At 29.9% G+C, this 57671-nt stretch carries 54 protein-coding genes, 7 tRNA genes and 1 rRNA gene (1 of these 62 running past the window's edge); 15 read left to right on the top strand and 47 right to left on the bottom strand.

Going from position 1 to position 57671, the window contains the following annotated elements; genetic code table 11:
- Positions 1-1209: the 3' portion of a S8 family serine peptidase gene (locus KQI30_RS05335; protein WP_216462210.1), read on the top strand. 27 nt of this gene lie to the left of the window's left edge; the window shows 1209 of its 1236 coding nt (coding positions 28-1236); its start codon lies beyond the left edge, outside the window; the stop codon is at positions 1207-1209.
- 52 nt (positions 1210-1261) lie between these two features.
- Here the strand turns inward: KQI30_RS05335 and KQI30_RS05330 are convergent, their stop codons facing one another.
- Together KQI30_RS05330 and topB are read right to left on the bottom strand one after the other, a co-directional pair.
- Positions 1262-2101, bottom strand: coding sequence for a hypothetical protein (locus KQI30_RS05330; protein ID WP_216462208.1), 840 nt, complete (start codon positions 2099-2101; stop codon positions 1262-1264).
- A gap of 14 nt (positions 2102-2115) precedes the next feature.
- The gene (topB, locus tag KQI30_RS05325) at positions 2116-4356 is read right to left on the bottom strand and encodes a type IA DNA topoisomerase (protein ID WP_216462207.1); all 2241 of its coding nucleotides are present in this window, start codon (positions 4354-4356) and stop codon (positions 2116-2118) included.
- An 82-nt stretch (positions 4357-4438) separates the two neighbouring features.
- Here topB and KQI30_RS05320 point away from each other — a divergent pair, with 82 nt between their 5' ends.
- Positions 4439-5413: a biotin--[acetyl-CoA-carboxylase] ligase gene (locus KQI30_RS05320; RefSeq protein ID WP_216462206.1), complete on the top strand. Its 975-nt coding sequence runs from the start codon at positions 4439-4441 to the stop codon at positions 5411-5413.
- 67 nt (positions 5414-5480) lie between these two features.
- Here KQI30_RS05320 and KQI30_RS05315 read toward each other — a convergent pair whose 3' ends face one another.
- The 13 genes from KQI30_RS05315 to KQI30_RS05255 form a co-directional block, all read right to left on the bottom strand.
- The gene (locus tag KQI30_RS05315; protein ID WP_294342010.1) at positions 5481-6287 is read right to left on the bottom strand and encodes an acetyl-CoA carboxylase carboxyltransferase subunit alpha; all 807 of its coding nucleotides are present in this window, start codon (positions 6285-6287) and stop codon (positions 5481-5483) included.
- The gene (gene accD, locus KQI30_RS05310; RefSeq protein ID WP_216462205.1) at positions 6288-7163 is read right to left on the bottom strand and encodes an acetyl-CoA carboxylase, carboxyltransferase subunit beta; all 876 of its coding nucleotides are present in this window, start codon (positions 7161-7163) and stop codon (positions 6288-6290) included. It lies immediately after the preceding gene.
- Between the two features lie 12 nt (positions 7164-7175).
- Complete coding sequence (locus KQI30_RS05305) at positions 7176-8519, bottom strand: acetyl-CoA carboxylase biotin carboxylase subunit (RefSeq protein ID WP_216462204.1); 1344 nt, start codon at positions 8517-8519, stop codon at positions 7176-7178.
- 12 nt (positions 8520-8531) lie between these two features.
- Positions 8532-8951 (bottom strand): 3-hydroxyacyl-ACP dehydratase FabZ, encoded by a 420-nt coding sequence (gene fabZ, locus KQI30_RS05300; RefSeq protein WP_437177722.1) that lies wholly within the window; start codon positions 8949-8951, stop codon positions 8532-8534.
- A gap of 16 nt (positions 8952-8967) precedes the next feature.
- The gene (gene accB / locus KQI30_RS05295; RefSeq protein ID WP_216462202.1) at positions 8968-9405 is read right to left on the bottom strand and encodes an acetyl-CoA carboxylase biotin carboxyl carrier protein; all 438 of its coding nucleotides are present in this window, start codon (positions 9403-9405) and stop codon (positions 8968-8970) included.
- 5 nt (positions 9406-9410) lie between these two features.
- Positions 9411-10652, bottom strand: coding sequence for a beta-ketoacyl-ACP synthase II (gene fabF, locus KQI30_RS05290; RefSeq protein ID WP_216462201.1), 1242 nt, complete (start codon positions 10650-10652; stop codon positions 9411-9413).
- A 16-nt stretch (positions 10653-10668) separates the two neighbouring features.
- The gene (fabG, locus tag KQI30_RS05285) at positions 10669-11412 is read right to left on the bottom strand and encodes a 3-oxoacyl-[acyl-carrier-protein] reductase (RefSeq protein ID WP_216462199.1); all 744 of its coding nucleotides are present in this window, start codon (positions 11410-11412) and stop codon (positions 10669-10671) included.
- Between the two features lie 10 nt (positions 11413-11422).
- Positions 11423-12352 (bottom strand): ACP S-malonyltransferase, encoded by a 930-nt coding sequence (gene fabD / locus KQI30_RS05280; protein WP_216462197.1) that lies wholly within the window; start codon positions 12350-12352, stop codon positions 11423-11425.
- On the bottom strand, positions 12349-13290 hold the full coding sequence (gene fabK / locus KQI30_RS05275) for an enoyl-[acyl-carrier-protein] reductase FabK (RefSeq protein ID WP_216462195.1): 942 nt from the start codon (positions 13288-13290) through the stop codon (positions 12349-12351). The genes fabD and fabK overlap by 4 nt, the downstream gene beginning before the upstream one ends.
- 13 nt (positions 13291-13303) lie before the next feature.
- The gene (locus KQI30_RS05270; protein WP_216462194.1) at positions 13304-14278 is read right to left on the bottom strand and encodes a beta-ketoacyl-ACP synthase III; all 975 of its coding nucleotides are present in this window, start codon (positions 14276-14278) and stop codon (positions 13304-13306) included.
- 4 nt (positions 14279-14282) lie between these two features.
- Entirely contained in the window at positions 14283-14756 is a 474-nt protein-coding gene (locus KQI30_RS05265; RefSeq protein WP_216462193.1) for a MarR family winged helix-turn-helix transcriptional regulator, read from the bottom strand.
- Positions 14757-14959: 203 nt separating this feature from the next.
- On the bottom strand, positions 14960-16192 hold the full coding sequence (locus tag KQI30_RS05260; RefSeq protein ID WP_216462192.1) for a competence/damage-inducible protein A: 1233 nt from the start codon (positions 16190-16192) through the stop codon (positions 14960-14962).
- Positions 16193-16212: 20 nt separating this feature from the next.
- Complete coding sequence (locus tag KQI30_RS05255; RefSeq protein ID WP_216462191.1) at positions 16213-16971, bottom strand: M23 family metallopeptidase; 759 nt, start codon at positions 16969-16971, stop codon at positions 16213-16215.
- Between the two features lie 114 nt (positions 16972-17085).
- Here KQI30_RS05255 and KQI30_RS05250 point away from each other — a divergent pair, with 114 nt between their 5' ends.
- Positions 17086-18057, top strand: a complete 972-nt coding sequence (locus KQI30_RS05250; RefSeq protein WP_216462190.1) for a DnaD domain protein — start codon at positions 17086-17088, stop codon at positions 18055-18057.
- Positions 18050-19033: an ATP-binding protein gene (locus tag KQI30_RS05245; RefSeq protein WP_216462189.1), complete on the top strand. Its 984-nt coding sequence runs from the start codon at positions 18050-18052 to the stop codon at positions 19031-19033. Before KQI30_RS05250 ends, KQI30_RS05245 begins: the two co-directional genes overlap by 8 nt.
- Positions 19034-19095: 62 nt before the next feature.
- On the opposite strand, the gene KQI30_RS05240 is transcribed toward KQI30_RS05245, so the two are convergent.
- The 8 genes from KQI30_RS05240 to KQI30_RS05205 form a co-directional block, all read right to left on the bottom strand.
- Positions 19096-19171, bottom strand: a tRNA-Thr gene (locus tag KQI30_RS05240).
- A gap of 6 nt (positions 19172-19177) precedes the next feature.
- A tRNA-Asp gene (locus tag KQI30_RS05235) sits at positions 19178-19254 on the bottom strand.
- Between the two features lie 5 nt (positions 19255-19259).
- Positions 19260-19335, bottom strand: a tRNA-Val gene (locus KQI30_RS05230).
- 4 nt (positions 19336-19339) lie between these two features.
- Positions 19340-19414, bottom strand: a tRNA-Glu gene (locus KQI30_RS05225).
- 7 nt (positions 19415-19421) lie between these two features.
- Positions 19422-19498, bottom strand: a tRNA-Asp gene (locus KQI30_RS05220).
- 5 nt (positions 19499-19503) lie between these two features.
- Positions 19504-19579: transfer RNA gene (locus KQI30_RS05215), tRNA-Val, on the bottom strand.
- Positions 19580-19585: 6 nt separating this feature from the next.
- Positions 19586-19660, bottom strand: a tRNA-Glu gene (locus tag KQI30_RS05210).
- Between the two features lie 648 nt (positions 19661-20308).
- Positions 20309-21115, bottom strand: coding sequence for a pyruvate, water dikinase regulatory protein (locus tag KQI30_RS05205; protein ID WP_216462187.1), 807 nt, complete (start codon positions 21113-21115; stop codon positions 20309-20311).
- A gap of 148 nt (positions 21116-21263) precedes the next feature.
- Here KQI30_RS05205 and KQI30_RS05200 point away from each other — a divergent pair, with 148 nt between their 5' ends.
- Positions 21264-22505, top strand: coding sequence for an NAD(P)/FAD-dependent oxidoreductase (locus KQI30_RS05200; RefSeq protein ID WP_216462185.1), 1242 nt, complete (start codon positions 21264-21266; stop codon positions 22503-22505).
- A 37-nt stretch (positions 22506-22542) separates the two neighbouring features.
- Here the strand turns inward: KQI30_RS05200 and KQI30_RS05195 are convergent, their stop codons facing one another.
- From KQI30_RS05195 to KQI30_RS05185, 3 genes are all read right to left on the bottom strand, one after another.
- Positions 22543-22725, bottom strand: coding sequence for a DUF1858 domain-containing protein (locus tag KQI30_RS05195; protein ID WP_216462184.1), 183 nt, complete (start codon positions 22723-22725; stop codon positions 22543-22545).
- Positions 22726-23080: 355 nt separating this feature from the next.
- Complete coding sequence (locus KQI30_RS05190; RefSeq protein ID WP_216462182.1) at positions 23081-24364, bottom strand: adenylosuccinate synthase; 1284 nt, start codon at positions 24362-24364, stop codon at positions 23081-23083.
- Positions 24365-24716: 352 nt separating this feature from the next.
- A complete protein-coding gene (locus tag KQI30_RS05185; protein ID WP_216462181.1) occupies positions 24717-25325 on the bottom strand; it encodes a 3'-5' exonuclease in 609 nt (202 codons plus the stop codon).
- A 294-nt stretch (positions 25326-25619) separates the two neighbouring features.
- On the opposite strand from KQI30_RS05185, the gene KQI30_RS05180 reads away from it, so the two are divergent.
- On the top strand, positions 25620-27839 hold the full coding sequence (locus tag KQI30_RS05180; RefSeq protein WP_216462180.1) for a ribonucleoside-diphosphate reductase subunit alpha: 2220 nt from the start codon (positions 25620-25622) through the stop codon (positions 27837-27839).
- A gap of 25 nt (positions 27840-27864) precedes the next feature.
- Positions 27865-28899 carry a ribonucleotide-diphosphate reductase subunit beta gene (locus KQI30_RS05175; protein WP_216462179.1) on the top strand — a complete coding sequence of 345 codons (1035 nt, stop codon included), beginning with the start codon at positions 27865-27867 and terminating at the stop codon, positions 28897-28899.
- Between the two features lie 50 nt (positions 28900-28949).
- Here KQI30_RS05175 and KQI30_RS05170 read toward each other — a convergent pair whose 3' ends face one another.
- From KQI30_RS05170 to rpmH, 21 genes are all read right to left on the bottom strand, one after another.
- Positions 28950-29681: an acyl-[acyl-carrier-protein] thioesterase gene (locus tag KQI30_RS05170; RefSeq protein WP_216462178.1), complete on the bottom strand. Its 732-nt coding sequence runs from the start codon at positions 29679-29681 to the stop codon at positions 28950-28952.
- Positions 29682-29802: 121 nt separating this feature from the next.
- Entirely contained in the window at positions 29803-31134 is a 1332-nt protein-coding gene (locus tag KQI30_RS05165) for a replicative DNA helicase (RefSeq protein ID WP_216462177.1), read from the bottom strand.
- A 10-nt stretch (positions 31135-31144) separates the two neighbouring features.
- Positions 31145-33016, bottom strand: coding sequence for a Lon family ATP-dependent protease (gene lonC, locus KQI30_RS05160; RefSeq protein WP_216462176.1), 1872 nt, complete (start codon positions 33014-33016; stop codon positions 31145-31147).
- A gap of 9 nt (positions 33017-33025) precedes the next feature.
- Entirely contained in the window at positions 33026-33469 is a 444-nt protein-coding gene (rplI, locus tag KQI30_RS05155; RefSeq protein ID WP_216462175.1) for a 50S ribosomal protein L9, read from the bottom strand.
- Positions 33466-35454: a DHH family phosphoesterase gene (locus KQI30_RS05150; RefSeq protein WP_216462173.1), complete on the bottom strand. Its 1989-nt coding sequence runs from the start codon at positions 35452-35454 to the stop codon at positions 33466-33468. The genes rplI and KQI30_RS05150 overlap by 4 nt, the downstream gene beginning before the upstream one ends.
- Positions 35455-35635: 181 nt before the next feature.
- Complete coding sequence (gene rpsR, locus KQI30_RS05145; RefSeq protein WP_044039583.1) at positions 35636-35887, bottom strand: 30S ribosomal protein S18; 252 nt, start codon at positions 35885-35887, stop codon at positions 35636-35638.
- 24 nt (positions 35888-35911) lie between these two features.
- Positions 35912-36373, bottom strand: a complete 462-nt coding sequence (locus tag KQI30_RS05140; RefSeq protein ID WP_216462171.1) for a single-stranded DNA-binding protein — start codon at positions 36371-36373, stop codon at positions 35912-35914.
- A gap of 20 nt (positions 36374-36393) precedes the next feature.
- A complete protein-coding gene (rpsF, locus tag KQI30_RS05135; protein ID WP_216462169.1) occupies positions 36394-36681 on the bottom strand; it encodes a 30S ribosomal protein S6 in 288 nt (95 codons plus the stop codon).
- 90 nt (positions 36682-36771) lie between these two features.
- The gene (locus tag KQI30_RS05130) at positions 36772-36972 is read right to left on the bottom strand and encodes a DUF951 domain-containing protein (protein WP_216462167.1); all 201 of its coding nucleotides are present in this window, start codon (positions 36970-36972) and stop codon (positions 36772-36774) included.
- Positions 36973-37998: 1026 nt separating this feature from the next.
- Positions 37999-38496, bottom strand: a complete 498-nt coding sequence (locus KQI30_RS05125; protein WP_216462165.1) for a DUF4446 family protein — start codon at positions 38494-38496, stop codon at positions 37999-38001.
- Between the two features lie 37 nt (positions 38497-38533).
- Positions 38534-39379: a ParB/RepB/Spo0J family partition protein gene (locus tag KQI30_RS05120; RefSeq protein WP_216462163.1), complete on the bottom strand. Its 846-nt coding sequence runs from the start codon at positions 39377-39379 to the stop codon at positions 38534-38536.
- Between the two features lie 2 nt (positions 39380-39381).
- Positions 39382-40149 carry a ParA family protein gene (locus tag KQI30_RS05115; RefSeq protein ID WP_216462161.1) on the bottom strand — a complete coding sequence of 256 codons (768 nt, stop codon included), beginning with the start codon at positions 40147-40149 and terminating at the stop codon, positions 39382-39384.
- Between the two features lie 163 nt (positions 40150-40312).
- Entirely contained in the window at positions 40313-41110 is a 798-nt protein-coding gene (gene noc / locus KQI30_RS05110) for a nucleoid occlusion protein (RefSeq protein WP_216462159.1), read from the bottom strand.
- 40 nt (positions 41111-41150) lie between these two features.
- Positions 41151-41870 (bottom strand): 16S rRNA (guanine(527)-N(7))-methyltransferase RsmG, encoded by a 720-nt coding sequence (rsmG, locus tag KQI30_RS05105; protein ID WP_216462158.1) that lies wholly within the window; start codon positions 41868-41870, stop codon positions 41151-41153.
- 47 nt (positions 41871-41917) lie between these two features.
- Positions 41918-43804: a tRNA uridine-5-carboxymethylaminomethyl(34) synthesis enzyme MnmG gene (mnmG, locus tag KQI30_RS05100; protein ID WP_216462157.1), complete on the bottom strand. Its 1887-nt coding sequence runs from the start codon at positions 43802-43804 to the stop codon at positions 41918-41920.
- Between the two features lie 26 nt (positions 43805-43830).
- Positions 43831-45210, bottom strand: coding sequence for a tRNA uridine-5-carboxymethylaminomethyl(34) synthesis GTPase MnmE (gene mnmE / locus KQI30_RS05095; protein WP_216462156.1), 1380 nt, complete (start codon positions 45208-45210; stop codon positions 43831-43833).
- Between the two features lie 169 nt (positions 45211-45379).
- Positions 45380-45997, bottom strand: a complete 618-nt coding sequence (gene jag, locus KQI30_RS05090) for an RNA-binding cell elongation regulator Jag/EloR (protein WP_216462155.1) — start codon at positions 45995-45997, stop codon at positions 45380-45382.
- Between the two features lie 20 nt (positions 45998-46017).
- On the bottom strand, positions 46018-46770 hold the full coding sequence (locus KQI30_RS05085; RefSeq protein WP_216462154.1) for a YidC/Oxa1 family membrane protein insertase: 753 nt from the start codon (positions 46768-46770) through the stop codon (positions 46018-46020).
- A 17-nt stretch (positions 46771-46787) separates the two neighbouring features.
- Complete coding sequence (gene yidD, locus KQI30_RS05080; protein WP_216462153.1) at positions 46788-47000, bottom strand: membrane protein insertion efficiency factor YidD; 213 nt, start codon at positions 46998-47000, stop codon at positions 46788-46790.
- A complete protein-coding gene (gene rnpA, locus KQI30_RS05075; protein ID WP_216462152.1) occupies positions 46963-47337 on the bottom strand; it encodes a ribonuclease P protein component in 375 nt (124 codons plus the stop codon). The genes yidD and rnpA overlap by 38 nt, the downstream gene beginning before the upstream one ends.
- A 70-nt stretch (positions 47338-47407) precedes the next feature.
- The gene (gene rpmH / locus KQI30_RS05070; protein ID WP_044039602.1) at positions 47408-47542 is read right to left on the bottom strand and encodes a 50S ribosomal protein L34; all 135 of its coding nucleotides are present in this window, start codon (positions 47540-47542) and stop codon (positions 47408-47410) included.
- 501 nt (positions 47543-48043) lie between these two features.
- Between rpmH and dnaA the strand changes: the two genes are divergently transcribed.
- The 8 genes from dnaA to KQI30_RS05030 form a co-directional block, all read left to right on the top strand.
- Entirely contained in the window at positions 48044-49393 is a 1350-nt protein-coding gene (dnaA, locus tag KQI30_RS05065; RefSeq protein WP_216462151.1) for a chromosomal replication initiator protein DnaA, read from the top strand.
- Between the two features lie 260 nt (positions 49394-49653).
- Positions 49654-50754, top strand: a complete 1101-nt coding sequence (dnaN, locus tag KQI30_RS05060) for a DNA polymerase III subunit beta (protein WP_216462150.1) — start codon at positions 49654-49656, stop codon at positions 50752-50754.
- A 95-nt stretch (positions 50755-50849) separates the two neighbouring features.
- Complete coding sequence (yaaA, locus tag KQI30_RS05055; protein ID WP_044035685.1) at positions 50850-51056, top strand: S4 domain-containing protein YaaA; 207 nt, start codon at positions 50850-50852, stop codon at positions 51054-51056.
- A gap of 43 nt (positions 51057-51099) precedes the next feature.
- Positions 51100-52200, top strand: a complete 1101-nt coding sequence (gene recF, locus KQI30_RS05050) for a DNA replication/repair protein RecF (protein WP_216462149.1) — start codon at positions 51100-51102, stop codon at positions 52198-52200.
- An 11-nt stretch (positions 52201-52211) separates the two neighbouring features.
- The gene (remB, locus tag KQI30_RS05045) at positions 52212-52475 is read left to right on the top strand and encodes an extracellular matrix regulator RemB (protein ID WP_044035687.1); all 264 of its coding nucleotides are present in this window, start codon (positions 52212-52214) and stop codon (positions 52473-52475) included.
- Between the two features lie 20 nt (positions 52476-52495).
- Positions 52496-54424 (top strand): DNA topoisomerase (ATP-hydrolyzing) subunit B, encoded by a 1929-nt coding sequence (gyrB, locus tag KQI30_RS05040; protein ID WP_216462148.1) that lies wholly within the window; start codon positions 52496-52498, stop codon positions 54422-54424.
- Positions 54425-54443: 19 nt separating this feature from the next.
- Entirely contained in the window at positions 54444-56933 is a 2490-nt protein-coding gene (gene gyrA, locus KQI30_RS05035; RefSeq protein ID WP_216462147.1) for a DNA gyrase subunit A, read from the top strand.
- Positions 56934-57477: 544 nt separating this feature from the next.
- Positions 57478-57671 (top strand): 16S ribosomal RNA (locus KQI30_RS05030); the annotation flags it as partial.

Here is a 57671-nt window from a genome sequence, read left to right as displayed (position 1 = left end):
GGTGAATTAAAAGATGCTATAAATGAACCCTATATAAAAAATCTAAGAGTCTTAATTGAATTTTCTAATTTAGGAGAAACTGCTGAAAAGAAACTTAGATCGATGGGATGTACTGTATTCTATCGTAACAACTTCATAAAAATAATTTCTGCTGAAGTTTCTCCTAAAAATATGAGTCGCTTGATAGAATTACCTTATATTAAATATATTTCTTTAGACAAACATTGCTATTTATGCGGCTCAAATATATTATCGTCTAACGGTATATCTTCTTCTGCAAAACTTCCTGGTACAGGAAAAAATATCACTATAGGAATAATAGATAGTGGTGTTTATCCTCATGCTGACTTAAAAAAACCAACTAACAAAATTAAAGACTTTGTGGACTTATATTCAGAAATTACAGAACCTTATGATAATAATGGACATGGGACTTTTGTATCAGGTGTTTTATGTGGTAGTGGCATTACCAATAGTGGCATGTATAAAGGTATAGCTATCGATAGTACTATTGTAATGATCAAAGCTTTCGATTCATTAGGTAAATGTTATTGCTCTGATTTATTTCAAGGACTTGATTACATTAAAAATAACCCTGAATTAGAAGTAAAAATTATTCTTCTTCCTTGTGAGTTAAATTCTTATGACAAATTCTTATTATCTTTATTTAATAAATATTTTCAATTTTTTAACGATATAAATATACCTATAATTGTTTCTGCCGGACATAATGGTAATGTTGAAGGTAAAATATCTGGTTTTGCCTTGCTAGATAATTGCATAACTGTCGGTGGAATAACAGGCTCTAAATATGAAAAAAAGCCATATAAATATTCATCTGGTGGAAGTGTATCAAAAAAAATAAAGCCCAATTTTGTTGCTGCTGCATCAAATATAACCTCACTTAACTGTGATACATCCTATATCTCTATAAAAAATGGATTAAAAGTTTATCCAAGAAAATTACAAGAACAATATATAACTTATTCTGGCACTTCTGTATCTGCAGCATATATAGCCGGAATATGTGCCATAATCTTAGAAATAGTTCCTGAACTAAAACCTGTAGATATCCATGCAATTCTAAAGTTTTGTTCAGAAAATATTGATTTGCCTAAATATCTCCAAGGATATGGACAAGTTTCTATTTTAAAACTCCGTAATAAACTAACTCGTATTATTGAAGAAAATAAAAGAAAAAAACACTAAAATTAAAGTGTATATTATTAGACTTCTATCGCTAAAAATATACACTCTCTTTTTATATAAATATTCTTTTTATTGTTAACACCATAAATGTTATCATTATACATACTCCTAATAATAAGAATATGCCTTCTACAATTCTCTTATTTTTTATAATAGCTCTTAATCCATTAATTATAAATAAGAACACTATTATAGCTTCTGCTATAAGATATATTTGAACTCTTGATTTTGCCCCAGTTCCATAAATATATCCCACCGCGGCTATCCCTATAGCTGCTAATCCTAACAATATATTTAGTATTGTTATAAGTATTTTACCTTTATCCTTTTTCTTTTTTGCTACGTCTACCATATTACTACTTTCAACCTTTTTTTCTTCATTTGCCGCATTCATTTGCTCTAACTGTTGTATTCTTTCTTGTCTTTCTTTTTGATTTATATTGTAGTTTCTATCTTGCTGTCTGATTCTTTCTATTCTTTCTCTTTCCTTCTCTCTTTCTATTCTTTCCCGTTCTGCCAATCTATATTCTCTTTCTCTATCATAATTTCTATTTGAATCTATATTTGATCGTTCTTGATATCTATAATCATCATTTCTTCTTTGTGGTGTTCTATCCATTCTATCTCTAGAATATGTATTATTTATTGACTCACGACTGTATCTTCTGTCATCAACTACGTTTCTATTATTAAATCTATTTCTTGTATCTATTCTATCTCTATTATATTCTCTACTATATCTGCTATAATTGTCATTCATTCTGTCTTGTTCATATCTTCTTTGATCAATATCTCTATCATATGATCTACTTCTTCTTTGATTATTTCTAGACTGTTGTTGACGACGTCTTTCCTGCTCACGAATCCTATCCATCCTATATTTCTCACTCATCCTATTATCCCCTCCTAATTACAGAATTTTAATGATATCTTATTATCTTTGATAACTAACATTGCTTTAAACTCATTACCACTTTTTGATTTAAATCCTGAAATTACCTCAGTTCTTCCACTTCTTATTAAAGAATATATTTCTTTATCCCCTATCTTTACTCCACAAATTTCTCCTACAAAAAAACTACATCCATTATTAAAATTAGTACAATTATACCCTTTTGAGTTTCTTCTAACAAGTCCCTTGTTGCAAATTGGACATACACCCAATACTTTGCTTTCACTTGGTTCCTTCAACTTTTTATCTTCAATTACTTGTTTAAAAAGGCTTTTACTCTCTATAAGTCTTCCTCTTCTCATAGCTTTAGATATATTAGATTTTATATATTTCTCTAATTTCTCCATAAAGACATCACTTGCTATTTCCTTATCACAAACCTGCTTCAATCCTTTTTCCCAAGATGCAGTCAATGTAGGATTTAGTAATGATGGTACTGAATCTTTAATAACTTCATATATAAGTTCCCCTTTTGTTGTAGGCGATATAATTTGAGTCTTACTATTGGTTGATATATATCCTATATTATTAAGTTTTTTTATAATCTCTCCTCTAGTAGCTGAAGTACCTATTCCTGTATTAATTATATGTTCCCTAAGTTCTTCATCTTCTATAAGTTTTCCTGCATTCTCCATAGCCAATATTATTGATCCTGAAGAATATCTCTTAGGTGGTGATGTCTCACCTTCTTTTATTGTTAATTCATTTAGATTTAATAATGATCCCTTTTTCAACTTTTCAACTAATTCTTTAGATATCTTATCTTCTCTCTCCTTAGTTTTATCTTCAGTATATATTTTCATATATCCTTCATCTACTAAGGTTTTAGATGAAGCAAAAAAACTCTCTCCATCTAATATTACTTCTACAGCTACCTTTGAAAACTTAGCCGGCTCTAAAAATATTGCTAAAAATCTTCTAAGTATATATTCATATACTTTAAATGATTTATCTTTAAGTCCATTTAAATTATTTAAGCCTTCTCCTGTAGGAATTATTGCATAGTGGTCTGTAATCTTTTTATCGTCTACATATTTAGTTTTATTTATATTTTGATAAGATTTATTTTCTAGTATATTCTTTACAGCACCTGCTATATCTTCATTATGATAGTTTCTTAATTTACTTATAGTCTTACCTATTTCTTTTCCTACTGCTGTAGATAAAACTCTAGCATCTGTTCTAGGATAGGTCACTAACTTTTTTTCATAAAGTTCTTGAACTATACTTAATGTTTCTTCTGGTGGAATCTTAAGTCTCTTAGAACAAAGATTTTGAATTTCTGCTAAGTTAAATAATAACGGTGCATTTTTCTTCTCTGTATGTTTAGTTATTGATTTAACAACAGCAAACTTTCCATCTATAGAATCTATAAATTCTTCTGCATCTTCCCTTTTTTTAAATCCAGAATCACTATATAATTTTGGTGAATCCTTAACTCTAGATTCATCTGTTACTTTCCACTCTGTATTTAAAACCTCTTCATTTAATTTAAAACTACCTTGTATTTTATAAAAATAGTCTTTTACGAAGTTCTTTATATCTCTTTCTCTATCAACTATCATTCCTAAAACGCAACTCATTACTCGACCTACTGCTACTACAGTAAAGTCTTCATTCAATACTTGTGCTAACGCATCTCCATATATTAATGTAAGTAATCTAGAAAAATTAATTCCTTGCAGATAATCCTCTTTTGCTCTTAAGTAAGCAGAATCTGATAAGGCGTCATATTCCTGTAAATCCTTAGCTTCTTTTATTCCCCTTTTTATCTCTTCTTCAGTTTGAGAATCAATCCAAACTCTTTTCTTTTTCTTACCTTCTACACCTACCATTTCATCCACTAATCTATATATGTATTCTCCTTCTCTCCCCGAATCCGTACATACATATATTGTATCTATATCATCACGTTTTAATAATGATGCTACTATATCAAATTGTTTTTTCACTGCCGGTATTACTTCATACTTATATGTATCCGGTATAAATGGTAGTGTATTCAAACTCCATGTTTTTAATTTGGCATCATATGCTTCTGGATAACACATTGTTACTAAGTGCCCAACACACCATGTAAATACAGAATCTTCTCCTTCTATATATCCATCTCTTCGAGTAGATTTCACATTTAACAACTTCACGTAATCCATTGCCACTGATGGTTTTTCTGTTATAAATAAAGCCTTTTTCATAAAATCACCATTTTGATTATATCATAACTACTTTTTATTATATAATATTTTTATAACATATTCTAATTTGGGGGAACAGCCAATGAAAGATAAGATACTATCACTACTTAAGAAAAATAATTTTGACTATGTATCTGGAGAAATGATATCTAAAGAATTAAATATAACTAGATCAGCTATCTGGAAATACATGAAGGCACTTAAAGAAGACGGCTATAAAATAGATTCTGTCACAAATAAAGGCTATCTATTATTATCTAGTCCTGATGTAATTACTTATGGTGAAATTTGCAATTCGTTAACAACTAAATATATAGGTCGTAATTATAACTATTTTTCTACTATAGATTCTACCTCAACAAAAGCAAAAGATTTAGCATCAAAGAACTATCCAGAGGGAACTACCATAATTTCTGAACTTCAAACTTGTGGACGTGGACGAATGGGTAGAACTTGGGTATCTCCTTCTGGTAAAGGACTCTTTTTTTCAATAATTCTTAGACCTAATGTAGATCCTTATAGTGTAGGAATATTAACATTTGTAGCAGCTGCTGCAATTCATAAATCTTTAAAATCTTTCAATATAGATACCACTATAAAATGGCCTAACGATATATACTTAGACAATAAAAAAGTATGTGGAATATTAACAGAATTAAATTGTGAACTTTCCTCTGTTAATTATGTTGTTCTAGGAATCGGTTTAAATGTAAACACAACTTTAGAAGACTATCCTAGTGACATACAAACCGTAGCTACATCATTAAAAATACACTGTGGTCAAAATATCTCAAGACAACTATTACTTGCATCTATACTTAATAATTTTGAAGACCTCTATGAAAAATATAAAAATAATGACATCACAGAAGCCCTTTCAATATGCAGGAATTACTCTAACGTAATAGGCAAAGAAATTTATTTAATAAATAAAAATTCTCACGAAAAAGTATTAGCCAAAAATATAAATGACGACGGCAGCTTACTAGTTATTGACGCCGATAATAAAGAAAGAACTATCTACTCCGGTGAAATATCCGTTAGACCAGTGCACTAAAAACTGTGCACTAAAAAAGCTATCGTTCACAAGTTTTCACTTATTTTTACGATAGCTTTTAAAAACCTTATAATATATCAAACTCTCCAAAGCTTCTAAACTTTGCATATCTATCTCTAATAAGATTACTCTTATCTATATTTATCAATTCTTTCAATTCCTTATATAACTCATCTTTTATTCTTTGCGCTACTAAATCTACATCTTTATGGGCGCCGCCATTCGGTTCTTTTATAATTTTATCTATAATTCCTAATTTAAATAAACTATCTGCAGTCATTTTCATTGATTCTGCAGCTTCCTTTGCTCTAGTTCCATCTTTCCATAGTATTGATGCAAAACCTTCTGGTGATAATATTGAGTATACTGCATTTTCTAGCATCCATACCCTATCAGCAACAGCTAATGCCAATGCTCCACCACTACCACCTTCACCTATAACAATTGATATTATAGGAGTTTTTAATTTGCTCATTTCTAATAAATTTCTAGCTATTGCTTCTCCTTGACCTCTTTCTTCTGCTCCAACTCCACAAAAAGCACCTGCTGTATTGATAAAATTTATTATAGGTCTATTAAACTTTTCTGCATTTTTCATAAGCCTTAAAGCTTTCCTATATCCTTCTGGATATGGAGCCCCAAAATTTCTCTCTATATTATCTTTTAAATTTTTTCCCTTTTGTATACCTATTACAGTTATCGGAATCTCCTCTAAAAAACCAATTCCTCCAACTACCGCTTTATCATCTCTAAAATTTCTATCACCTTTTAACTCTATAAAGTCTGTGAATATTCTTTCTATCAAATCCATTGTTGTTGGTCTCTCAACCATCCTAGATAACACTACCTTATCCCATGCATTTAATTTACTCACTTATTTCACATCCTTTACATTGTGTATTTTTAATATTGTTGCCAAAGTATGTTTTAAATCTTTTCTTTCTACTATTTTATCAACAAAACCATGCTCTAATAAAAACTCTGATGTTTGAAAATTCTCTGGTAACTCTTGCTTAATAGTTTGTTCTATAACTCTTCTTCCTGCAAAGCCTACTAATGCTTTCGGTTCAGCTAATATTATATCTCCTAGCATAGCAAATGATGCTGTTACACCACCAGTAGTTGGATCTGTTAATACTGTTACATATAGTAATCCTTCATCACTATGCTTGCCTAAAGCTGCACTAACCTTCGCCATTTGCATTAGGGATACCATACCTTCTTGCATTCTAGCACCACCAGAACAAGTAAATATGATTATAGGTAACTTTTCTTTTGTAGCTTTCTCTACTGCAAAAGTTATTTTTTCACCAACTACACTCCCCATACTTCCCATCATAAAGTTACTATCCATAACTGCTATTATACATGGCTTTTTTTCTATTTCACCATATCCTGTCACTACGCCTTCAGATAAACCTGTTTTTTCTTGCATTTTTTTTATCTTTTCTTCATAGCCAGGATAATCTAACGGATTTTTAGACGTCATATTTTCATTGAATTCCTTAAATGTTCCATCATCAACTATCATGTCTATTCTTTCTTTTGCATTTAATCTAAAATATCCACCACACTCAGGACAAACCTTAAGATTTTCTTCTACTTCTTTGTTGTATAATATTTTGTTACACTTATCACATTTAATCCACATACCATCAGGTATTGTTGGGATTTCTTCAGCATTGGCATTTACATCTTTACTTTCCTCATTACCAACAGTAAGGTATTTAGTTCTCTTAAACAGATTCATAGTTCCCACCTACTATTTCAATATCTCCTTTTGAATAAATCCTGTATCAAAATTTCCTTTAATATAATTTTCATTATTAAGTATCTTTAGTTGAAAATCTATATTGGTATCAATTCCTCTAATTTCATATTCACACAAAGCTCTTTTCATCTTTGAAATTGCCTCTTCTCTACTTTTACCATGTACTATAAGCTTACTTATCATAGAATCATAATATGGAGGTATTATATAACCTTGATATACCGCTGAATCCACTCTTACACCATTTCCTCCAGGCACAATAAGTATCTCTACTCTTCCTGGTGATGGTGCAAAATTCATATCAGGATTCTCTGCATTTATTCTACATTCAATAGCATGCCCTTCAATTTTTATATCCTCTTGATTAAAAGACAATTCTTTTCCATTTGCTACTCTTATTTGTTCTTTAACTAAATCAATACCTGTTACTAATTCTGTTATTGGATGTTCAACTTGTATTCTAGTATTCATCTCCATAAAATAAAAATTTTTATGTTTATCAACTAAAAATTCAATTGTTCCTACCCCTTTGTAATTAACAGCTTTTGCTGCTCTAACAGCACTTTCTCCCATTACTCTTCTTAACTCTTCAGTAAGAATTAATGATGGTGCCTCTTCTAAAACCTTTTGATTCCTTCTTTGAAGTGAACAATCTCTTTCCCCTAAGTGCACTACATTTCCATAATTATCAGCTAATATTTGTATTTCTATATGTTTTGGCTCTTCTATAAACTTTTCCATATAAACTGTGTCATCATTAAAATTAGCCCTAGCTTCGCTTTTAGCTGCACTATATGCCATTTCTAGTTCGTTTTTAGAATACACAATTCTTATTCCTTTGCCTCCACCTCCAGCTGCTGCCTTTATCATAAGCGGATAACCTATCTTCTTACTTTCACTTATCGCTTCTTCTAAGCTATCAATGGTTCCAATGCATCCAGGTACCACTGGAACATCTGCTTTTATCATAACCTCCCTAGCTTTTGCTTTATTTCCCATCATATCTATAGTTTCGGCATCTGGACCTATAAATTTAATATTACATTCCTCACACATAGAGGCAAACATTGCATTTTCAGATAAGAAACCAAACCCAGGATGTATAGCTTGAGCCCCTGTAAGTACTGCTGCACTTATAATATTACCCATATTTAAATATGAATCTTTAGATTTAGCCGGTCCAATACAAACAGCTTCATCAGCTAGTTGCGTATGCAATGCATCTTTATCAGCTTCTGAATAAACTGCTACAGTTTTTATTCCCATCTCTCTACATGCACGTATAACTCTAACAGCAATTTCTCCACGATTTGCAATTAAGACTTTCTTTATCATAATAGCCTCTCCTTACCCAATCATAAATGTTAATTCTCCCTCTGCTACCTTTTTACCATCAACATAAGCAGTACCTTTTCCTACTCCAGCTCTACTCTTTAGATTTATTATCTCCATCTCTAATGTTAATACATCGCCTGGTACAACTTTATTTCTAAATTTAACTTTATTCATACCACCGAAATATGCAATTTTACCTTTATTCTGTTCCATAGACAACACAGCAATTGCACCAGTTTGTGCTAACGCCTCCATTATAAGTACCCCAGGCATTACTGGTTCTTGTGGAAAATGTCCTTGAAAGAAATATTCATTCATAGTTACAGCTTTTGATGCAACTATTCTTTTCCCCTCTTCCATTTCTAATACCCTATCCACTAATAAAAAAGGATATCTATGTGGTAATATTTCTTGTATTTGTTTAACATCCATTATCATATAAACTTCCCTACCTTATCTTAAATAACGGCTGACCAAACTCAACCATATCTTCATTATTACAAAGTACTTCTACTACTTCTCCATTAAAATCAGAATTTATCTCATTCATTATCTTCATAGCTTCTATTATGCAAAGTGTATCTCCTACTGATACTTTTTGCCCAACCTTTACAAAACTATCTTTCTCTGGTGATGCCTTATCATAAAATGTTCCCACGATTGGAGATTTGACTATTTTGTATTCATCATCACTTTTAGTAGTAGCCTCTTCTCCTTCATTAATTATCATGGTGTTAGATGCTAATTTATCTGTGTTTGTATTTGTACTTACTACATTATTTTCTCTTTTTATCCTAACAGCAACTCCATTTTCCTCATACTCAAATGATGTTATAGATGATTTATCAATTAGTGTTATTAGGTCATTAATTAGTTGTTTATCCATATTAATTACCTCCCACTCCATTTTCTAAAAGCAATTACTGCATTATGTCCTCCAAATCCTAATGAACTAGATAATGCAACCTGTACATCAGCTTTTCTACCAACATTAGGTGTATAATCTAAATCACATTCTTCATCCGGTACTTTATATCCCATTGTAGGTGGTATAAAGTCATCTTCAATAGCCTTTATTGCAAATATCCCCTCTACTGATCCTGCAGCACCTAATAAATGTCCTGTCATTGACTTAGTAGAACTTATTGCTACCTTATATGCATAATCACCTAATGCATTTTTTATAGCCCTTGTTTCTGTCTTATCATTTAATTCTGTAGATGTACCATGAGCATTTATATAACTAACTTCTTCTGGTTTTATATTTCCTTCTTCCATAGCTAACTCTATAGCTCTTCCAGACATTTCTGCTGATGGATCTGGTGCTGTAATATGATGAGCATCACATGTTGATCCATAGCCAACAATTTCTGCATAAATTTTAGCTCCTCTTTTAAGTGCAGATTCCATGTCTTCTAAAATAAGCATTCCTGCACCTTCACCCATAACAAATCCATGTCTTTCCTTATCAAATGGTATTGATGCTCTAAGTGGATCTTCACTTTTACTTAATGCCTTCATAGATGCAAATCCAGCTACCCCCATAGGAGTTATTGGTGCCTCACTAGAACCAGCTATTATTATATCTGAATATCCATATTTTATATTTCTAAATGCCTCTCCTATACATTGTGTTCCTGTAGCACATGCAGTAACGACACTAGTACAAGTTCCTTTAGCTCCAAATTCAATAGCTATAGTCCCAGCAACTAAATTTACAATAGACATCGGAACAAAGAAAGGTGATACTCTTCCTACACCTTTTTCATGCTTATTTATTACTTGCTCTTCTATTGTGCCAAGTCCACCAATTCCAGAACTTACAATAACACCAAATCTTTCTTTATTAATCTTCTCTAAATCTATACCAGAATCTTTTACAGCCTCTCTTGCTGCTACTACTGCAAGTTGAGTAAATCTATCCATTCTTTTAGCTTCTTTTTTCCCTAAATATTCTTCTGCATTAAAGTTTTTTACCTCTCCTGCAACTTTAGCTTTATGTTCTGAAGCATCTATTAAAGTAATTTTATCTATTCCTACCTTACCTTCTTTAATTCCATTCCAACTTTCTTCTACATTTAGTCCTAATGGAGTTAAAGCACCTAATCCTGTAACAACTACTCTTCTTTCCATACTAACCCTCCAGTTTTTAATTCATAGTCATTCCACCGTCTACTGCGATGACTTGACCTGTGATATAGTCTGATAAGTTACTTCCTAAGAATAATGCTAAATTAGCCACATCCTCAGGATTACCTAATCTTTTAAGTGGTATAGTTGATTCCATAGATTCCTTAATTTTATCTGACAATACATCTGTCATATCTGTTTGTATAAATCCTGGTGCAATAGCATTTACATTTATTCCTCTTCCACCAAGCTCTCTAGCTATTGACTTTGTAAGTCCTATTATTCCAGCTTTTGATGCAGAATAATTTGATTGACCAGCATTTCCTACTAATCCAACAACAGATGAAATATTAATTATTTTTCCACTTCTTTGTTTCATCATAATAGATGAAGTAGCTTTCATCATATTAAATGTGCCTTTTAAATTTGTATCTATAACAGCATCAAAATCTTCTTCTTTCATTCTTACAATAAGCCCATCTTTAGTTATTCCAGCATTGTTAACTACTATATCAAGCTTTCCTAACCCATCAACAGCTTCTTTTACTATCTTATTTGCATCTTCTAGTACAGACACATCCCCCTGAACTGGTAATACTTTTACACCCTTATCCTCTAACTCACTAACAAGAGTTCTTAATGCTTCATTATCACTTCTATAATTTAGAGCTATATCCGCTCCATTTTCAGCAAATTTTAAAGCAATAGCCTTTCCTATCCCTCTAGTAGCTCCTGTTATCAATGCAACCTTACCTTTTAACATATCGTGCCTCCTATCCTTTAATAGTTGAAATGGTCTTTTCCAAAGACTTTATATCTTCTACATTTAAAGTAACCAATTTTCTATCAAATTTCTTAACAAAACCACTCAATACTTTTCCTGGTCCTAACTCTATAAATGTATCAAATCCATCATTAACCAGTCTTTCTATTATATCCACCCATTTTACTGAACTCATAACTTGAGCTTCTAATAAATCTTTAACCTCACCTATACATTTTACATAGTTTCCTGTTACATTAGTTAATAATGGTATCTTTGTTTCATAAAAGTTTACATTCTCCAACTCTTTTCTCAATTTTTCCGCTGCTGGCTTCAATAATGATGTATGAAATGGACCAGATACTGTAAGTGGAATAGCTCTTTTAGCACCTAGTTCTTTTACCTTTTCTGCTGCCTTAGTAACAGCCTCTACCTCTCCCCCTATAACCATTTGCTCTTTAGTATTGTAATTAGCTATCTCAACAACACCAAAGTCACTTCCATACTTACAAGCTTCTTGTAACTTTTCTTTGCTAAGTCCAATTACAGCAACCATACTTCCTCTACCTTCTGGTACGGCTTCTTGCATAAACTTTCCTCTTTTTCTTACTAACGCAACACCCTCTTCAAAAGTTAAAGCACCAGATGCAATAAGTGCTGAATACTCCCCAAGTGATAATCCTGCTACAGCTTCTGCTTCTATACCTTGTTTTCTTAATACTTCTAAAGCTGCTATAGACATTGTTAGTATTGCCGGTTGGGTATTTTCTGTTTTATTTAATTCATCTTCTTTTTCAAAGATTATTTTCTTTAAATCTATTCCCAATACTTCATTTGCCTTGTTAAAGATATTTTTTGCCTCTTCATAATTGTCATAAAGTTCTCTACCCATATCTTTATATTGTGCCCCTTGGCCAGAAAATAAAAATGCTATCTTCATATCAAAATCTCCTTAAGCCCACTTATTATTTTGTTATATTCTTCAAACATCTCTGTTATTATTTCTTCACAGGTTTGTTTTTTGTTTATAAGCCCCGCAATCTGTCCAGCCATAAAAGATCCATCATCTAAGTTTCCTTCTATTACGGCTTTAGGTAATGTTCCTGCTCCAAGTCTTTCTAGCTCTTCTTTACTTGCACCATCTTTTTCTAACATATCAAATTTTCTAGTTAACTTATTTTTTATTACCTGTACAGGATGACCAGTGCTTCTACCTGTAACAACAACATCGATATCTCTTGAATTTAAAACTAAATTCTTATAATTTTCATGTATTGTACATTCTTCTGCTGATAAAAATCTTGTTCCTACCTGTATTCCAGAACATCCTAATGCAAAAGCTGCAGCTACACCTCTTCCATCACCGATACCGCCAGCACCTATAACAGGTATATTTACAGCATCAATTACTTGTGGTAATAATGCCATTGTTGTTAACTTTCCTATATGTCCTCCTGATTCACAGCCCTCTGCAATTACAGCATCTGCACCTGCCTTTTCCATTCTCTTTGCTAATCCACAGGATGCTACAACTGGAATTACAACAATGCCAGCTTCTTTCCACATATCCATATACTTACCAGGATTCCCAGCCCCGGTTGTAACTACTTTTACCCCTTCTTCTACTACTATCTTAGCCAATTCTTCTGCATTATCACTCAAAAGCATTATATTAACACCAAATGGCTTATCAGTAAGCTCTTTAGCTTTTCTAATCTCAGCTCTAATCATATCTACTGGAGCATTACCACCTGCTATTATTCCTAACCCTCCTGCATTAGAAACTGCTGATGCCAATTTAGCATTAGCAATCCATGCCATAGCTCCTTGAAAAATAGGATATTTTATATCTATAATCTCACAAATATTTTTTCTCATTTATTATTCTCCCTTACCACTGTAATAAAATTGCTCCCCAAGTTAGACCTCCGCCAAATCCAACTAAGATTATTTTATCCCCTTTATTTATCATACCTTTTTCATTCATTTCATCTAATGCTATTGGTATACTTGCAGCAGAAGTGTTGCCATATTTGTTTAAGTTTATATAAAATCGGTCCATTGGCACCTTTAATCTCTTTGATGCACTTTCTACAATCCTATAATTAGCTTGATGTGGAACTATGTATTTAATTTCATCTAATGATATAGAATTCTCCTCAAGCACCTTACTTACACTATACGGTATTATATTTACAGCAAACTTAAATACCTCTTTTCCAGCCATACTTAATTTATGGTTCCCAACATCATCACTTTTTACAAATGGATTTTCTATATTAAATCTACCTGTATTTAAACATTTTCCCTTAGAACCATTAGAGCCTATATATACATCTATGACACCACCTGCTTCTTCTGAATATTCTAGTATTGCAGCACCTGCTCCATCACCAAACAACACACAAGTACTTCTATCTTTCCAGTCTACTATCCTAGACAATACTTCAGCTCCTACAACTAATGCTTTTTTGAATCTAATACCATCTAAAAACTTTCTCGCGCAATTTATTGAATATATAAATCCAGAACATGCTGCAGAAATATCAAAAGCAACAGCATTTTCAGCTCCAAGTTTTGCTTGAACTAAACATGCAGTAGACGGTGTAAAAGATTCCGGCGTAGTTGTGGCAACAATAATTAAATCTAAATCTAAAACATCTATTTCAGCAGTTTTTATTGCTTTTATTGCTGCGTCAGTTGCTAAATCTGATGTATTTTTACTAATGGATATACGTCTCTCTTTAATTCCTGTTCTACTAGTTATCCACTGATCAGATGTATCTACAATTGTAGCTATATCATCATTACTTACTACTTTCTCTCCTAAACACCTACCTGTTCCTATTATTCTAATATTCCCCATTTAACTACCCCCTTTTATTTACCACTTCTTCACCCTTCTCTTTTAAAAAGTACTCTAACTTATACAAGGCTTTAACCAAAAATTCCTCTTCTTCTTTAGTTAAACCATCAATAGTTGCTTTAACCATCTCTGTATGGAATTCATCATGAATTCTACAAACCTCTTTTCCTTTATCAGTCAATGTAATTAAAACTACCCTTCTATCTAATTCATCTCTTGTTCTACTTACATAACCTTTTTTAACTAAGTTATTAATTGCAATTGTAAGAGTTCCTACTGTTATACCTAACTCTTTTGCTACTTCAGACATAGATTTGCTACTATTTTCACCTATTGCTGATATTGTATGCATCTCTGTATATGATAAATTTTTTACATTTATCTTGCCTTTATTCACAACATAATCATGTTGAATATATAAAATATCTTTAAATATATCTACTAATACCTCATTTATCACTGATAATGACTTATCCATTGTTACCACCTATATAATTATATTTTTTCATTTAGTTCCAGTTTGTTTTGAATATCAAAATATTATTCCAATAATCAAAGTATATTTAAGATTCACCATTTAGTCAACTATAAATAATAATTTTTTCTATTTATGTTAAAAATATGCTTCACTATTAAAAAAGTCAATCAACAGTATTTTACCATTGCTTGACTTTGACTTTGTTAATATTTTCTTAATTTTAATCTCAATTCATTTAATATCTCTAATACCGCTTTATGTCTTACAGCTTCTCTATTACCTGATAATTTTAATTCTTTATATGATACATCTCCATCTATATAAAATCCGATGTATACTAAACCTACTGGTTTCTCTTCACTTCCTCCACCTGGTCCAGCAATCCCTGTAGATGATACCCCTATATTAGTACCTGCTGTCTTTGCAATTCCTTCTGCCATTTCCATTGCTACTTCTTTACTTACTGCACCAAACTTATCTAATGTTTCTTTTTTTACTCCTAATCTTTGCATTTTAGCCTCATTAGAATAACTAACTACTCCTTGCATAAATACTTCTGAAACTCCTGGATAATTTACTAGCGTTGCTGCTACAAGCCCTCCAGTACAAGATTCTGCCGTTGCTATAGTCTTTTTAAGATCTATCAATCTTTCCACTACTACTTTTTCTAAAGTATCATCATCTTCACCATATATATTTTCTTTAAAGATGCCTCTTATTGCATCCTTAACTGGATCTATCAATGTTTTACAATGACTTTCATCTTTTCCACTAGCAGTTATTCTTAATAAAACCCCATCTTCTTTTGCATAAGGAGCTACTGTAGGATTATCAGAGCCTAATAAATTATATACTTTATCTGCTACTAAAGACTCTCCTACACCATATATTTTTATTTCTTTAGAAACTAATACATTTTTAACTCTATTTTTTATATACGGAACTACTTTGTTTTTAAACATAGGTATTAATTCCTTAGGTGGTCCAGGTAACATAACAATAGTTTTATCCTCTGAACTTACTATAACTCCTGGAGCTGTTCCATTATCATTATATAAAGGTATTGCACCTTCTGGAATATAAGCTTGCTTTCTATTAGATTCACTAACTTCCATGTTCTTTTTCTTCATTATTCTTTCTATATTTTTATATGCTATTTCATCATAAACTAACTTTCTATCAAAAAACTTAGCTATAGTTTCTTTTGTTAAGTCATCTTTTGTAGGTCCAAGTCCTCCAGAGGTAAATACTATATTCGATCTAGAAAATGCTATATTTAAAGCATCCATTAATCTAGTTGCATTATCTCCAACTACTGTTTGATTGTAGATATTTACTCCTAATGAAGCCAATTCTCTAGATAGAAATTGAGCATTTGTATTCACTATATCTCCAAGCAATAATTCTGTACCTATACATAAAATTTCACCTTTCATAAGCATCCCCCAAATTTATATTATTTTAATAAGTCACTAGGACTTATTACATTTCCATTTTCTTTTACTTCTAAATGTAAATGTGGACCTGTAGAATTTCCAGTACTACCAACTCTAGCGATTTCCTGTCCTATGCAAACAGTATCTCCACACTTTAAAAGTAATTCATTACAATGACCAAATAATACTTCCATATCACCAGTAGATATTATTAAAGTATTACCATATCCACTTACCCATCCACTCAATATAACTTTTCCTTCAACAGGGCTATATATAGATGAGTTCATTGGTGCTCCAATATCTATCCCCTTGTGGAAAGACTCATTTCCACTAAACGGATCACTCCTACTTCCGAAAGAAGATGTTATTACTCCTCTTGTAGGAAATAGTACTTCTTCTCCTTCTAATCCATAACTTTTCGATTCTGAATAAATCTGTACTATATTCTCTTTAGTATCCATCGTATATTTTGCATAATCTTTAGGAGTACTGAATTCTGATAAAAGAAATTCTCCTTCTTTACATACAATATTACTCCTAATATCAATATTTGTTAAGTCATTATGTCTTTCACTATATATTTCTTTAACTTTATTTAAATATGTATCTATATCTTCTTTATTTTCAAATACTATTCTATCGATACCGTCTATATTCACTAATACCCCATGCTTCATACGGTCTTCCCCATATACGATTTTCATTCCTCTAAGCAATACTACTGATATTAAAATTATGCAAGAAACTAAACTAATAATTTTTACTTTTTTATTCATACTAATAGTTAGCACTCCTTTCACATTTTAATACTATTGCCCAAATATTTTTTTTTATTCCACAATATTTTTGTTATAATTAAACTATGATGATTACTGAAAGGAACGGATTTAATGTCAACTTTTAAATTTACTAGAAAAACACCTTCTTTCACGCCATTATCAAATACATTTATTGATAAATATATGCCTATGGCTCGTGGAGAATTTATTAAAGTTTATATAATGGGACTAAGATTATATCATTCTGGGGAATTGGGAATAAATTCCTCACTTTTAGCATCTTCTCTACATCTTTTAGAATCTGATGTAATGAATGCTTGGCAATATTGGCATGACGAAGGTGTAATAAATAAAATAAAAATAGATAACTTTGATAACTTCGAAATTGAATTTGTAGATTTAGACAAAAATAACATAACAACAAAAGAAGTAAATTTACTTTCAGAAATGAAATCTGATTCTACTAGAGGAATGTTAGAAGATATTGAAACACTTCTTGGTAGACCTCTTTCATCTGCTGAAATGCAAAATTATCTTTCTTGGCAAAAATCTTTTGGATTTTCTCCTGAAATGATCTTACTTCTAATTCAATATTGCGTAAGCAAAAAAAAGACAGATTGGAGATATATAGAAAAGGTAGCTATTTCATGGAAGAACCAAGAAATAAATTCTGCTGAAAAAGTTCAAGAATATATAAAGAAGAGCGAAGATAAATGGTCCTCTATAAGAAAAATCCTTAAATATTTAGGAGTTTCTGAAGGCGAAGTTATGAAACCTCAAGAAGATATGTTTGATAAATGGCTATTTAAATATAACATGCCACTAGATGTTATATTTAAAGCATGTGACATTTGTTTCAAAAATATAAATAAGGCTGATTATAAATACATAGATGCTATATTAACTAACTGGAATAAAGAAAATTTACACTCACTTAAAGATATAGATGCAAAGGCACCTGCAAAAAAGGTTAATAAACAAAGATATGATAAGCCAACATCTAAATTCTTTAACTTTGAATCGCATGATTATGACTATGATGATTTAGAGAAAAAATTATTAGGATGGGATGATAATGATTAATAAATTTACTGGAGAAGTATATAAAATTTACACACAATTACAAGAAAAAAATGCTCGTGAATTACGTGAACGAAAAAAATTAATTCACTCAACAATTCCAACTTATGCTCAATATGAAAAAGAGATTTCTAATCTCTCAATTTCTTTAGTAAATCTTACTATAAGTAATGATAAAAATAAAATTAATGAAATAAATAAAATAAAAGAAAAAATTCTAACTCTTCGTGAAAAAAAGTATGAATTATTAGTAGCCAACGGATATCCTGCAGATTTCTTAGAAGAGAAATATAATTGTCCTCTTTGTAAAGATACTGGTTTTATCAAAACTACTAGATGCAAATGTTTCAAGAAGCATTTAACTAAACTTTACTATGAAAATTCTAATATAAAATCTCTATTATCTGATGGCAACTTTAAAAACTTTAAATTACAGTATTTTTCTAATAAATCTACTGGTGATTCAAAAAGAAGCCCTCAAAGTAATATGCAAGATATTTTAGAGAAAGTAGGACTTTATATAAATAACTTTGAGACTACCAATGATAATCTTCTTTTTTACGGTCGTCCTGGTACTGGAAAAAGCTTTATGTCACAATGTATAGCAAAAGAATTATTAGATAAAGGTTTTCTTGTTGTCTATAGAACAGCTTCAGATTTAATAGAAGATTTAAGAGATATACGCTTTAATAAAGATAATAACTTATACGATCTTATTTTTAATTGTGACTTATTAATTATAGATGATTTAGGTTCAGAAGGTTCTAATGAATTTATAACAACAGAACTATTTAATCTTATAAATAAAAAACTTTTATCAAAAAGCAAAATGTTAATCAATACAAATTTATCATTATCAGAAATATCTACATCTTATTCTAGTAGAATTACTTCACGATTAATGGGCGATTTTAAACTATTTAAGTTCTATGGAGATGACTTAAGAATAAAATTAAACTTAAACCGAAAAAACTTATAGAAATATCTATAAGTTTTTATTTTTACATAAAAAAAATCTTGAGAAAATTCTCAAGATTTTTTTGGTGCTGGCAACAGGACTTGAACCCGTAACCTGCTGATTACAAGTCAGCTGCTCTACCAATTGAGCCATGCCAGCGGACAATGGCGACTCAGAAGGGGCTCGAACCCTCGACTTCCAGCGTGACAGGCTGGCACTCTAACCAACTGAGCTACTGAGCCAAATATGGTGGGAACAACAGGGCTCGAACCTGTGACCCTCTGCTTGTAAGGCAGATGCTCTCCCAGCTGAGCTATGCTCCCATAATGGTGACCCGTAGGGGAATCGAACCCCTGTTACCACCGTGAAAGGGTGGTGTCTTGACCGCTTGACCAACGGGCCGGAAATATGGCGACTCAGAAGGGGCTCGAACCCTCGACTTCCAGCGTGACAGGCTGGCACTCTAACCAACTGAGCTACTGAGCCATGTATGGTGGGAACAACAGGGCTCGAACCTGTGACCCTCTGCTTGTAAGGCAGATGCTCTCCCAGCTGAGCTATGCTCCCATACAATGGTGACCCGTAGGGGAATCGAACCCCTGTTACCACCGTGAAAGGGTGGTGTCTTGACCGCTTGACCAACGGGCCATATTTACTTACCATATTTCTTCGTTTCAGCACTGCTTACCGCGCCGACAAGATATATAATACAATGAATAATTAATTGTGTCAACATAATTTTTAATTTTTTTTTAAATTTAGATTATTAGTTATGTTTTAAATCTTTTTAAATACCATTGTATTATTTTGTAATGTCTCTTTATCTCTTATTTTCTTTATTTTACTTCAATATGCTGCCAAGGTTATATTGCCATTATATATATTATTATTATCACACAAAAAAAAATTATTACTACTATTTTTGCTTTTATAAGAATAAATTCCGAATCTTTTTTTATTCTATTTTCTATTTCACTATAATTTATCTACAAAAACTTTCTCTACTTTACAAAAAAAAATACTAAAATCATTTTACAGATTTAGAGGAGGTATCTCATCAATAAATAAAAGGTTGTTAATGAGACCTCATTTTATTATGGCACTATTCAGTGCACAGTTGATGTATTTAGTTCATATATAAAACTATTATACTTAAGTGTTGTTTTTCATTAATTATGGGTTCCTAGTCCAAGCTACATGAAGGCACAGCATTCATTAGCCCCTTGTGATAGTTATATATAAAATACTGTGAATTTACACCTGTGCCTTGCACCTTCATACTTGTACCCTGTTATGTTACTTTCTATTATTTATTCCTAATTGATCCATAATTATTAATGCAGTATCTTCTATCGCTCTAGTTGTAACATCAATAGTTCTACATCCTATCTTTTTCATAATATTATCTGCAAATTCTAACTCTTCTAACACTCTTTCTGCATTTGCATATTGAACTTCTGAAGATAAGTTAGCAAATTTATCCAGTCTATGTTTTCTTATATCTATAAGTTGCATTGGATTTATTGTTAATCCTATTATTTTCTTTTTATCAATCTTACTTAACTCATCTGGAACCCCTATTTCAGGCATTAATGGTACATTTAAAGCTTTTATACCCTTATTGGCTAGATACATACATAAAGGCGTTTTGGAAGTTCTAGATAGCCCTATAAGTACTACATCTGCAAATTTTATACCTGAATTATCTCTCGAATCATCATATCTCATGGCAAACTCCATAGCTTCAATTCTCTTATTATATTCTTCATCCATATCCCATACAGCTCCCGGTTTATTCTCTGGTATCTCATTAATCATTCTAGATACAGTAGCTATACATGGTCCTAAAATATTTATTATAAAAATTCCAAAGTCTGTACACCTTTGTACTAAATATTCTCTTATCTCTACTAAAACAACTGTCGATATTACTATACACTTTTCATCTTTAATTCTATCTATAAAGTCATTTACATCCTTATTAGTCTTTATATAAGGAACTCTTTCAATTTCTATTTCTGAAGAAAACTGACTTGCTGCGGCATGTGCTACCTGACCTGCTGTTTCTCCAATAGAATCTGATACCGCATAAATTTTGAACATTCTATCACCCCACAATTGTAATTTTATCCCTATTACCATTATATAGTTTTATCTTCTATATTAATAGGCTTTTAGTATTCCCCTAATTAATAACGTTTAATATTTATAAAAAATAGTTTATTATATTAACTAGAATGGAGGAGATTTTATGCATTATGATATTCTAGTAATCGGCGCTGGCGCTTCTGGTATTATTGCTGCTATAACTGCCAAAAATAGTGGAAAAAACGTTGCACTAATAGAAAGCACTGATAGAATTGGTAAAAAAATATTAACTACTGGCAACGGTAGATGTAATATAACTAATAAAGAAATTGCTATAGATAGATATCATAGCGAAAATACTGGTTTTCCTAATAAAATTATAAATAAATACGGATTAGATTTTACAAAAGATTTATTTTTCTCTTTAGGTCTTCCTATATTTAATCCTGATGGAGAAGGAAATAAATTTTTTCCCTTATCACTACAAGCTTCTTCTGTGGTAGATATCTTAAAACTTACATTAGAAGATCTTGATATACCCATCCACTATAATAGTAAAGTAAAAAGTATATCAAAAAAAGATTCTATCTTTAACATCCACTGTTCTGGAGAAATCGAAGATTTTACTTGTAATAAGTTAATTATGGCTACTGGCGGAAAAACATATCCTAAAACAGGTTCTGATGGTTCTGGATATGATATCTGTAAGAAGCTTGGACATTCAATAACACCATTACAACCATCACTAGTACAATTAAAATTAGACTTTCCTAATTTAAAAGGTCTAAGTGGTGTTAAAATTTTAGGTTCTGTAACTATCTATGTTAATGACAAAAAAATAAAAACAGAATCTGGTGAATTATTATTTACCGATTATGGTATATCTGGTCCACCAATATTCCAAATTTCTAGAATTGCAAATTTTGCATTAGCCAAAAATAAAACTGTTTCTATTTCTTTAGATTTCTTTGAAAATCTTGATAAAAATGATCTTAAAGATTTCCTTGAAAATAGATATGGATTATTCTCATATAGATCTGTTTTTGATAATTTTATTGGTGTAATAAATAAAAAATTACTTCCTATATTCTTAAAGGCATGCAATGTTGATAATATTCATAAACCTTGTTATGAATTAACCTGGCAAGAACGTACTACAATTTTAAATAACTTAAAAACTTGGAATTTTCCTGTGACTGGCTACTATACATTTACTAATGCTCAAGTAACTGCTGGTGGTATTAATACTAATGAGGTAAATGATGAAACATTAGAATCCAAAAAAATAAAAAATTTATTTTTCTCTGGTGAATTATTAGACGTTGATGGTGATTGTGGAGGATTTAATCTTCAATGGTCATGGAGTTCTGGTTACGTTGCCGGACTTAACGCATCAAAATTTTAAAAAACCTACATATTATATATGTAGGTTTTTTTACCAATTATTTATTTAATGCTTCTACTAAAACGTCTACGTCTACTCCATGCACTTGAGCACCTTGTTCTAATGTTTCCATTTGAGATGCAGGACATCCTACGCATCCAAATCCAAAGTTCATTAAAACTTCAGCAGCTTCAGGCTTAAGTCTTATAATTTCTCCAATTGTCATATCTTTATTGATCATTAACATTACCCTCTTTCTTATCTTAAATTGTTTATATTATATCATAATAGTCGGATATATACATTAGTATAATACCTTTTATTATATAATATAACAATAATAAAAATAATTAATTCAATTCACAAATCTATATTAAGGTTTAACCTTCTTTAGCCCTCTTTATAAGTTTCGATATCAAATACAATTAACTTAAGAAAACTAAACAATTATAATTTAAGAAATTTCTTCTTTCACTATGCACTGACACTATCTGTTCTCTAATTTTGCTATTCCTTACTAAAAGCTGCTTTAATACTTTATCAAAATAAAGGCTATAACACAATAAATCTTTATTATGTCATAGCCTTTTCAATTCTTATAGTTTTCCTATTTTTATAGTTTGATCTCTCTTTGGACCTACAGAAACGATAGAAATTCTAGCACCTGTGTACTCTTCTATTTTCTTTAGGTATATTTTAGCTGTTTCAGGGATTTCTTCGTAACTTCTTGCATCTTCAATTGATTCATCCCATCCATCAAATTCTTCATATATTGGTTCACATTTAGCTAAATCTTTTAATGATGCTGGATGATAGTCTATAACTTTTCCATCTAACTTATATCCAACACATATCTTTAACTTTTCAATACCTGCTAAAGTATCAATCTTAGTTACTGCAAATGAAGTTAATCCTGATACTCTAACTGCTTGTTTTAATATAACAGCATCAAGCCAACCACATCTTCTTGGTCTACCAGTAGTAGTTCCGTATTCAAAACCTTTTTGTCTGATAGTCTCTCCTAATTCATCTAATAATTCTGTTGGGAATGGACCTTCTCCAACTCTTGTTGTATATGCTTTAGCTATTCCAACTGCACCATCGATAAATGTTGGTCCGATACCAGCACCTGCTGATACTCCACCAGCAGTTGTATTAGATGATGTAACATATGGATAAGTTCCATAATCAATATCTAATAAGTTTCCTTGTGCTCCTTCAAATAAAACCTTTTTGTTTTTCATCTCATTATAAACTATAACAGAAGTATCTCTTACAAATGGTCTTATTCTATCAGCTAATGCTGTATATTTTTCTAAAATTTCATCATAACTTACAGGATCTAATCCATATACTTTAGTTAATATTGCATTTTTTATCTCAACGTTATACTTTAACTTTTCAGCAAAAACTTCATTATCTATAAGATCACATACTCTTATACCACATCTTTCTGCTTTATCAGTATAACAAGGACCTATTCCTTTTTTAGTTGTACCTATTTTATTATCGCCTCTGAATTTCTCACTTGCACCATCTAATATCTTATGATATGGCATTATAACATGAGCTCTATCTGATATAACTAATTTTTCAGGTGTAACTTCTACCCCTTCACCTATTAAATAATCTATTTCTCCTAAAATACTCTCTGGATCTAATACAACACCATTACCTATTACATTTAACTTATCGTTATATAAAATTCCTGATGGTATTAAATGTAGTTTATATTTTTTATCTCCTACAACAACAGTATGACCTGCGTTATTACCACCTTGATATCTAACAACAACATCTGCACCTTCTGCAAGATAATCAGTCATTTTTCCTTTTCCTTCATCTCCCCATTGAGATCCTAATACAACAAACGCTGACATCACAATTCCTCACTTTCATTTTTGTTTTATGAACTAAATTATGTGTAATCCTAATGTTCGATTTGACACAAATCAAATTAGAATTTAATTTTAAATCTTTCAAACTAGATGTCATATATGGTACTGATTTCTTAATCAATTACCACATATATTACTATATCATATATTTAATATTTTAGGTTATTTTTTTGAACATTTATTCCATAAAGTTAAAATATGTTCGTATATTTTTCCATTATTTATTTTGTATTCTATTAGCAATATAATAAAATTTGTGATGTAAAAATAATTAAATCTTTTTTAATACTAAACAAAAAAACTGTCCCACTCTCTAGTGAAACAGTTTTACTTTCTATTTACACATAGATGAAAAATACTTAGGTGGTATATATCCCTTTCTAATTCCATCTACTAATGACATATAAACGGCAGTTGTATCAAATCTAGCATCATGAAATGATCTTGTATCTCCAAACAATTTCATTGTTGTCTTTTCAATATCTTCCTCTGATATATCTAAAAAATCCATTAATTCTGATAACTTAGGATTCTTTATATCTCCTTGTCTTGAAATAATATTACATATATTTTTATAATATTTCATTGTACAGAACTCTAAATTAGGAGTAAATTCTATTCCAACTCTCCTAAATTCCTCTTTTATAAACTTAATATCAAACATTACATTATGACCTGAAATAATATCACTAGTCATAAAATCTTCAATAAATTCATGATAGCTTTCTTCAAAAGTCATTCCACCTGATAATTCTTCTAAAAGTTCTTTTGAAAATCCATGTATTTGTTCTGCACTTTCTTCCATGTAATCTACAGAAAAGAAAAAGTTTTTACCATATACCTTATATGGCTTTGTTGAGTTATCTATGACAATGTAACTAAGCTGACATATCTGACCTGGTCTTAACCCTGTTGTCTCTGTATCAAACATTAAAATTTTCATACTTAATTTTCTCCATTTTCTTAATCTATGTTCTTCATTATATATTATACTCTAAAAAATATATTTTTTTATAAATATATATAGATGTTATTTTTAATACTATTAATGCTTTGATATTTTTAAGAGAATTTTTATAAAATAGACTATTCTCATGATAATTAAAGCATAATTACAATAATCTTAACTAATTATGTTTGTCTATTAACAATTATTATCTTTATAATATACGTACAATATGTTGTGTGTTTTAATTTATCATGTACAATATATGCTATTACGGGAGGTATACACTTAATGAACTTAACTGAACTTTGTAAATTTGCTACTTCAGAAATAAAAAATATCAATGCTGATTACACTGAAGAAAAATTATTATCTGCTCTTGAACTTATATTAAGACCATCTATGACAGATAAAGAAATAACTAATGCACTAATCCAATCTTCATTAGAAATGACTTCTGAAGATTTCCCTCTTTGGCAATATGCATCAGCAAAATTATATATTTATGACTTATATGAATCTATTAAAAAAGTTAGAAATATCAATGAACCTTACAGCGACTTATATGACTTAATTGTTGAACTAACTAACAAGGGTCTATATGGTAAATATATTTTAGATAATTATTCAAAAGAAGACATCAAAGAGTTAGAGTTAGAACTTAAACCTGAAAGAGACTTCTTATTTACATACAGTGGTATATCTCTTCTTGCAAGTAGATATCTAATAAGAGATTACGATAATACCTTATTAGAACTTCCACAACAAATGTTTATGGGAATAGCTCTTCATTTAGCATTACCAGAAAAGAAAGAAAATCGTTTATTTTGGGCTAAGAGATTTTATGATGTTTTAAGTTCTCTTAAAGCTACCATGGCTACTCCAACAATGTCTAATGCAAGAAAGCCATTTTATCAACTTTCTTCTTGTTTTATAGATACTGTTGATGATTCTCTAGCGGGAATATATAAAAGTTTAGATAACTTTGCTAAAGTTTCAAAATTTGGTGGTGGAATGGGAATATACTTTGGTAAAGTTAGAGCTTTAGGTTCTAGTATAAGAGGTTTTAAGGGAGCTTCTGGCGGAGTTATTCCTTGGGTAAAACTATTTAATGATACTGCTATAGCAGTAGACCAATTAGGAGTAAGAAATGGATCTGTTGCTGTATGGCTAGATGCTTGGCATAAAGATTTACCTGAATTTCTTCAACTTAGAACAAATAACGGTGACGATAGAAAAAAAGCTCATGATGTATTCCCTGGTTTATGTTATCCTGATTTATTCTGGAAACTTGCCGAAAAAGATATCGATGCAACTTGGTATATGATGTGTCCACATGAAATTCGTACAGTAAAAGGATATGACCTATGTGATTTCTATGGTGAAGAATGGGAAGAGCGTTATTATGATTGCGTAAATGATTCTAGGATAGAAAAAAGAGAAATGTCTGTAAAAGATATAGTAAGGCTTATTATTAAATCTGCGGCGGAGACAGGAACACCATTTACTTTCTACCGCGATACAGTAAATAAAATGAATCCTAATAAACATAAAGGAATGATTTACTCATCAAATCTTTGTACAGAAATAATGCAAAATATGAGTGGTATGGAAATAGAACAGCATGAAATTGTAGATGATAATGGAGATACTATCGTTGTAGAAAAAACTAAATCTGGTGATTTTGTTGTTTGTAACTTATCTTCATTAGTTCTTGGAAATATTGACGTAACAAATAAATCTGAACTTGAATATGTCGTAGAAACTCAAATAAGAGCTATGGATAATGTCATTGACCTTAACTACTATTCAGTACCATTTGCAGAGATTACTAATAAAAGATATAGATCTGTTGGATTAGGTACATCTGGATATCATCATATGTTAGCTAATAACTCTATATCATGGCAAGGTAATAAACATTTAAACTTTGTTGATAAAGTATATGAAGATATTAATTACTTTGCAATATCAGCAAGTTTAAAAATTGCTAAGGAAAAAGGAGCGTATCCTTATTTCGAAGGTTCTGATTGGAATACAGGAAAATATTTTGAATTAAGAGATTATAACGATGAGAGATGGACAGCATTAAAAGAAGAAGTTTCTAAGTACGGTATAAGAAATGGATATTTACTAGCAGTAGCTCCAAATGGTTCAACAGCAACTATAGCTGGTACTTCTGAAGGAATTGATCCTATAATGAATAGATTTTTCTTAGAAGAAAAGAAAGGATCTATAATTCCTAAAACTGCTCCAAATCTTAATGAAGATACCTTCTGGTACTATACATCAGCTTATGATGTTAGCCAAATTTGGTCAATAAAAGCAAACGGAATTCGCCAACGTCATATAGACCAAGGTCAATCTTTTAATCTTTATATAACAACAAAATATACTATGAGACAAATTATGAACTTATATATTGAAGCATGTAAAAGTGGAATAAAGAGTATCTATTATGTACGTTCTAAATCATTAGAAGTTGAAGAATGTGAAAGTTGTTCTGCTTAAAATTAATATGAGGAGAGATGTTATTATGTCAACATTAAACAGAAGACCTTTATTTAATGAACAAGGCGATACAGAAACTGCAAAAAAAAGAATGATTAACGGTAACACAACAAACTTGAACGATTTTAATAATATGAAATATACTTGGGTATCAGACTGGTATAGACAAGCGATGAATAATTTCTGGATTCCAGAAGAAATCAATTTAGCTGCTGACTTAAAACAATATCAAACTCTTTCAGATAGCGAAAGAACTGCATATGATAAAATACTATCTTTTTTAATCTTCTTAGATAGTATTCAAACAGCAAACTTAGGAAACATAAGTAACTATATAACTGCTTCTGAAGTAAATTTATGCTTAACTATACAAGCTTACCAAGAAGCTATTCATTCTCAAAGTTATTCTTATATGTTAGATACTATTTGTTCGCCTGAAAAAAGAAACGAAATTTTATACCAATGGAAAGATGACCCTATACTATTAAATAGAAATAAGTTTATCGGTGATCAATATAATAGATTCTTAGATGAACCAACTCATAAAAATTTAATTAGAACTATCATGGCTAATTATATATTAGAAGGAATCTATTTTTATTCTGGATTTATGTTCTTCTATAACCTTGAACGTAATGGAAAAATGTCTGGTTCATCTCAAGAAATCCGTTATATAAATAGAGATGAAAATACACACTTATGGCTATTTAGAAACATAATAAATGAGCTAAAGATAGAAGAACCTGAGCTTTTTGATGAAGATTTAAAAAATGAATTAGTTGAAATGCTTAAAACAGGTGTTGAAAATGAAATAGAATGGGGAAAATATGTTATAGGAAATAATATTCAAGGAATTAATGAAAAGTTAATAGATCAATATATTAAATATCTTGGCGACTTGAGATTAAAAGGAATTGGTCTTGATCCAGTATATAATATAGAAACAAATCCAGCACCATGGGTAGACCATCTATCTAATGCTAATTCTGTAAAAACAGATTTCTTTGAAGCAAAATCTACAGCATATGCAAAAGCAGCTGTTTTAGTTGATGATTTATAAATAAAAAATAAGCTGTCACGCAGTGACAGCTTATTTTCCATTTCACAATTTTAACGTACATCCCATGTACTTTGTAAAACTGCTAATTCTACTCCTTCACTAGAATATATTTTATGTAATAAAACATTATCTTCTTCTGTATAATATACCTTAGATGTTACAACATCTTTATATGTAGTTTCTTTTTTATATATTACTTTTAAATTTTTTATTTTATGATTGATAAGAAATTCATGATCAATAGACTCTATTGCCCAACAAACATATTTAGTATTATTAACATGTTCATTCATATCTATATCTCTATATCTTACTGTAAATAATCTTGATGTTATCTCTTCTTTTTCTTTTAATAACTTGTCAAAAGATAAAGTTTCCTTTCCTTTAACATCAAACTTTTCAATATCTTTTTCTGTAATTCTCTTCACTTTTCTTTTATTAAAGTCTAAATATACCCACTGACTTTTAGCATCTATTAAGCATTGTTCATTTCTGTATATATTAAATTTTCTATAAGCATAAAATTTATTGGTACCCATACATTCAGTTGTAACCTTTAAATCTTCATAAAATCTAGGCATCTCATTAAATGTTATATCCCATCTATATAATATCCATGCTTCCCCTTTATTTTTTTGATAATCAACACCTATTCCTAAACTTTCTCCATGATTAATAGATGTTTCTACCATATAGTTTACAATTTCACTAACAAAAACTTCTCCGTTCTTACTAGTTTCTCCATATGCAACTTTATGATTTCTTTCAAATGTACTTCCCATGTATATCACCTCTCTTAAAGATATCCACAATATAAAAAAAGTTATCCACAATTTGATTGCTTAAAAAATTTTATAAAGTTATCCACAGGTCATTTTTATATTTTCTCCTGTGGATAACTTTTTATAATTCTCTATTTAAATCTGCATTAGTAAATTTAGAATATTCCCCAAGGAACATCATCTTAACTGTCCCTGTTGGACCGTTTCTCTGTTTTGCAATTATACATTCTGCTATATTTTTTTCATCTGATTCTTTGTTATAATATTCATCTCTATAAAGGAACATAACAACGTCTGCATCCTGCTCTATAGATCCAGATTCTCTAAGATCCGATAACATAGGTCTATGATCTGCTCTTTGTTCTGGAGCACGAGATAACTGTGATAATGCTATAACAGGACATTCCATTTCCTTTGCTAAGGCTTTTATAGAACGTGAAATTTCAGATACTTCTTGTTGTCTACTTTCACTTCCACTACCACTCATAAGTTGAAGGTAATCTATTAGAATCATATCTATACCATGTTCTAACTTAATTCTTCTACACTTAGATCTCATCTCCATAACAGTAACCCCTGGTGTATCATCAATAAAAATCTTAGATGCACCAAGAGGTCCTGCTGATCTAACTATATTATCCCAATCAGAATCTTTTAAATCACCATTTCTAAAAGATACCATACTTATATTTGCTTCTGCACAAAGAAGTTTTTGAACTAGCTGCTCTTTTGACATTTCTAAAGAAAATATTACTACACTTTTTCCACATCTAAGAGCAGCATGTTGAGCAAGGTTTAATGCAAAAGTTGTCTTACCCATAGATGGTCTTGCTGCTATAAGTACCATATCTCCTTTTTGAAATCCTGATGTTTTTGCGTTTAGATCTATAAATGGTGTTTCTACACCAGTAACATCACTCTTATTATTAAAAACTTGTTCTAATTGCTCAATACTCCTAGATAAAACTGACGATACTCTTTCAAAGTCACTTTTAACTTTATTTTCGGATATATCAAAAATTTTCTTTTCAGCTCTATCCATAACTTCATCTACTTCATTCTGCTTTGTATAACTTTCTTCAATTATTTCATTAGCAGATCTAATAAGTCTTCTAAGTACAGCTTTATCTTTTACAATCTTTATATATGAATCTACATTCATTGTTGTAGCTAACATACTTGTAAGAGAAGCAATATAAGATATTCCTCCTACTGCTTCTAACTTACCGGCTGATCTTAGATTTTCAATTAAAGTTATTTCATCAACAGGAATATCTTTCATAAATAATTCCATGATTGCTGAAAAAATTATTTTATGAGCTTCTTTATAGAAGTCTTCTGCAGATAATTCTTCTCCTGCTTCTGCTATAACTGCTTTATCATCCATCATAGCACCTAATACAGACATCTCTGCATCTATATTTTGTGGGAGAACTCTAACTGTTTCTTCCATCTTATCACCCCTAGTGCTTTAATGCTTCTTTAATAACATCTTCTATTGTATCTACTGCTACTACTTCTATATCACTTAATTGATATGGAACATCTTTAATATTATCTTTAGGTATTAATACTTTCTTTATTCCTCTACGTCTAGCACCATAAATTTTTTCAAATACTCCACCAACAGGCTTAACCTTACCTCTTAGCGAAATTTCACCTGTTATTGCTACATCGCCTCTAATTTCTTTTTTTGTTAGTGCTGATATTATAGCTAATGTTATTGCTGCTCCTGCTGAAGGTCCATCAATATTTCCTCCACCAACAACATTTACATGAACATCATAATCACTTAAATCCACACCACAAACTTTTCTTATAACAGATGTCGCATTAAATACTGAATCCTTAGCCATTGATCCAGCAGTTTCATTAAATCTTACTTTTCCTTTTCCTCTTTCAGTAGCCTTAAATGTAACAGCTTCTATTTCTATAGTAGAACCCATATAACCAGCTACTCCAAGACCATAAACTTTTCCTATTTCGCCTTCATTTAAGTCATCTACATGATCATAAGGTGTTAATCTATTTATAGATATTACCTCTTCTATATCTTTTAATGTTATTTCTAAATCGTCTTTAATTCCTTTATTTTTATATACTACACTAGAATATACATCAGAAAGTATATTAATAGCTTTTCTACCCTCTACAGTATATTTTGAAATTTCTTCTGCTACACCATCTTCTAAAGTTACACCTAACTTTTTGCTAGCACCTTCAACAATATTTACAATATCTTTTGCTCCAAGTGGCTCAAAATATACTTCTGTACATCTAGATCTTAACGCTGGATTTATATCTTTTGGTTCTCTTGTAGTTGCTCCTATTAAAACAAAATCTGCTGGAGCACCATTATCAAATAGATATTTTATATATTTAGGCACTGTTTCATCATCTGGATCATAATAAGCTGATGAAAATTCTACTTTTTTATCTTCTAAAACTTTTAATAGTTTATTTTGTAATGTAGAATCTAATTCTCCAATTTCATCTATAAAAAGTATTCCACCATGAGCTTCTGTTACTAATCCTGGCTTTGGTTCAGGTATACCTGTCTCAGCCAAATCTCTTTTACTACCTTGATATATAGGATCATGAACAGATCCTAAAAGTGGATTAGTTATTTCTCTTGGATCCCATCTTAAAGTTGTTCCATCAACTTCTACAAACTTAGAATCCTCATCATAAGGTGTATATTCTAATTTTTTTGCTTCTTCTAATGCAAGTCTCGCAGCAGAAGTTTTTCCTACCCCTGGAGGTCCATAAAGTATAATATGTTGAGGATATGGTGAAGCAATTTTTGAAATTAACGATTTTATAGCTCTCTCTTGACCTATTATTTCACTAAAACTATGCGGTCTTAAGTGTACCATTAAGTTTTCTGTTAGTTCTCTTGAGCTTAACTTTTCAAGATTTTCATATTTTTTTAGAGTACCTGTATTTTCAGGTCCCTTTTTCTTCTTTATTATATTTAATCTTATATCATCCATGTATTTGTCTTGCTTAGTCATTAGAAAATTTTCAACTTCGACCTCAACTTGATTTTGAACATATTTCCTAGCAACTTCTTCAGCCATATACACATTTACTTGATCTAAAGCTTCATATACAGATTCACCACTTGGTATACCGTTACTATATCTTCCATCAGATATTATCATCAATATAGCATATAATTTTTCTAGTGGATCCTTAGATCTTATATGTTTCTGCAACTTATGTTTTACTATTCTTCCTTTAAATACTCCACCATCTAAAACTTTTTTACAAGTATCTAATAATATATTTACTTGACTATCTAGTGTAATAGAAAATTTATTTAAGTTCTGCACTTTTACCTCCTACTCCTCACACACAACTACCTTCATCTTAGTAGAAATCTCTGCATATAATTTTACTTCTATATCATAACTTCCAAGGTGTTTTATTGTATCTGCAACTACCTTTTTCTTATCTACTTTTATATCAAAATTCTTCTCTATTTCCTCGGCAATATCTTTTGATGTTATAGCACCAAATAATCTTCCACCTTCTCCTGCCTTAGTAACAATTTTAATTTCTTTTCCTCTAAGCTTACTAGCTAATCCTTGAGCTGCTTCTATCTCAGCTTGTTTTTCTCTCATAGCTTTGTCTTTTTGATTATTTAAAACATGAAGATTACTTTCTGTTGCTTCCTTAGCAAGTTTTCTTGGAAATAAGAAATTTCTTGCATGTCCGTCTGAAGCATTAACTACATCTCCTTTTTTACCCAAACCTTTTACATCTTTTAATAAAATAACTTTCATTTTTCTTCACCTTCTCTTAAATATTTATTTATAGCTTCTTCTAACATTAATTGAGCTTCATCTAATGTCCTATCATTTACAGTAGCACCAGCCATCGTTAAATGCCCGCCGCCGCCCATAGCTTCTAATATAAGTTGAACATTAATCTGCCCTAATGAACGACCACTAATAGTGACATTATTTCCTATCTTAACTAAAACAAACGATGCCTCTATTCCTGTTATATCTAATAATTCATCTGCTGCCTGCGCCGCTAATAATTTATCTTCTACTTCTTTAGGACATCTAGCTATGGCAATACCATTATTAACCTTAGCACTTTTAATAATATCACATCTTTTTATCATTCGGTCTAAATCACATGAAAATAATTTTTTAATTTCTACAGTATCTGCTCCTAGTCTCTTTAAATAAGCAGCAGCTTCAAATGTTTTAACACCAGTTTTAAATGTAAAATTCTTCGTATCAACCGTTATTCCTGCTAATAATGCTTCTGCTTCCATATATGATAACTTATGCCCTTCTTTTATATATGGTATTATTTCTGTTACTAATTCTGATGTAGCCGATGCATAAGGTTCTATATAAGATAAAGAAGCATCTTCTATACTGTCTAACGATTTTCTATGGTGATCTATTATAATCATATTAGAATTACCTTTTAAAAGCTCTTTATTAGCAACATACTTTCTATTATTAGTATCTACTATTATAAATAATGTATTATCACCTATATAATCTAAGGCATCCTCTCCAGTTACAAAAACATTCTCCTTATTCTCTTCTTCTATATATTTTGTAACTATGTCTTCTATACTAGCATTTAAGGAATCTAATACAATATTACATTGTTTGCCCATTGCTGTAATTACACTATTTAAACCTATAGCAGATCCAATACAATCTATATCAGGATTATTATGACCCAAAATCAATACATTTTCACTAGATCTTACAATATCTTTAATAGCATGACCTATGACTCTTGACTTAACCTTGGTTCTCTTTTCTACCTCTTTTGATTTTCCACCGAAGAATAAAAACTTATCTTTATTCTTTACAACTACTTGGTCTCCTCCACGTCCTAATGCCAATTCTATTGCTGAAATAGCACTATCCTGACTATCTAAAGGATTTTCACCATTTAATCCTACACCCATACTTATTGTTACTACTAATCTTTCACCAGCATTTATCTCTTTTACTTCATCTAAGATATTAAACTTATTTTCTATTTCTTCTTCTATATATTTTCTCTCTACAATAATTATGTATCTATTCGATGTATACTTTCTTGTAATTCCATGCATTTTTTGACCATATGCAATTATTTTTCTTTCTATATTTGCTAATAAAATAGGTCTTCTTTCTTCTTCTATATCTCTTAATACTTCTTCTAAATTATCGACTTCTAAAATTATTACTACATATCTTTCTTCTTTATATTTTTTTTCAATTTCATGACGCTTTTCTGAATTAACTAAATAGAACAGATTTACATCTTCATCTTTATTTACATTATGTTTTATCTTAGATGTATATAAATCATAAAAACTATTATTTATCTCGACATCTTTATAATAATCCTTATCTGACTTTAATAGTTTTGTTGTATTAATATCATTAAAAACAGTATTAATATTTCTAGATAAAATTTTCTTATTTTCATTTATTATAGAGCAACTAGAATTTGCCCATAAAATAGTACCTTTATTACTAACTATCATCATAGGTAACGGCATATTTAATAATGTATTCTTATATACTGTATCTAAATTCATATTAAAGTCTTCTATAACTTCATTTATCTGAGTTTCTCTTTTCTTTATAAATATACTGCTAATTACATTAGTAATTCCAAGTACTATAACTGAAAGAATAGCAATAACATGACTTCCTTTCATAAATAAGTTGAAACTTAATATAAGGATTATTATCAAATATATATGATTCGCCTTTTTTAAAAATTTAAACTTACTCTCCATTTTTTATCCTTTCTTCTCATAAAGAAATTTTATATCACCAATATACTATTTAATCTTAAGCTTATATAAAAAATTATATTATCTCTACTCAAAGCTGCGTTCTTATCATATATATTATCTTCTATATATTATTTTTTATAATATTAAAATAGCCCATAGCAAAGCTATGGGCTTACATTTTTTACTCAGTTGTAAATGGTAATAAAGCTATGTTTCTTGATCTCTTAACAGCACCAGTTAATTCTCTTTGGTGCTTAGCGCAAGTTCCACTGATTCTTCTTGGTAAAATCTTACCCCTTTCAGTAACGAACTTTCTTAATTTGTTAATATCTTTGTAATCAATAGCTTCGCTCTTTTCAGAACAGAATGCGCAAACTTTCTTTCTTGCTCTTCTGCCTCTCATGTTCTTTTTGTATTCTTTCTTTTCGCTCATGTCTTTCCCTCCTTTACCTAAATATTAGAACGGTATTTCATCATCATCATCTATTGGATCAGCCCATCCGTTATCATAACTTTGATCTGAACCTAAATTTGATGAATTATAAGATTCTCCGTTATTAGAACCTCTGTTTCCTCCATTGAAACCACCTTCAGCACCATTTCCTCTTTCAAGGAATTGTACTTCATCAGCTACAACTTCAGTAACATATCTTCTGATTCCATCTTTGCCTTCATAGTTTCTAGTTTGAATTCTGCCACTAACGCCGATAAGTCTTCCTTTGCTCATATAATTAGCAACATTTTCACCTTGTTTACCCCAAACTACTATTGGAATAAAGTCAGCTTCACGTACACCATCTTTATTAGGCATTCTTCTATCAACTGCAACTGTAAAGGTAGCTACTGCCATTCCAGTTCCTGGTGTAAATCTCAACTCAGGATCTTTAGTTAGTCTTCCTATTAAAACAACTTTATTCATTAGCTAGCACCACCTTGTTATTACTTTTCGTTTCTAACTATGATATGTCTTATAACTCCATCAGTAATTCTGAATACTCTATCTAATTCCTTAGGTAGTTCAGGAGCTGCAGTAAAGTTGATTAAAGTATAGTAACCTTCGTTTGACTTACCGATTTCGTAAGCTAACTTTCTGTTACCCCATTCATCAACATTTTCAATAGCGCCACCACCATTTTCTATAACACCCTTAAATTTTTCGATTATAGCCTTTTTAGCTTCTTCTTCTAAAGATGTGTTTAGGATAAATAATGTTTCGTATTTATTCATTCTTTTCACCTCCTCTGGACTTGCGGCCATCTTCGAGATGGCAGGATTACAATTTATTATTTTACTACTTTTATTTACATATTGCAAGAACTAATTGTTATCTTCATTTGAAAATATTACTTTTTTTACTCTTTTATTAAAGTCAGATCTTGATATCATAACTAGCCTTCCACAATTTTTGCATTTGATTTTAATATCTGCACCCAATCTAATTATTTCCCATTCATTTGCCCCACATGGATGCCCTTTTTTCATTTCAACTATATCACCTAAGTTAAATACAAAATTCATATTCATTCTCCATTCTATTCATATATAATAAAACTATATCAATAAACTAATATCTATTATGTTAAATTTAATTTTTATGATTATATAACATAAAAATAATTTTCAAGTTTATTTCTACATTATATAAAATTTTTCTATAATCTATATAAAATATCTTATCATATTTTTTAGACCCTTTCCTACTTATATATAAATAATTTATCATTTTTCTACATCGTTATTCAAAACTCTTATAAAGTTTTTATATACCATTTATGTAATTCCTCTTTTTACTACTTTGCATTAATAAGATATAATTATCTTAATTAATGTAAAAGGAGAGTTCTAATGGTTAGCTTAATCAAAATACTAATACTCGGTTGCGTTACAGGATTTATTTCTGCCCTTCCTACTAACATATTAATAAGTGAAGATATTGTCTCTAATAAATATCCATATAGTAATAGGAATATTTATCTTTCAATAGGTGCTTTGTTATCTAATATATTTTTATTATTATTTTTTAATACTACAATTACTTTTCTCTTTAATATAAATAAATATATAATAAATTACATTTTTATATTATTAGGAATAGCAATTAACTTTTTTATTTTTAACTATTTTACTAATAAGGAATTTTTTCATAAAGAAACATCTAAATCTAATATAAAATATTTAAATGCATTTATATCTAGTATAGTTAGAACCACTACAAATAAATTCACTATTTTTATATGGTTTGCTGGTAGTATAATTTATAATTATATCTGTAAATATATTTCTATGAATTATATTATTATTTATTATACAGGACTAATTTGTGGAATAAGTATATGGTTCATATTTTTAAATATATTACAAATAAAAAATGTATATATTATTACTCCAACATCAATTATTAATATAAAAAATATTTTACTAAAATTCTTTTTTATTATAAGTCTACTATTAATTATTCTCGGTGTATATAATCTGATGATTTAATAATTAGTAACAAAAAAAATCGTGATTACAAATTTTTATTTGTAATCACGATTTTTTTAATTATTCCATTTCTATAGCACTGTCTAAAACTTCTTTTTCTTCAGTTGATAATTCATATCTAGAAATTCCACTTTCTATTTCTTTAGCATAAATGACACTATCTTCTCTTCCAAAAATACTTGTTAATACAAATCCATTATTATCATTATCTAACATTACAATTGAAAAACTTAAATCTGATCCTACATCATCAAAAGCCTTATATCTTTTCATCTCTACTTTTCTGATTGATGTATCAACTTTACTTAATATATCCTCATGCATTTGAAACATAGTATTATTCTTTTCTTTTACTTCTTCAACGGCATTCATATATTTTTCTATTATATCTTCTAATGACTTTCCTTCACATCTAAATAAACTTTTATATCTCTTATTTAATTTCCTGTTTGAATTAATTAATACTAATAAAAATATAAATAATATTACAATTACTGCAATCATTGATATAAGTATTATACCAATATAATCATTTACTATTTGATTTATTTTATCCATGACTTCCTCCTCAAGTTTTGTTTCACGTGAAACTTTGCTACATTAATAATTCAAGAATTCTATCTAACTCTTCTGGTGAATAATACTCTATTTCTATTTTTCCTTTATTATCTTTTTTAGTTTTAATTGATACCTTTGTTCCAAAGTGTTCACTAATTCTGCTTTGTAATTCCTTTATGTATATATTCTCTTCTTCTGACACTGGTTCTTTTACCTTTGGATTTAAAATATCTCTTACTAATCTTTCTGTTTCTCTTACACTTAACTTATTATCTATAATTCTTATAGCCATTTCATATTGTGTATCTTTTTTTGATAATGACAATAATGCTCTTCCATGACCTTCAGATATTACACCTTCTATTAAATACTGTTGAACACGTTTATCTAAGTTTAATAATCTCATAGTGTTAGTTATAGCAGTTCTAGATCTACCTATAACTTTTGAAACATCTTCTTGAGTTATAGAAAACTCTTTTATTAATCTTTTGAATGCCAACGCCTCTTCTATAGGATTTAAGTCTTCTCTTTGAATATTTTCAATTAAAGAAACTTCTAAAACCTTTTGATCAGTCAATTCCATAATAACAGCTGGAATAGATTTTATTCCTGCTAACTTTGCAGCTCTCCAACGTCTTTCACCTGCAATTATTTCATAATCATTACCACTTTCCTTTAGTACTAAAGGTTGGATAATACCATTATCTTTTATAGATTTAGCTAGATTGGATATCTTTTCTTCATCAAAATTTTTTCTTGGTTGTTTGTTATTTGGTTTAATCCTATTTATATCTATTAAATCTATTGAATTCTTTTCTGCTACCACTTCTTCATCAGGAATAAGTGCACCTAATCCTTTACCCAATCCAAATTTCTTACTCACAATTATTCCTCCTGTCTACTTAAAAATTCTTTTGCCAACATATCATAACTTTCTGCACCTTTACATTTTGCATCATATAACATAATAGGTAGTCCATAACTTGGTGACTCTGCTAATCTAACATTTCTAGGAATTACTGTTTTATATACATAATCCCCAAAATGATTTTTAACTTCTTTAGCAACCTCATTACATAAGTTTGCTCTTGTATCATACATAGTTAAAAGTATTCCTTCATATTTTATGTCAGGATTTAAACTCTTTTTAACTAAATTTATAGTATTTATAAGTTGTGATACACCTTCTAAAGCATAATACTCACATTGTATTGGTATAAATACTGAATCTGATGCAACTAATGCATTTATAGTAAGCAGTCCTAATGATGGCGGACAGTCAATAAAAACAAAGTCAAATTTGTCTCTTACTAATTCTAACTTTCTCTTTAATATATCTTCTCTATGATTTATTCCTGTTAATTCAACTTCTGCACCTGCTAAAGCTTGTTCAGAAGGAATCACATATAAGTTTTCTATCAATTCACTTTTAATGATACAATCTTCTATATTTGTATCATTTGTTAAAATATCATATGTAGAAAATTCTAAATTAGATTTATCTATCCCTAATCCGGACGTAGAATTTCCTTGTGGATCTATATCTACTATTAATACTTTTTTTCCTTCAAAGGCTAAATAGGTAGCAAGATTTATATTAGTAGTAGTCTTTCCAACTCCACCTTTTTGATTAAAGACACATATTGTTTTCACATTTATCCCCCCTATGCTAATCCCTTATAATGATATTATAAATTACATTAATATGTTATAAAAGATAATTTCACAAATTCTTAAATAATTTTTTATAAAAAAAAGATTTAAGGAATTTTATTCCTTAAATCTTCTCAAAAAAAGCATCGTTTCACGTGAAACATTACTTTTTAGGTATCTTTACTGTTACTTCTATAAAGTCATCACTTTCTTTAGATTTATACTTTGCATTAATACCATACTTATCAAATACTTGTTTTATAGTATTTATATAAATCTTCGAACCAAATACTCCTTTGATTCTTTTCTTTCCATCTTTCCCTATATCTTTTTCATCATGAATATATTTTAATAAGGTTCTATCAATTAAAGCTTCAGTTTCTTTAACATTAAGTTTATTCTCAATTACTTTATCTAATACTTTAGTTTGCATTTCAGCATTAGGTAATTTTAATAAAGCTCTTGCATGTCTCTCTGTAAGAGAATTTTCAATAAGTCTTTTTCTTATTTTGCAATCTAACTTAAGAACTCTTAACTTATTTGCTATTGTAGATTGTTTCTTACCAATACTTTGAGCTAAAGTTTCTTGAGTATAATTATGCTCTTTTAATAAGTTGTAATATGCTTCTGCCTCTTCTAAAAAATTTAAATCTTCTCTTTGTAAATTTTCTAGTAATGCAATTGCAGCACTTTCCCTATCATTTATATCTACTAATATTACAGGTACCTTATCTAATCCAGCTTTTTTTGCAGCTCTTAATCTTCTTTCCCCTGCAACTAATTCATAATAATTTTCCTTTATCTTTCTTACTGATAAAGGTTGTATAATACCATAAGTTTTTATTGATTCTGATAATTCTTCTATTGTTTCATCATTAAAAGTTTTTCTTGGTTGATAAAGATTTGGGTATACTTCAAATGGAGAAACATATTGTATCTTACTTTCTTCTATTCCCTTCATATTAAATCCCATCCTCATAAAAAAATCATATTTAACTTAATTATTTAATAGGCCTCTTACTGATTACTCCAGCCTTTCTTGGATATACTTTTGAAGTTTCTTTTATCTTTCTTACTACAACTAAATTGTGGTTAAGATCAGTTCCTTCAACTTCAACCTCTATTATATCTTCTATTTTTCCTCCAAGAGTAGCTATTGCATTTTTGCCTTCCATTATTTCTGTTTCAATAGCTGGTCCTTTAAGTGCTATAAGATATCCACCTACCTTAACATATGGAAGTGTATATTCACTTAACACTGCCATATTAGCAACAGCTCTTGAAACTACAGCATCAAAACTTTCTCTAAGTTCTGGTTTTCTTGCTCCATCTTCTGCCCTGCTGTGGATAGTACTTATTTTTTGCAAATCTAATTTAGAAATTACCTCATCTAAAAAATTAATTCTCTTATTTAATGAATCTAAAAGTACAACTTCCGTATCAGGAGATAGTATCTTTATTGGTAACCCTGGAAACCCCGCCCCCGTACCAACATCTATAACTTTCTTTAAATTCTTAAATTCAGGAAATCTAAATATTTTTAAACAATCAATAAAATGCTTTTTAAAAATGCCTTCATCATCAGTAATTGCTGTAAGATTTATTTTCTCATTCCATTCTTTTAATAAATCTTTGTAAATAACAAATTTCTCAAACTCTTTCTCTGAAAATGGTATTCCTTCTTTATCTGCCGAAGTTTTCATAAGGGTATAAAAATCCATAAACTCCTCCTTATTTGAATTAATTTACTATTTTGTAAAATATTATATTATTGTTTGTTTTGTTTTTTCTTCTGCTCTAAATATATCATTAATACAGAAATATCTGCTGGTGATACTCCTGATATTCTAGATGCTTGACCTATATTCATAGGCTTAAACTTATTTAACTTCTGTATTGCTTCTGTTCTTAATCCATAAACATCTGAATAATCCAGTTCCTTATCTATCAACCTATTTTCTATTTTCTTAAATTGCTCAACTTGTTCTAATTGCTTTTGAATATATCCTTCATATTTTGCAATTATATCTATTTGATCAATTATATCTATAGGTAGCTGACATCTTTCACTATCTAGAGGTGCTACTAATCTATAATTTAACTCTGGTCTCTTAATAAGTTCATATAAAGATATTGGTTTCTTTAAAGGTACAGATTCTAATGTTTCCAAAAATTCATTTACTTCTTTTTTATTTGTTATTTGAAGATTTTTTATTCTTTCTAACTCATTTTCTAGCTTACTTTTTCTCTCTAAGAAGATATTATATCTCTCATCATCAACTAAGCCTATTTCTCTTCCCATCTCAGTTAATCTTAAATCTGCATTATCTTGTCTTAATAAAAGTCTGTATTCAGCTCTTGAAGTCATCATTCTATATGGTTCATTTGTTCCTTTAGTAACCAAATCATCTATTAATACACCAATATATGCATCACTTCTCTTTAATATAAATGGTTCTTCATTCTTAATTTTTCTAGCTGCATTTATTCCTGCTATTAACCCTTGTGATGCTGCTTCTTCATATCCTGATGTTCCATTAAATTGTCCCGCACCAAAAAGTCCATTTACCTTTTTAAACTCTAATGATAATTTAAGCTCTGTTGGATCTACTGAATCATATTCAATAGCATACGCAGATCTCATAAATTCACAATTCTCAAGCCCTGGAATTGTTCTATACATTGCTATTTGTACATCTTCTGGCATAGAAGAACTCATGCCTCCAATATATAATTCTTCAGTATCTTCACCTTCTGGCTCTACAAATATTTGATGTTGTAACTTATCAGGGAATCTCATAATTTTATCTTCTATTGAAGGACAATATCTTGGTCCTATTCCTTCAATAGAACCATTATACATTGGTGATCTATCTATGTTTTCTTTAATTATATTATGAGTTTTCTCATTAGTATAAGTTAAATAACATGATATTTGTTCTTTTTCTAAATTACTATTAGTAAATGAAAATGGAACTATTCTTTCATCTCCACATTGCTCTATCATCTTAGAAAAATCTACAGAACTTCTTTTTACTCTTGCAGGTGTTCCAGTTTTGAATCTTCTAAGTTTTATTCCTAAATCTAATAATGATTGTGATAAATCCATTGCTGGTACTAAACCATTAGGACCACCATAGTAACTTGTTTCACCAATTATTATTCTACCTTTTAAATAAGTACCAGTAGCTAAAATAACAGCTTGTGTCTCATAATATGCTCCATTTTTGCTTATAATACCTTTAACTTCACCATCTTCTACATCTATAGAAATTACTTCAACTTGTTTTAAGTAAATATTATCTTCACTTTCTAAAACCTTTTTCATTTCCCTAGTATATAAGTGCTTATCTGCCTGTGCTCTTAAAGAGTGTACAGCTGGTCCTTTAGATGTATTTAACATCCTTGATTGGATAAATGTCTTATCTATATTTTTACCCATTTCTCCACCTAAAGCATCTATTTCTCTTACTAAATGCCCTTTTGCAGTACCTCCAACGTTAGGATTACAAGGCATCATTGCTATAGACTCTAAGCTCATTGTTGCAACTAATGTCTTCATACCTAACCTTGCACTGGCAAGAGCTGCTTCGCAACCAGCATGACCAGCTCCAATTACAACAACATCAAATTTGCCTCCAAAGTATGTTTTCATCTTTTCCTCCTAATTTCTTATATATTCTATTTTCCTAAACAAAATTCTGAAAATATCTTGTCTATTAGATCTTCTTCTACTGTCTCTCCATTAATTTGACCTAATGCACTCCATGCATTTCTAATATCTATAGATGCTAAATCTATTGCCATTGTATCTTTTAATGCACATAAAGTCGATTCTAAGCATTCTTTAGCTCTATATAGTGCTTCTTTATGTCTTATATTAGTAACCATTACTTCTGAAGAGTTTATCTTACCTTTAAAGAATAATTCTTTTATAGCATTCTTAATCTCATCTATTCCTAATTCATCTTTTGTTGATATCGGAATTATATATTCTTGATTTAACTCTTCTAAATCACTTTTATTAATAGCATTAGGTAAATCTTGCTTATTTAATAATACTATATATTTCTTATTTTTTATATATTTTATTATTTCTATATCTTCTTCTGCTATCTCTCTTGAAGCATCTAACATTAAAATAACTAAGTCAGCCTCTTCAATCTTTTCTTTTGATCTCTCTACTCCTATTTTTTCTACCACATCTTCAGTTTCTCTTATACCGGCAGTATCTATAATTCTTATAGGAATTCCATCAAGTGAAATATATTCTTCAATTATATCTCTTGTAGTTCCAGGTATATCTGTAACTATAGCCCTATTTCCTCTAGTTAATACGTTTAATAATGAAGATTTTCCTACGTTAGGTTTTCCAACTATAACTGTAGATAATCCATCTCTGATTATTTTTCCTGCCTCTGCACTTTCTATTAGTTTATTTACTTCATCAATTACTACTTTAACATCTACTTCTGTTTTTTCTGAAGTAACTTCCTCTAAATCATCTTCTGGATAATCAACAGTAGCCTCAATATGTGCTATAATCTCTAATAACTTATTTCTCAATTCATTTATTTCTTTTGATAATTTTCCTTCACTTTGAACTAATGCACTTTTCATTGAAACTTCTGTTTTTGAATTAATTATATCCATAACTGCTTCTGCCTGTGATAAATCAATTCTACCATTTAAAAATGCTCTTTTAGTAAATTCTCCTGGCTCCGCAAGCCTAGCTCCATTTTTAATAACAGCATCTAAAACTCTTTTAGTTGCTATAACTCCACCATGACAATTTATTTCTATAGTATCCTCTGCAGTAAAAGACTTTGGTCCCTTCATATATGATAATATTACTTCATCAATTTTTTCATCAGTTTCATTATCAATTATACTTCCATATCTCATAGTATATGGTTTAATATCCTCTATACTTTTCCCACGTACTCCTCTAAATATCTTTTTAGCTATTTTAAGAGCCTCTTCTCCTGATACTCTTATTATAGATACGCTTCCTTCTCCTACCGCTGTTGCTACGGCCGCAATAGTGTCAAATTCCTTCATATGCTATACCTCCTAAGTTCTACATTGAATCTTGCTCTTAATCTTTTAAATTATATATCTAATAATATATTTACGACATTTTTTTATCAATAATCAGTTATTACCACTTGCAAGTTTTTTCACCAATAAAAATCAACCTCCCTTAGGGGAGGTTGATTTTTATTAATTTTTATTTCAATTCTAAAACAACTCTTCTATGGGGCTCATTTCCCTCTGAATATGTCTTTACAAATCTATCATTTTGTAATGCTGAATGAATAATTCTTCTTTCATAAGGATTCATAGGCTCCAACTTAATTGTAGTTTTGTTTCTTGCAACTTTCTTAGCAGTTTTATAAGCTAAATGTCTTAAACTTTCTTCTCTCTTCTTTCTATAATTAGAAGTATCTAAAATAACTCTTTTATAGTCATCATTGCTTCCCTTATTAATAACCAATGATGTTAAATATTGAAGTGAATCTAATGTTTCTCCTCTATATCCAATAACTATACCCATATCTTTTCCTTCTAATTCAATGTTTAGAACATTATCATTTTCTTCTATTAAGATATTAGCTTCTATTTTCATACTTTCTAATATACTTTGCAAGAACTGCCTTGCCTCAGATATATAATCTCTTTTTACCATTACTTTTATCTTAGCAGGCTTACATCCTATCCCTAAAAACCCTTTACTTCCTTCGTCAATTACCTCATAAGTAACTTTATTTTCTGTCACATTTAATTGTATCAGGGCGTTCTGATAAGCATCTTTAACAGTTTTACCTGTTACCTCTACGATTTTCATACTTATTCTTCCCCCTCCCCTTATTTTTGAGGTTTATTTTTTATTTTTTTAGTAGTTATTGTAACTTTTTGCTTACTTGGTTGATTATTTTCAGCTTCAGCTTCAATAGCTTCTTCTTTGTTAATTACTATTTTTCTAATTATACTCATAAATATCCATTGGAATATGTTAGACACAACATAATATAAAGCAACTGCTGCTGGTGTTATGTATCCGAAATAAAACATCATACCAGACATAACTATATTCATTGTTCTTCCTTGGCTTCCTGCTGATGCTCCTTGTTGCTTTTGTGTCATATAACTTTGTATAAATGATGTACCACCAGCAAGAACAGCTAGCACAACATTATGAGTAGCACCAAAGTTACTTATAAATAAAAATGATCTATCTAATAATTCTTTCAATGGTGTATTTTGTGGCTGTAATACGAAAAACATAGCAGCTAAAATAGGCCATTGAATAAGCATTGGTAGACATCCAGCCATTGGATTTATACCTTCATTTTGATACAACTTCATAGTTTCTGCATTCATCTTTTCAGGATTTGATGCATATTTAGCTTTTATCTTTTCTATTTTAGGTGTAAGCCTTCCCATTTTTATTGAATTTATTATCATCTTAGTATTTAATGGTATAAGTATTATTTTAATAACGATAACAAATAACACTATTGTTAAGGCCGTTGTTATACCTTTTTCCCCTAAAAACGGCTTAAGTAAATCATAAAAAAATAGAAATATTGTATTTAATATACCATATAATATTTGCAATATTAGCCCTCCACTTCTTATTTTAAAGGATCATATCCTCCCTTATTAAAAGGATTGCACCTTAAAATTCTCTTTATTGTAAGTATCGTTCCTTTTATAGCACCGTATTTTTCTAAGGCTTCCAGTGCATATTGTGAGCAAGTCGGATAAAACCTACATGTAGGTTGCCTTTTTAATGAAGATAAATACTTTCTATAGAATTTTACTATTATTATTAATATCCTTTTCACTATTAATTAAACCAGCTTTCTTAAACAAACTTATCAATGACTTCTCAATCTCGTGATAATTCTTACTATCCGAGCCAGTTCTCGCAATAATTACAAAATCATGTCCTAATATAAATTTATCTTTATTTAGTCTATAGCTTTCACTAATTAATCGTTTTACTCTACTTCTAACAACACTTTTTCCTACCTTTTTACTAACAGATATTCCAACCTTGTTAATATCACGGTGTCTATTATTCTTATATGTATATAAAACTAATGTATTATTAGAAAAAGACTTCCCTCTTCTATATACTATTCTAAATTCTACATTACGTCTTAATTTTTCATCTTTCATCGACTTTCTTCTTTCTAAAAAATACTTCTATTACAATTTGCTTAGAGAAAAAGGCCACAAAAAACGCGGCCTATGCAGTCAATCTCTTTCTACCTTTTGCTCTTCTTCTCTTAAGAACGTTTCTTCCAGTTGATGATTTCATTCTTTTTCTGAATCCATGTTCTTTCTTTCTTTGTCTCTTTTTTGGTTGATATGTCATGAACATACACAACACCCCCTCTATATAGAATTTTGATAGCAAGTTAATTACTAGCTAAACGTATTTATGGTTTTACTATTAAATTATATAGTTGTCAATGAGCTATGTCAATCTATGTTTTTTTAATTCATTGTGAATAAAATTATCCCCAGGCTGTTCTTTTTGTGGATAACTTCTTGAATAGCTCTTATTATTTTGATATTATTAAGATATATTGTTGATAACTTGTGGATTATTTTGAGTTATACACATTTTGTGGATAACCCTGTGTATAACTTGTTGATTTTTTTATTTTAATTCAATAATTCAGCATAATTCTTTATATTTTACTTGTGTATAACTTTTTTATTTATACTGTTAATAACTTTTATTATAAAATTTTTATCCACAATTTATTACTATTGTGGATAACTATAAAAAATTTATTCACAGTTTTTTTTGACTCTATAATTTCTGTGGATAAATTTGTTGATAATTTTTTATTAAATTAGACTGGAGGATATTACAATGAAAGTCCAATTAGATGATTTGTGGGCTAAAACGTTAGAAATTATGCAAAACGAGCTTACTGAAGTTAGCTTTAATACTTGGATAAAGAGTATTTGTCCTATAGAAATTACAGGGGATACTATAAAATTAAGTGTACCTAATGATTTCACTCGTGAAATTTTAGAAGGAAGGTATAAGGATTTACTTATTAATGCAATTAAGGTCGCTACTAATAAGGAATATAAAATTGATTTTCTTATTGGTGACGAAGAAGCAATAACTAAATCTGAAGCTCCTAAACAAAATATTGTAATGTCTTCACCTTCTGATGGCATGCAAGCAGTTTTGAATCCAAAATATACATTTGATTCTTTTGTAATAGGAAATAGTAATAGATTTGCTCATGCTGCTTCTCTTGCTGTTTCTGAATCTCCAGCTAAAGCATATAATCCTCTATTTATATATGGAGGAGTTGGTCTTGGAAAAACTCACTTAATGCATGCTATTGGTCACTACATCTTAAATAAAAATCCAAAAGCTAGAGTAGCTTACATTTCTTCTGAAAAGTTTACTAACGAACTTATTAATTCTATTAAAGATGATACCAATGAAGAATTTAGAAGCAAATATAGAAATGTAGATGTATTACTAATAGATGATATTCAATTTATTGCTGGAAAAGAACGAACACAAGAAGAATTCTTCCATACTTTTAATGCACTACATGATGCAAATAAACAAATCATTTTATCTTCAGACAGACCCCCTAAGGAAATTCCAACACTTGAAGATCGTTTAAGATCAAGATTTGAATGGGGACTTATAGCTGATATTCAACCACCTGATTTTGAAACTAGAATAGCTATATTGAAGAAAAAAGCTGATGAAGAAAATTTAGATATCCCTAATGACGTATTAGGATATATCGCAAATACTATAAAATCAAATATTAGAGAATTAGAAGGTGCTCTTATTAGAATAGTTGCATTTTCATCTCTTACTAATAAAGAAATATCCGTAGATTTAGCTTTATTAGCCTTAAGAGATATCATAGCTAATAAAAGTTCAAAAGCTATAACTATTGAATATATTCAAGAAATAGTAGCTAACTACTTTAATGTCACTGTAGATGATTTAAAGTCTGCTCGTCGTACAAAAAGTATTACTTATCCTAGACAAATAGCTATGTATCTTTGTAGAAAAAATACTGATAATTCCTTACCTAAAATAGGTGAAGAATTTGGTGGTAGAGATCATACAACCGTAATTCATGCATATGAAAAAATCTCTGATGCTTTAAATAAAGATAAAGATCCACTATTAAAAAGTGACATAGAATCTTTATCTAAAAAATTAAATAAAAAATAATCCACAACCTGTTTATAATAACTTGTGAATTAGTTGTGGATAAAATATAAAAAATAATGTTATACTGAATTCTGTGGATAAAACGTCTAAGTTAATCACATACTTATCCACAGTTATTTTATGCCCAATAGTAGTATTTACAGTATCTCTGGGGTTTTATCAACATATCCACAGCCCCTACTACTACTACTATTATTATTTATATATACTTTTATTTAATAAATAGATAAATATCGTTGTGGATAAAAGGAGGTATCTTAATGAAATTTATATGTGAAAAAAATGCCCTTGTAGAAGGAATTTCAATAGCGCAAAAAGCAGTAACAGGAAAATCAACTATGCCTATACTTGGAGGTATTTTAATTAATGCAAAAAATAATACTCTTATAATAACTGGATCAGATATTGATTTGAGTATAGAAACTAAAGTTAAAGCAGCCATTATAGAAGAAGGCTCTATAGTTGTTGATGCTAGATTATTTGGGGAAATTATAAGAAAGTTACCTAATGCAGACGTAGAAGTATCATCTATTTCTGAAAGTTCTATAGAAATAAAATGTGAAAAATCTAAATTTAACTTAATACATATGGATGCTGAGGATTATCCATCTTTACCATCAGTAGAAGGAAATAAACAATTAAACATATCTCAAAAATGTTTAAAAAATATGATAAAAGGTACTATATTTGCAGTTGCACAAGATGAAACTAGACCAATCTTAACAGGAGTTCTAATGGAATCAAAAGATAGAACTTTAAACTTAGTTTCATTAGATGGATATAGATTGGCTTTAAAGAAAGAAAGTATTGAATTTGATGAAGAAGTAACAGCAGTAATACCAGGTAAAACATTAAATGAAGTTGTTAAAATATTAGGAGAAGATGATAATGTAACACTAACATTTAATGAAAATCATGTATTATTTACTATAAATGAGACAAGAATAATATCTAGATTACTTGAAGGAGAATTTATAAAATATAACTCTATAATTCCAGAAGAACATAAATCAACAGTAATTGTGGATAAAAATATTCTTTTAAATTCTATAGAAAGAGCTTCACTAGTTGGAAAAGAAGGAAATACTAACTTAGTAAAATTTGATATAGAAGACGACACAATTGTTATAACTTCTAATTCTCAATTGGGAAATGTTCGTGAAGAAGTTAATATAAATTTGCAAGGTGATGGAATGCAAATTGCATTTAACTCTAAATATTTAATTGACATATTAAAGATAATGGATGAAGAAAAAATATATATGGAATTTACATCAGCTGTTTCTCCATGTGTAATTAAAAATATAGAAAAAGATAACTGTACTTATCTTGTTTTACCTGTAAGAGTATCAACAAGATAAGGTGAATAAGTATACAAAGAAGTGAATAAATGATTTTCCAATTTGTCTATGGGCAAATTGGATTATTATTTAGAAAAATAGAAAAGAGTGATATTGTGGAAGAAATTAAGATAACGACAGAATTTATTAAATTAGATTCCTTTTTAAAGTTTGCTGGAGTAGCATCTCTTGGAACAGAAGCAAAGTTTTACATTCAAGAAGGGCAAGTATATGTTAACGGTGAAGTGGAAACAAGAAGGGGTAAAAAGCTTTATAAGGATGATGTTGTAGAATTTAATGGGGAAACCTTCAAAATAGTTTAATAAGCATTCATTGACAGTTTGTGATATAATATAAGGTGGATTTATGTATATAAAGAAATTAGCCATAAAGAATTATAGAAATTACTCAGACTTAAGTATAAGCCTAAGTAAAAATGTTAATGTTTTTACTGGAGATAATGCTCAAGGTAAGACTAATATACTAGAGAGTATATATTATTGTTCTTTGGGACGCTCTCATAGGACATCTAAGGATAAAGAACTTATAAAGTGGAATGAGGGCTATGGAGAAATAGTATTGGATGTTGCCAGAGAACGTTTGGATAAAAAGATAGATATAAAGTTTTCTAGAGAGGGAAAAAAATCAATTACAATAAACTCTATTAGGCTTAGAAAGATTTCAGAGCTAATTGGAGTGTTCAATGCGGTTATTTTTTCACCAGAAGACTTAAAGGTTGTAAAAGAATCTGCATCTTTTAGAAGAAAGTTTTTAGACATCGAATTAAGCAAACTTAAACCTAAGTATTATACGACTTTAGTTAGTTACAATAAGGTTTTAAGTGAGAGAAATACTGTTTTAAAAACATACAATGAGAACCTAGAAGAAATATTAGAAATCTATGATAGACAATTAGCAAAACTTGGGTCAATGATAGTAAAACAAAGAATTTTGTATTTACAAAAGTTACAACAGTATGGAGAGAAGATCCATAGTGACATAACAAAGAATAAAGAAAAAATAAGTTTTAGATATATTTCAGATCTTAAAAGTTATTCCAGTCTAGAAAGCGATTTATATGAGCTTATTTCTAAAAATAGAAATAGAGATATAAATAAAAGAATCACATCTAAGGGACCGCATAGAGATGACTTTCTAATAGACATAAATGGAGTTGATACTAGAGTTTATGGATCACAGGGACAACAACGTACTGCAATACTTACTATAAAATTTGCTTCATTGGAAATAATTAAAGAATTTATTGGTGAATATCCTGTGCTACTTCTAGACGATGTTTTATCAGAATTAGATATAAATAGACAAAGTTTTATATTAAACTCTTTAAAAAATGTTCAGACTATAATTACATGTACAGGAATGGAGACTATAAGGAATTACCTTAAAGATGACTTTAAGTTATTTATGGTTAAAGAAGGAAGTATTGAAAAAATTATAGAAGAATAAGGAGGAAAAGTATGTTTCTTCATTTAGGAGAAAATGTAGTAGTCCCAATAAAAGATATAATTGGAATATTTGATTTAGAGACTACTATGTATAGTGCAGATACCAACCAGTTTTTAAGGCTTGCGGAAGAAGATGGATTTATTGAGAGAATAACAGAAGATCATCCCAAATCTTTTATTGTTGCAGAAGTAGATAAAAAAGCTAAAGTGTTTTTATCACCAATATCTTCATCAACATTAAGTAAGAGAACAAAAATAGAATATGATGAACAATAAAGATAGTTAGGAGGATAGCTATGACAGAAAACAAACAATCTTATGGAGAAGATCAGATACAGGTTCTAGAGGGATTAGAAGCTGTTAGAAAAAGACCAGGAATGTATATTGGAAGTACTTCTGTAAGAGGACTACATCACTTAGTTTATGAAATAGTTGACAATTCAATAGATGAAGCTTTAGCAGGATATTGTGATAGTATAGAAGTTACTATACATAAAGATAATTCTATTACAGTTACTGATAATGGAAGAGGTATGCCAGTAGGAATGCATCCTAAGATGGGAAAACCTACTGTAGAAGTAATCATGACAGTACTGCATGCTGGTGGAAAATTTGGAGGCGGCGGATATAAAGTATCTGGTGGGCTTCATGGAGTTGGTGCATCTGTCGTAAATGCATTATCATCCAAGTGTGTTGTTACAGTAAAAAGAGATGGTCATATATGGAGACAAAGCTATGAAAGAGGTAACGTTGTATCTGATTTAGAAATATTAGGGGATACTAATGAACATGGAACTACTGTTGATTTCATGGCAGATGATGAGATATTTGAAACTACAGAATATCAATATGATGTATTGTCTCAAAGATTGAGAGAACTTGCATTTCTTAATAAGGGAATAAAAATAATATTAAGAGATGAAAGAGAACAAGATGAAGAAGGGAACGTTAAGGAAGAAGCATATCACTATGAGGGTGGAATTAAGTCATTTGTATCATACCTAAATAGAAATAAAGATCCTTTATTCCCAGAACCAATTTATGTAGAAGGAGAAAAAAATGATTGCTATGTAGAAATAGCAGTTCAATATAACGATGGTTATACAGAAAACATTTTTTCTTTTGCAAATAATATAGACACCGTAGAAGGTGGAACACATTTAGTTGGATTTAGAACAGCTATAACAAGAGTGTTTAATGAATATGCTAGAAAGTTTGGATTCTTAAAAGATGGAGATAAGAATCTATCAGGTGAAGATATAAGAGAAGGTTTAACTGCTGTTGTATCAGTAAAATTATCTGAACCTGAATTTGAAGGGCAAACTAAGACTAAGCTTGGAAATTCTGTAGTAAGAGGAATTGTTGATTCTATATTAGGAGAAACAATGGAAAACTTCTTAGAAGAAAATCCAGCTATAGGTAAGATTATATGTGAAAAAGCTTTAACAGCGGCTAGAGCTAGAGAAGCAGCTAAAAAGGCTAGAGAATTAACAAGAAGAAAATCAGCATTAGAAAGTTCTACACTTCCAGGAAAATTAGCAGATTGTTCTTCTAAAGATCCACAAGAGTGTGAGATATATATAGTCGAAGGGGATTCTGCCGGTGGTTCAGCTAAACAAGGAAGAAATAGAAAATTCCAAGCTATACTACCATTAAGAGGTAAGATTCTTAATGTTGAAAAACAAAGATTAGATAAAATATTAGTGTCAGATACAATAAGATCAATGATAACTGCATTTGGAGCAGGGATCGGAGAAGAGTTTGATATATCTAAGATAAGATATCATAGAATTATCATAATGACAGATGCCGATGTTGATGGTGCTCATATTAGAACATTATTATTAACATTCTTCTATAGATACATGAGAGATTTAGTTGAGGGTGGACACGTATTTATTGCACAACCACCGTTATACCAAGTTAAAAAGGGTAAAAATGAAAGATATGCTTATAATGATAGCGAGTTAGAAGCTTTAATAGAAGAAATGGGTGGCAAAGATAATAATACGCTTATACAAAGATATAAAGGTCTTGGAGAAATGGATGCTCATCAATTATGGGATACTACTATGGACCCTGAAAAGAGAATATTATTAAGAGTTAACATAGAAGATGCTATGAAGGCAGATGAAATTTTCACTATATTAATGGGTGAAAAAGTTGAACCAAGAAAAGAATTTATTCAAGAAAATGCTAAGAATGTAGTTAATCTTGATATTTAGATTAGAGAGGTGAGATCAGATGAATAACAACGAAGGAAAGTTTCTGCCTGTTGATATAAGTGCAGAGATGAAGAGGTGCTACATAGACTATGCAATGAGCGTTATAGTTGGTCGTGCACTTCCAGACGTTCGAGATGGGTTAAAGCCTGTACATAGAAGAATATTATACTCTATGTATGAACTAGGACTTGATCCTAGTAAGGGATATAGAAAATGTGCTAGAATTGTCGGAGACGTATTAGGTAAGTATCATCCACATGGTGATTCATCAGTTTATGATGCTTTAGTTAGACTGGCTCAAGATTTCTCTATTAGATACACATTAGTAGATGGTCATGGTAACTTTGGATCTGTAGATGGTGATAGTGCTGCAGCGATGAGATATACAGAAGCTAGAATGGCTAAGATTGCTGTAGAAATGATAAGAGATATAAATAAAGACACAATAGATTTTGGAGAAAACTTTGATGGAACTGAGAAAGAACCAATAGTTTTACCTTCAAGATTCCCTAATCTATTAGTAAATGGATCTGCAGGGATAGCCGTTGGTATGGCTACAAATATTCCACCTCACAATCTAGTTGAAGTAATAGATGGAATTAATTATTTTATAGATAATCCTGAATGCACAATAGCAGAATTAATGCTTCACATAAAAGGACCTGATTTCCCAACAGCAGGTATAATAATGGGGATGAGAGGTATAAGAGAGGCTTATGAAACAGGTAGAGGTAAGATAATAGTAAGATCTAGAGCAGAAATAGAAGAAGAAAACGGAAGACACAGAATTGTAGTTACAGAGATACCATATCAAGTTAATAAGGCTAAACTTATTGAAAATATAGCTGATCTTGTTAAGGATAAAAGAATTGTTGGCATATCTGATCTTAGAGATGAATCAGATAGAGAAGGTATGAGAATAGTTATAGAGCTTAAGAGAGATGCTAATCCAAACATAATATTAAATCAACTTTATAAACATACTAAGATGCAAGATACTTTTGGAATAATTATGTTAGCATTAGTTAATAATGAACCAAAGGTGTTGAACTTAAAGCAAATATTAGGTCATTATGTTGATTTCCAAAAGGAAGTTATAAGAAGAAGAACTATATTTGAATTAAAGAAAGCTGAAACAAGAGAACATATCTTAGAAGGATTAAAAATTGCCCTTGATCATATTGATGAAGTTATAAGTATAATAAGAGGCAGCAAAAACACAGCTGAGGCAAGAGAAAAACTTCAAGATAAGTTTAATTTAAGTGAAGCTCAATCATCAGCAATTGTAGAAATGAGATTAAGAGCTTTAACTGGCTTAGAAAGACAAAAGATTGAAAATGAATTAAATGAATTAAGAGAATTAATAGCTAAGTTAAGAGAAATATTAAGTTCAGAAGAATTAATATTAAATATTATTAAAGACGAGCTTACTGAAATTAAGTTAAAGTATGGTGATGAAAGAAGAACAAGTATTGAACAATCATCAGACGATATTAACATAGAAGACTTAATTCAAGAACAAAATGTTGTTGTTACTTTAACAAGAGATGGTTACATTAAGAGAATACCAGAAGATGCATATACTGCTCAGAAAAGAGGGGGCAGAGGAATAGTAGCTGGAACAACTAAGGAAGATGATATTATAGAAAACTTATTTGTTACATCTACTCATAATCATATAGTATTCTTTACTAACCATGGTAGAGCTTATAAGTTAAAGGGATATGAAATACCTGAAGGTTCAAGAACATCTAAGGGAACTAATATTATAAATATATTAATGCTTAGACCAGATGAAAAAGTTGAAGCTGTAATTTGTATGAAAGAATTTAATCCAGATGATTATTTAGTGATGGGAACTAAAAACGGAATAGTTAAGAGAACATCATTAGATAACTTCAAGAATATAAGAAAGAGCGGATTAAATGCTATAACTTTAAGAGAAGAAGATGAACTTATATCAGTAAAACTTACTAGTGGTAATGATGATATAATGATGTTTACATCAGAAGGATATTCTATAAGATTTAAAGAAACTGATGTAAGAGAAATGGGAAGAATGGCATCTGGTGTTAAAGGTATATCATTAAGAGAAAATGATACTGTAGTTGCTATGGAAGTAGTAGATCCTGAACTTAAAGTGTTAGTAGTTAGTGAAAATGGACTAGGAAAAAGAACTAATGTAGATGAATATAAGGTTCAATATAGAGGTGGTATGGGTATCATAACCTATAAGACTAACGAAAAGACAGGAAAAGTTGTAGGAGCTAAGATGGTAAGTGATGATGATGAACTTATGCTTATTAACTCTAAGGATATAGCTATAAGAATAAATGCATCAGATATATCTGTTACTGGAAGAAGCACTATGGGTGTTAAGTTAATGAAAACTGAAGAAGAGGTTACAGTAATTGCTATAGCAAAAATAATATCAGAAGATAAAGAAGAGTTAGAGCAATTAAAGATTGATGAAGAAGTAACTTCAAAAGAAGATAAAGAAGAAAATTAATATAAAGTAAAAAAAGCTGCTGTATTTTGATAAAAGATACAGCAGCTTTTTTAAAATTAGTGTATATAAATAATGAGTTTTATTTGTTAATGAGATGATTTTGTTGATATTAATAGAATATAAGAACATCAAAGTTGAGGCAAAACAAAAGAATAACAACACAGTTGTTGCAATATAACCCAATATATAGATGAAAACATATGACAACTTATTCTGGTGTATCAATGACAAGATGCATAAGAAAAAGAAAGAAAAACGTAGTATAAGGAGGATAAACATCTATAACTGTGTATATATGAGAATAATTTTATATTAAATTATATATAATAGTCATTGTCGCAAGCGACCAGTAAAAAAAACAACTAAGAAAAATAAAAAAAGTTGTTGACAAGAATGGTCGGAAGTGATATTATAAAGAAGTCGCCTGAAGCGACAAATGATCTTTGAAAATTGAACAGAAGAAACATATAACCAGTTAATTCTTTTAATTGACTCATATATATGAAGTCAGCAAACTAGTACTAAGCTAGTAAATCAAACTTTTTAAATTGAGAGTTTGATCCTGGCTCAGGACGAACGCTGGCGGCGTGCTTAACACATGCAAGTCGAGCGAACAAAGCTCCTTCGGGAGTGGAGTTAGCGGCGGACGGGTGAGTAACACGTGGGTAACCTGCCTTATAGAGGGGGATAGCCTTCCGAAAGGAAGATTAATACCGCATAAGAAGTAGAAGTCGCATG

It is taken from the genome of Clostridium bornimense (assembly GCF_018917145.1).
GTDB lineage: Bacteria > Bacillota > Clostridia > Clostridiales > Clostridiaceae > Clostridium_AN > Clostridium_AN bornimense_A.
This window is presented reverse-complemented; position numbering and strand designations above follow the sequence as displayed.

Coding starts and splice junctions, on each gene's coding strand:
- KQI30_RS05330 (WP_216462208.1), bottom strand. CDS start 2,101: ATGAGTGAGAAATATAGGATGGATAGGATTCGTGAGCAGGAAAGACGT.
- topB (WP_216462207.1), bottom strand. CDS start 4,356: ATGAAAAAGGCTTTATTTATAACAGAAAAACCATCAGTGGCAATGGAT.
- KQI30_RS05320 (WP_216462206.1), top strand. CDS start 4,439: ATGAAAGATAAGATACTATCACTACTTAAGAAAAATAATTTTGACTAT.
- accD (WP_216462205.1), bottom strand. CDS start 7,163: ATGAATCTGTTTAAGAGAACTAAATACCTTACTGTTGGTAATGAGGAA.
- KQI30_RS05305 (WP_216462204.1), bottom strand. CDS start 8,519: ATGATAAAGAAAGTCTTAATTGCAAATCGTGGAGAAATTGCTGTTAGA.
- fabZ (WP_437177722.1), bottom strand. CDS start 8,951: ATGGATGTTAAACAAATACAAGAAATATTACCACATAGATATCCTTTT.
- accB (WP_216462202.1), bottom strand. CDS start 9,405: ATGGATAAACAACTAATTAATGACCTAATAACACTAATTGATAAATCA.
- fabF (WP_216462201.1), bottom strand. CDS start 10,652: ATGGAAAGAAGAGTAGTTGTTACAGGATTAGGTGCTTTAACTCCATTA.
- fabG (WP_216462199.1), bottom strand. CDS start 11,412: ATGTTAAAAGGTAAGGTTGCATTGATAACAGGAGCTACTAGAGGGATA.
- fabD (WP_216462197.1), bottom strand. CDS start 12,352: ATGAAGATAGCATTTTTATTTTCTGGCCAAGGGGCACAATATAAAGAT.
- fabK (WP_216462195.1), bottom strand. CDS start 13,290: ATGAGAAAAAATATTTGTGAGATTATAGATATAAAATATCCTATTTTT.
- KQI30_RS05270 (WP_216462194.1), bottom strand. CDS start 14,278: ATGGGGAATATTAGAATAATAGGAACAGGTAGGTGTTTAGGAGAGAAA.
- KQI30_RS05265 (WP_216462193.1), bottom strand. CDS start 14,756: ATGGATAAGTCATTATCAGTGATAAATGAGGTATTAGTAGATATATTT.
- KQI30_RS05260 (WP_216462192.1), bottom strand. CDS start 16,192: ATGAAAGGTGAAATTTTATGTATAGGTACAGAATTATTGCTTGGAGAT.
- KQI30_RS05255 (WP_216462191.1), bottom strand. CDS start 16,971: ATGAATAAAAAAGTAAAAATTATTAGTTTAGTTTCTTGCATAATTTTA.
- KQI30_RS05250 (WP_216462190.1), top strand. CDS start 17,086: ATGTCAACTTTTAAATTTACTAGAAAAACACCTTCTTTCACGCCATTA.
- KQI30_RS05245 (WP_216462189.1), top strand. CDS start 18,050: ATGATTAATAAATTTACTGGAGAAGTATATAAAATTTACACACAATTA.
- KQI30_RS05205 (WP_216462187.1), bottom strand. CDS start 21,115: ATGTTCAAAATTTATGCGGTATCAGATTCTATTGGAGAAACAGCAGGT.
- KQI30_RS05200 (WP_216462185.1), top strand. CDS start 21,264: ATGCATTATGATATTCTAGTAATCGGCGCTGGCGCTTCTGGTATTATT.
- KQI30_RS05195 (WP_216462184.1), bottom strand. CDS start 22,725: ATGATCAATAAAGATATGACAATTGGAGAAATTATAAGACTTAAGCCT.
- KQI30_RS05190 (WP_216462182.1), bottom strand. CDS start 24,364: ATGTCAGCGTTTGTTGTATTAGGATCTCAATGGGGAGATGAAGGAAAA.
- KQI30_RS05185 (WP_216462181.1), bottom strand. CDS start 25,325: ATGAAAATTTTAATGTTTGATACAGAGACAACAGGGTTAAGACCAGGT.
- KQI30_RS05180 (WP_216462180.1), top strand. CDS start 25,620: ATGAACTTAACTGAACTTTGTAAATTTGCTACTTCAGAAATAAAAAAT.
- KQI30_RS05175 (WP_216462179.1), top strand. CDS start 27,865: ATGTCAACATTAAACAGAAGACCTTTATTTAATGAACAAGGCGATACA.
- KQI30_RS05170 (WP_216462178.1), bottom strand. CDS start 29,681: ATGGGAAGTACATTTGAAAGAAATCATAAAGTTGCATATGGAGAAACT.
- KQI30_RS05165 (WP_216462177.1), bottom strand. CDS start 31,134: ATGGAAGAAACAGTTAGAGTTCTCCCACAAAATATAGATGCAGAGATG.
- rplI (WP_216462175.1), bottom strand. CDS start 33,469: ATGAAAGTTATTTTATTAAAAGATGTAAAAGGTTTGGGTAAAAAAGGA.
- KQI30_RS05150 (WP_216462173.1), bottom strand. CDS start 35,454: ATGGAGAGTAAGTTTAAATTTTTAAAAAAGGCGAATCATATATATTTG.
- rpsR (WP_044039583.1), bottom strand. CDS start 35,887: ATGAGCGAAAAGAAAGAATACAAAAAGAACATGAGAGGCAGAAGAGCA.
- KQI30_RS05140 (WP_216462171.1), bottom strand. CDS start 36,373: ATGAATAAAGTTGTTTTAATAGGAAGACTAACTAAAGATCCTGAGTTG.
- rpsF (WP_216462169.1), bottom strand. CDS start 36,681: ATGAATAAATACGAAACATTATTTATCCTAAACACATCTTTAGAAGAA.
- KQI30_RS05130 (WP_216462167.1), bottom strand. CDS start 36,972: ATGAATTTTGTATTTAACTTAGGTGATATAGTTGAAATGAAAAAAGGG.
- KQI30_RS05125 (WP_216462165.1), bottom strand. CDS start 38,496: ATGGATAAAATAAATCAAATAGTAAATGATTATATTGGTATAATACTT.
- noc (WP_216462159.1), bottom strand. CDS start 41,110: ATGAAGGGAATAGAAGAAAGTAAGATACAATATGTTTCTCCATTTGAA.
- rsmG (WP_216462158.1), bottom strand. CDS start 41,870: ATGGATTTTTATACCCTTATGAAAACTTCGGCAGATAAAGAAGGAATA.
- mnmG (WP_216462157.1), bottom strand. CDS start 43,804: ATGAAAACATACTTTGGAGGCAAATTTGATGTTGTTGTAATTGGAGCT.
- mnmE (WP_216462156.1), bottom strand. CDS start 45,210: ATGAAGGAATTTGACACTATTGCGGCCGTAGCAACAGCGGTAGGAGAA.
- jag (WP_216462155.1), bottom strand. CDS start 45,997: ATGAAAATCGTAGAGGTAACAGGTAAAACTGTTAAAGATGCTTATCAG.
- rnpA (WP_216462152.1), bottom strand. CDS start 47,337: ATGAAAGATGAAAAATTAAGACGTAATGTAGAATTTAGAATAGTATAT.
- rpmH (WP_044039602.1), bottom strand. CDS start 47,542: ATGTTCATGACATATCAACCAAAAAAGAGACAAAGAAAGAAAGAACAT.
- dnaA (WP_216462151.1), top strand. CDS start 48,044: ATGAAAGTCCAATTAGATGATTTGTGGGCTAAAACGTTAGAAATTATG.
- dnaN (WP_216462150.1), top strand. CDS start 49,654: ATGAAATTTATATGTGAAAAAAATGCCCTTGTAGAAGGAATTTCAATA.
- recF (WP_216462149.1), top strand. CDS start 51,100: ATGTATATAAAGAAATTAGCCATAAAGAATTATAGAAATTACTCAGAC.
- remB (WP_044035687.1), top strand. CDS start 52,212: ATGTTTCTTCATTTAGGAGAAAATGTAGTAGTCCCAATAAAAGATATA.
- gyrB (WP_216462148.1), top strand. CDS start 52,496: ATGACAGAAAACAAACAATCTTATGGAGAAGATCAGATACAGGTTCTA.
- gyrA (WP_216462147.1), top strand. CDS start 54,444: ATGAATAACAACGAAGGAAAGTTTCTGCCTGTTGATATAAGTGCAGAG.